Raw genomic sequence first — 56,766 nt, 5'->3', positions numbered from 1 at the left:
GCCCCGCCTCCGCGCTGGGCCGCGCGATGCCGAAGTCGACGAGCTTGACCCGCCCCGCGTCTCCGCCGGGCAGGAAGAGGTTGCTCGGCTTGATGTCGCGGTGGACGATGCCGCGCGCGTGCGCGAACGCGAGGGCCTCGGCGGCGCGGCGCACGAGCGAGAGCCCCTCGCTCGCGGGCAGCACGCGGCGCGCCAGGCGCGCGGCGAGGTCCTCGCCGTCGAGCCACTCCATGGCGAGGTAGCGGTCCCCTGCCGGCGTGCTGCCGTGCGCGATGTAGCGCACGATGCCCGGGTGGACGAGCGCGGCGAGGAGGGCGGCCTCCCTCTCGAACCGCTCGACCTGGATCGCGCTCCGCAGGCGGACGATCTTGAGGGCGACCGCCCCCCCGCCGAGGCGATCCTGGGCCTTGTAGACGGTGCCCATCCCGCCGGAGGCGGCCTCTCCTTCGACGACGAACCGCCCCGCGATGACCTCCGCGTTGCTCACGTCAGCGCAGGAAGACGGTGACCGAGCCGGGGTGCGGCGTCTTCGCGACGGCGAGCTTGCCCGACCAGCGGCGGAACGTGCCGTGGCAGCTCGGGAAGCTGCCGTCGTCGTTCGGCTCGCCGCACAGCGCGTCGCACGGGCCGGTGATCTCGATCGCGCACGACTCGAGCGAGGGCCCGCAGACGCGAGGGATGGACGATGCCCCGGGCGGCAGGCACGCCTGGTAGATGGGCTGCGCCGCGAAGATGTCGCCGTAGTACGTCGCCTCCCGGGTGGGGTACGCGGCGCGCTCGGCCTTGTCGGCCCGGAGCTCCTCGCGGTCTCCGCGGACCGAGATGCTCACCTTCTGTCCCAGGTAGTTGACGCGGGCGAGGACGCAGCCGCTGACCCAGCTCCGGCACGCGTCGTCGCAGGAGCCGCCCTCCTGTCCCCAGCTCGCCGCGAGGCCGAGCTCCCCCGGGAAGGAGAGCTTGGCGCCGTCGAGCGTGACGGCGAGGCGCTCGCCTGCGGGCAGCGCGCAGCTCGCGATGTACCTCAGCAGGGTGCGCGCGGCCGGGTCGCGGAGCGCCTCGGCGGTGAGCTCGTTCGACGTCAGCGCCTCGGCGGTGAGGGCGTTCGACGTCAGCGCGTTCGACGTCAGCGCCTCGGCGGTGAGGGCGTTCGACGTCAGCGCGTTCGACGTCAGCGCGTTGTGCGTCCGCAGCGCCTGAGGAGCGGCGTCCTCCGCTTCCTCGACCGGCGGATCCGGGTCGAGCTGGACCGCGCACGCGCTCGCGGAGAGCGCGGCGACGGCCAGGACGAATGCTGCGAGCTTCGGCGAATGCTCCATGGATGACGAGTCCCCCCTGGGAGGCCATGAGCCGGTGGCCCATGAGCTCCCGAAACCACCGGCGCGGGGACACGGGCCACGGGTGCGCGCATCGACGGCCGGTGCGTACATCTTGGTTCAACTGCAGGGTCCGCGAAAATGCCTACAGGCCGGTGCGCCGGTGCGGGCCATCTTCGCTACAGCAACAAATGGAAAGATGTCACTGATAGCCCGACTGGCAAAGACCGACGCGCACGCAATACGCTCTTTTTTTGTGTCGAGGGGCGATCGATCTGTCTCGATGCGCGCCGATGCACGCGACGCGAGGCCCCGGCTCTGTCCACAGCATCATGGATAGCGATGCTCGCACCGGGGACGGAGGAGCGATGAAGGGTCGGCGCGTTTCCTGTCGCAGACATCCATCCTTCTGCCGGAAGGTGTGGGGGTGGCGCGCGGCGCCCTTGGCGTGGTCGGCGTGGACAGGTCGCCGGTGCGGACGGCGCGGCACCACTCCCTGCTGGTCGCTCACGTGGCCAGCGGACTGGCCGGGAGCGGGTACTGAGCTCGTCTGCTCCGGTGCGCCGGCAGCCAGGCCAGCGCCGGCGCCCGCGACACGGGCCGCGCGGGCGGCTAGCCGTCATGTCCGGTGAGCCCTGACGGCGTTTTGCGTCCCCTCCTTGATGGGGTTCCCTGTGGCGTCCACTGGCGGACGGACTGCTCGGCGCGGTGCTTCGGTGCGCCCTTGACGCCGCTGCGGCTCGATCATTACATGGCGTACACGATGAAGGGACATGCGCGCAATCTGATGACCGAGCGCGTGATCGCGCTGGAGCAGGGCACGCCGGTCACCGACATGCTGCAGCTGTTCGCCAACGAGAGCCTGAGCGGCGCGCCGGTCATCGACGAGGGCCACCGCGTCGTCGGCTTCGTCAGCGAGACGGATCTCCTGGGTGCGCTCCTGCGCAAGGAGTACGAGGGGATGACGGCCGCGGACGTGATGAGCACCCCGCCCATCTCCGTGGACGAGTTCATGCCCACCGACGAGGTGATGACGCTGCTGCGCGAGAACCGGATTCACCATCTTCCGGTCGTGCGCAACGGGCGCCTCGTCGGGATCATCACCCCCCAGGACATCCTGCGCTATCTCGTCGAGCGGGTGCTGCCGATACCGCCGGACCCCGCCTGAGGCGAGGAGCACCGGAGCGCTGGCCGTCTCGTCAGCGGCGCGGCGGCGCCCGGGGCTCGTGCGCGCGCCTCCCGCCAGCGCGAGGACACCAGCGTGAGCGCGGCTGGGCGGCCGCCGCGCCCGGCCGGTACGCCCGTCCGCGTCGAGCCCGCCTGCGCACGGCGCGATCTACGGCGCGGAATCCTTTCTTTGTGTGACGTTGCAGAGGGTGTGGTCGTAAGCGACCCGAGGGAAACGCACGAATCCGCACGACGACCACGACGATGCAGGATCCCGGAACAAACGCATCGGCTCGTATGTAATGCTGTGCTGAGCGGGCCAGTCGCTCGCGTGCGCATCAAATTCGCTGCTGGCGACTTGCCTCCAGCGCCTCGATCCTCGAGGGTTGATCCGTGCCGAAGTCGCCGCGCAAACGTGCGCTGACCTCCCCTCACGATGCGCTGTTCCAGTGGACCTTCTCTCAGCGCGAGCACGCGATCGGGCTGCTCAAGGCCGCGCTGCCGCCCGAGGTGGTCGCGGCCGTGCGCTGGAGCACGCTGCGCATCGAGAAGGGCAGCTTCGTCGACCGCGCGCTGCGCAGCCGCCACAGCGACATGGTGCTCTCCGCCCGGATGGGGGCGGGGCGCATCTACTTCTATACGATCATCGAGCACCAGCGCGTCGTCGAAGCGCTGATGGTCTTCCGCATGGGACTGTACATGATGCGCCTGTGGGAGCGGATCACCCGCGAGCGGCCAGGTCTGAAGATGCTGTCACCGATCATGCCGGTGCTGATCCACCACAGCGACACGGGGTGGATGGCGGCCAGGGCCTTCCAGGACATCGTCGCGATCGAAGGGCCGGAGCGGGCGGCGCTCCTGCCGCACATTCCGCACTTCGAGCTGCGCCTCGTCGACGTCAGCGGCGGGCGGGCGGGCGACGTGGTGGAGGAGGCGCTGACGGCGCTGGGAAAGGTGGTGCTGTGGTGCCTGTCGGTGTCCGGCGACGACGCGCGCCTGGAGCGGGAAATCGGGCGCATCGCGGCGGCGCTGGACGAGGTGCTGCAGGCGCCGAACGGGCTCGCTGCGCTGGAGGCGCTGCTGCGCTACCTTGTGGCCACGCACGAGCGCTTGAGCGTGCGGAAGATCGGTGGGATCCTGGAGAAGGCGGCGGGCCCGCGGGCCCAGGAGGCTGTCGTGACGGCGCTGGACGAGATCGAGCGTAGGGGGCGCGCGCAGGGGCGCGTGCAGGGGCGCGCGCAGGGGCGCGTGCAGGGGCGCGCGCAGACGCTGCTGGAGCTGCTCGCGGCCCGGTTCGGCGAGGTGCCGGCCGAGGTGAGCGCCCGCATTCTGGCCGCGGACGAGGCGACGCTCGTCACCTGGACGGCGCGGGTCCTCACGGCGCCGACGCCGCAGGACGTGCTCGGCGACGACGGCCAGCGCGCCTCGCCGGCACGGCGCCCCGCGGCGCGCAAACGCGCCCGCCGCACCTGATCCCGGGCCGACGCCACGCCCGCACGCGACCTCCCGGCGGTTCGCCGGCACGCCGGTCGCCGACACGCACATCGGCCAGCTCAGCTTTCCAGGGAAGAGGCGGCCGCGGACACGCCCCCTCCGAGGCGCCGCCGCTCGCCTACCTCCGATCGAACTGGTACCGCGCCCGCTCGGCGCCCTCGATCTCCACCACGATGCGCTTCGGGCCGAGCCGCGCGATCGCGTGCGCGGCGGCGGGGCGGCCCGGCGCGTCGTCGTCGAGGTTCTCGATCAGGCTCTGGAGCGTCACGTACGGGATGCCGCGGATCACGTCGAGGTGGTTCCAGTGCAGGTGGCCGTTGAACACCGCGAGCACGCCGTGCTCCTCGAACAGCTTCCGCATCGCGCGCCGCTCGCGCACGAGGCAGATGTGCGGGCTCCCCTCGAACCAGCGGTTGCCCCGGAGGTCCTGATCGGCCGCGCTGTGGTGCATCAGCACGATCTTGGGCAGCGGTGACGCAGCGAGGTCCTCGGCGAGCCAGGCGAGCTGCTCCTGGCCCACCGACACGTCGTGATCCTTGCGCTCGCGCGTGTGGAGGACCGTGAAGTGGAAGCCGCCGCGGTCGAAGGAGTAGTGGAGCCGCGTCACCTCCGGCCTGCCCCACGCGGACAAGAGCTCCGCCTCGCTCAGGTGGACCACGTCGTGGTTGCCGGCGACGTGGAAGAGCTCGGCCTTCACGCCGCGGAGCGCGGCGACGCACTCGCCGTAGCGCGCCCGGTCGGCCTCGGGCCCCTCGTCCTCGATGTCGTCGCCCAGGTTCACGACGAGATCGGGCCGCGTGACCTCGTTCATCCGCTCCACGAAGGCGCGGGTCAGCGCGGGCGCCTCGCCCGTCAGCTTGCGCAGCTTGCCCCCGAACGACGCCTGCGGGCCGAAGTGCAGGTCCGAGACGAACGCGACGACGAGCTCCATGCGCGCCCCGCCGCTCAGCTCGACTTCGCGCCGGGCTCCGCCTTGGAGCCGCCCAGGCACGCCGGAGAGCGGAAGTCCGCGCCGCCCTGCCGCTCCCACTCGTCCGGCGTCATCGCGCGGATCGTCAGGGCGTGCAGCCCCGCGCGGAACTCCTCGCGCACGATCTCGTTGACGCGCCGGTGGCGATCGAGGGGGCTCAGCCCCCGGAACGCCTCGCTCACCACGAGCACCTTGAAGTGGGTCTCCGAGCCCGCCGGCACGCTGTGCATGCGGCTCTCGTTCTCCACATCGAGGTGCACCGGTTCGAGCGCGTGAACGAGCTTGCTCCGGATCGACTCCTGCTTCGTCGTCATGGGGCGCGAAGCTTAGCCTCCGCCGCGCCGCCGGTCACCCGCGCGACGGCCGCCAGGGAGGCGCGGCGGCGCTCCCGCCCGCCGGGGAGGCGCCGGAGCGCGGTCCGCTGGGCCGAGGAGCGCGGCGCCCGCTTCGCTGCCGGCATGGCCGGCGCCGCCCGGCGCGGCCCGCAGCGGGCCACCTGCGCGACCCGCTGCGGGTGACCCCGCGGGCCACCTGCGCGACCCGCTGCGGGTGACCCCGCGCGGACCTTCTCGGACGAAGGGATTGCCCGGCGCCACGCCAACGGATAAACCGCGCGGCATGGCATCCCCGATGGTTGCGCGGCTCGCGCTCGTTCTTGCCGCCGCGCTCGCCGGCGCATCCGGTTGCGGTGACGACGAGAGCGAGAGCGTCCCCGGCCCGACCGGAACGCCCGAGCTCGAGATCGTGACCCCGAAGGACGGCGCGTGCGTTGCGATCGGCGCGCCTCCGGCCGCCCCTTCCGCAGACGAGCCGACGATTCCGATCCGCGTCAGCGTCTCGCAGGTCCTCCTCCGCCCTCCTGGCACGTGCGGAACGTACGCGCAGTGCGGGCACCTGGAGCTCAGCATCGGCGGCGAGAAGAACAGCGCCGCAGCAGGCCTCGTGATCGACGCGCGCCTCGGCGAGCTCGATCCCGAGGAGCGCTACGGTGAGCTCACGATCGCCGTCACCGTCGTGAGCGACGCGGGCGTGCCGCTCCTCGGCGGCGAGAGCCGGAAGGAGCCGCTCACCCGAAGCCTGTCGCTGACCGTCGCGGAGTCGTGTGGAGAGGGCAGCGGAGGCGGCGGCGCTGGTGGCTCGGGCGGCGCTGGTGGCTCAGGCGGCGCTGATGGCTCGGGCGGCGCCGGTGGCTCGGGCGGCGTCGGTGGCTCAGGCGGCGCTGGTGGCTCGGGCGGCGCCGGCGGCTCGGGCGGCGCCGGTGGCTCGGGCGGCGCCGGTGGCAGCTGAGTCAAACGCACGGAGACACATGGCGAGCTCGGGAGAATCGTCCGAGCCCCGCTCCCGCTCGGCTGCGCGTTACTTCGCCTCCGGGTCGGCGCGCGGCAGGCCGCGCTCATCGAAGAGGAGCGCGATGTCGACGTGGAACTGCGCTCTGCGCGAGGACGGCGGCGCGCGGTGCGAGCTCGGCGGCGGCGGCGTCGGGTAACAACGCCCCTGCGCCTCGTCTCCCTGCGATCCTGACGCCAGCGCCTCTCGCTGCGAGGACGCCGCGGCCGGCTGCGGTTCTTGCCGCGGAGACGCCGCCGCCCGCTGCACGACCGGCACCGGCGTCTCCCGCCAAGCCTCCGCCACGCCCTGCTGCATCTCCCGCCGCGAGCTCGGCGCCGCCGCTTGCGACGACGGCGCCAGCGTCTCCCGCCGCGCTCCCTGCGCCGCCGCCTGCCCCTCCCGCCGCGAGCTCGGCGCCGCCGCCTGCGACGATGGCGTCAGCGTCTCCCGCCGCGCTCCCTGCGCCGCCGCCTGCGCCCCCCGCCACGAGCTCGGCGCCGCCGCTTGCGACGACGGCGCCAGCGTCTCCCGCCGCGCTCCCTGCGCCGCCGCCTGCCCCTCCCGCCGCGAGCTCGGCGCCGCCGCCTGCCCCTCCCGCCCCGGGTACCCCCCGGCCGGCTGCGTGGCAGGCGCCGGCGTGTCCCGCCGCGCATACGGCGCGGCAGGCGGCCCCTCCCGCCACGGAGGCGCCCCGGCCGGCTGCGCGCCCATCGAGCCCACCACCGGCGTGTCGCGGCGCGGGTACGCCCCACCAGGCCGCGACGCCGGCACCGGCGTGTCCCGCCGCGCGTACGCGACGCCCCTCGCCGAGGGCGGCTCCGACGGCTCCCGGCGCGCGTACACGACGCCCGCCGGCGCCGGCGGATCGCGGCGCGGCCTCGATGAAGACGGCCCCGCCCCGAACCCCGCCATGACCCCGAGGCGCGCCGACTGCGGCCCCGCCGGCTCGCTCGGCCGGCGCGCCCCCTCCGCAGGCGCCCCCGCGCCCCAGCGCTCCGGCGGCGGCGCCGCCACGGCGGCCGCCACGCGGTCGCGGTACGCGAGCTCCGGCGCGCCCGCGCTCCGCGGACCGGAGCGCGGCAGCGGCGTCGACTCCGCCTCGCGCCGCGACGGCGTCATCACGCCGATGCTCCACCGCTCCGAGCGCGGCTCGGAGGCCCCCTCGTCCGCGGGCATCAGCGAGTAGCGCCCCGGCGTGAGCTGCCTCGTGCGCTGCTTGCGGCTCTCGCGCGCCGCCGTCGTCAGCATCGCCTCGAGCTCCTCGTCCGTCAGCGCCTCGTCGACCCGCACGAGCGTGCTCACCACGTCGCGCGCGATCTCCTCGAACCCCTCCGGCGCGAGCGCGTAGGTCGAGGCCGTGACCACGATGACCACCGGCCTGCGCTCCTCCGCCAGCGCCGCGGCCATCGAGACAGGGCACGCCTTGACGACGATCCCTACATCCATCGCCGCCGCCTGGCAGCGCGCTAGCAGCGCCTGATCGCCGCCGATGAGGAGGGCTGTCGGGATCTGGGCGCGAAGCGTGGCGTCAGAAATGCGCGGCATCGGTCCAAGGATCCTAACCTCCCTGCCCCAAACACAGGTCAGGAAAATCCTGCCATCGGACATTCCCCGTCATGTCTGGACAGCGGGCTCAACCGATGTCGGGCACTACGCGCCGTCGGATCACCTCACGGATGCGTAGGGGCAGTGGGCAACTCGGTGAGGTGGCAAGCAGCCCAGTGCCCAGGATGACGCTCCTCCAGCAGAGGCGCCTCGATGCTGCACCGCTCCATCGCATAAGGACAGCGGGTGTGAAAATGGCACCCGGACGGCGGATTCAGCGGACTCGGCACCTCGCCGACGAGCGTCAGCCGGCGCCGCTTGCGCTCCACGTCAGGATCCGGGACCGGGATCGCCGACAGCAACGCCTGCGTGTACGGATGCTGTGGTGAACGGAATAGTGCATCTGGGCGAGCGCGCTCGACGACCCGGCCGAGGTACATCACCGCGATCTCGCTTGACAGATGGCGAACTACCGCGAGGTCGTGCGCCACGAACACGTACGTGAGCGAGAGCTCGCGCTGGAGCGAGGCGAGCAGGTTGACGATCTGCGCCTGGATGCTCACGTCGAGCGCGCTGACCGGCTCGTCCGCGATCACGAGCTTCGGCCTCAGGGCGAGCGCGCGGGCGATGCCGATGCGCTGCCGCTGGCCGCCGGAGAACTCGTGCGGGTAGCGCCGCATGTACGACGGCGAGAGCCCCACCATCTCCATGAGGCGCCCCACCTCGCGGAGCGCCTCGTCCCGCGACCCCACGAGGTCGTGCGTGAAGAGCGGCTCGGCGATGAGGTCGTGGACCGTCATGCGCGGGTTCAAGCTCGCGTACGGGTCCTGGAAGATCATCTGCATCTCGCGGCGCGCCTTGCGCAGCGCGCGCGGTTCGAGCGTCAGGACCTCCCGGCCGTCGATCTTCACGCTCCCCGACGTGGGCGGCACGAGGCGGAGGATCCCCCGACCGGTCGTCGACTTGCCGCAGCCGGACTCGCCGACGAGGCCCAGCGTCGCGCCGCGCTCGACGTCGAAGGAGACGCCGTCGACCGCGCGCACCGTGCCGACCTGCCGCTGGAGCAGGCCGCGCCGCACCGGGAAGTGGATCTTGAGGTCGCGCACCGACAGCAGCGGGGCGCCCTTCGGCGGAGGGGTGGCGGCGGAGGTGGTCATGGCGCTCGTCCGGCGACGTCCTCGACATGGCACCGCACGACGTGCAGCGCCTTCCTGTCCCCCTCGCCCGAGACGACGCGCGGCAGCGGCGCCTCCTCCCGGCACACGGCGACCGCGTGCGCGCAGCGCGGGTGGAACGGGCAGCCCGGCGGCAGGCGCGCGAGCGACGGCGGCATCCCGGGGATGGGGACGAGGTCCGCGCCGCGCGCGTCGTCGAGCCGCGGGATCGAGCGCGACAGGCCGATCGTGTACGGGTGCTGCGGGGCGTGGAAGATCGCGCCGACCGGGCCCTCCTCGACGATGCGCCCGGCGTACATGACCGCGACGCGATCGGCCATCTTCGCGACCACGCCGAGGTCGTGCGTGATGAGGAGGACCGCCGCGCCGAGCGCCTCCTTGCGCTCCCGGATGAGGTCCAGGATCTGCGCCTGGATCGTGACGTCGAGCGCCGTCGTCGGCTCGTCGGCGATCAGCAGATCGGGGTCGCAGAGCAGCGCCATCGCGATCATCACGCGCTGCCGCATCCCGCCCGAGAGCTGGTGCGGGTAGTCGTCGATCCGCGACGCCGCCGCGGGGATGCCCACGGCCTGCAGGATCTCGACGCTGCGCCGGCGGGCCTCGGCGCGCCTCATGCCGCGGTGGAGCTCGAGCACCTCGATGAGCTGCTCGCTCACGCGCATGTAGGGGTTCAGCGACGTCATCGGGTCCTGGAAGATCATCGCGATCCGGTCGCCGCGGATGCGCTCCATCCGCGCCTCGCTCGCCTCGACGAGGTCCTCGACGATGCCGCGCTCGGACTCGAGCAGGATCTGGCCGCCGACGATCCTGCCCGGCGGGTCGGGGATGAGCCGGAGGAGCGAGAGGCTCGTCACGCTCTTGCCCGAGCCGGACTCGCCGACGATCCCGAGGACCTCGCCGCGATCGACGCCGAAGGAGATGCCGTCGACCGCGCGGACCACGCCCTCCTCGGTGAAGAAGTGCGTCTTCAGGTTCTTGACCTCGAGCAGCATGGTCCGTTCGGGCGGGCGGGCCCTTCAGTCCTTTCGGATGCGCGGATCGAGGGCGTCGCGGAGCCCGTCGCCGAGGAAATTGAAGCAGATCAGCGTGAGCGCCAGCATGAACGCCGGGAAGATGAGCTGCCAGGGGTAGAGGTCCATGGCGTCGGCGCCCGTGGACGCGAGCAGGCCCCAGCTCGACAGCGGCTCCTGCGTGCCGAGGCCGAGGAAGCTGAGGAACGCCTCGGTCATCATCACCTCGGGGATCGTGAGCGTCGTGTAGACGATGATCGGGCCGAGCGCGTTCGGCACGAGGTGCCGGAAGATCAGCGCGGCGTGGCCGACGCCGATCGAGCGCGCCGACTCGATGAACGGCTGGCTCCGCAGCGCGATGACCTGGCCGCGGACGATGCGGGCCATCGTGAGCCAGGAGATGCCGCCGAGCGCGGCGAAGACGACGACGATCTGGAAGATGGGGAAATAGCTCGGGTCGGACGGGTCCTTGACCACGACGCCGAGCACGGCCTTCCAGGCGCGGTAGAGGACCGTCTGGTCGTTCGCGAAGAAGACCATGAGCAGGATGACGAGGATGAGGAACGGGAACGTGTAGAGCACGTCCACGATCCGCATCATGATCGCGTCGATCTTGCCGCCGAAGTAGCCGGCGACGCCGCCCCAGCTCACGCCGATGACGAAGCTCACGAGCGTGGCGACGATGCCGACGGCGAACGAGATGCGCCCGCCGAAGAAGACGCGCGCCATCATGTCGCGGCCGAAGTAGTCGGTGCCCATCCAGTGGGCGAGCGACGGCGGCTCCGCGCCGAGCTTGAGGTCGGCCTTGTCGTACCGGTAGCTCGAGAGCTCGGGGACGAGGACGCAGGCGACGATCATCGCGATGAGCAGGGCGCCGCAGGCGACCGCCGCGCGGTTCTTGCGGAGCCTCCGCCACGCGTCGCGCCCGAGGCTCGACCCCTGCTCGAGCGCGTCGAGCCGCAGCGGGCCTGCCGGGCGCGGCGCGGCGCCGCCAGGGACGGCGGGCAGGTCGCCCGGGGCCGCGGGCGAGGCGCCGGGCTCGGCGGCGGGCGGCGGGGGGGCGGCGGGGGGCATGGTCAGCGCAGCTCCACGCGCGGGTCGATGAAGGCGTACGCCACGTCGACGATCGCGTTGAAGAGCATGAGCAGGAAGCCGTAGACGAGCATGACCCCCATCACGAGGTTGTAGTCGCGGTTCGTGGCCGCCTCGACGAAGTAGCGGCCCATGCCGGGGATGTTGAAGATCTTCTCGACGACGAGGGAGCCGACGAGCAGGCCGCTGAAGCCGGGGCCGAGGAAGCTCACGACCGGGAGCAGCCCGCCCCGGAGCGCGTGCTTCAGCACGACCTTGCGCTCGGAGAGCCCCTTGGCGCGGGCGGTGCGGATGAAGTCCGAGCGGATCACCTCGAGCATCCCGCCGCGCGTGAGCCGGGCGATGTAGGCGGCCACCGGGAGCCCGGCGCAGATGACCGGGAGCACCATGTGCCGCCACGTCTCCCACCGGGCCACCGGGAACCAGTAGAGCTTGAGCGAGAAGACGAGCATGAGCAGCGGCGCGAGCACGTACCGCGGCACGCTGAGGCCGACCATGGAGACCGCCATGGCCGCCGTGTCCTTCCATGTGTTCTGGCGGATCGCCCCGATGACGCCGAGGGGGATGCCCATCGCGAGCGCGAAGAGCATCGCCCAGAACCCGAGCTGCATCGACACGGGCAGGCTGAGCGCGATGATCTCGTTGACCGTGCGGTTCGGGTACTTGAACGTCGGGCCGAGGTCGCCCTTCGTGACGAGCGCAAGGAGCCAGTCGCCATACTGCTTGAGGACCGGATCGTTCAGGTGGTACTTCGCGTCGAGCTGCCGCTGGACCTCGACGGGCACCGCCCGCTCCTGGTCGAACGGGCCGCCCGGCACGATGCGCACCAGGACGAACACCAGGGTGGCGACGATCAGGAGCGTGGGGATGATCGAGAGCAGCCGCTTGATGGCGTAGGTGCTCACGGGGCGCCGCCCCCCGGCCGTCTCGCCGCGTCGCTCCCCTCGTCATCCCGCCGTCTTCCGTGGATCCCGAGCGATGTCACGAGGTGCCTCCGTGCTGCCGTCGTTCAGCGCGGCGACGATCCCGAGCGACGCGCCGCGCCTCTCCGCATACCACGGAACCGCCGATCGACCGCGGCGTTTCGCGCCACTGCGGTCGAGCCGGCCTGCGCGCTCGGCGCGCTTCGTGCGACCGGCGCCAGGGGGTGAACGCCGCGAAGAAGGGGTCCGAGGGATGGGTGGCGAGGAGCGGGCCGGTTCCGAAGTTGACCGACCCGTGGGCCGTGCCGGTGAGAGCGACCGTGCCGAGGGGCGAGACGCAGAGATCCTTCGTGTACGCCGGCACCGCCGCTGCCGGCGCCCCCGCTCCCGCCCTGACCCGCCGAGCCGCCAGGTCCCCCGCCTGTTCACGGCTGCTTCTTGAGCTTGCCCTGATCGCGGAGCTTGACCAGATCGTTGTAACCGCCTTCGAGGACGCCGTCGACGAACACCATGGGAAACGTCGGGAAGCCGGCCCAGAGCTTGAGCGCGAGGCGCTCCTTCCACTTGGAGAGATAACTCCCGTACTCCAGGTAGGTATATTTCACGCCCTCTCCATCGAGCAGCTGCCGCGCCTTCTTGACGAAGGGATTCTGGGCCATCCCGACGACGACCACCCGGTCGCGGCTCACCGCGGCCGCGGCCTCGTCGACGACGGCGCGATGAAAGCTGGCGACCTGAGACTTCACCGCCTCGGACACCTTCTCGGGAGCAAGCGTGGGACGTTCGTTTATCATGTGTGCACCTCCGCGCCGGCAGCCTACCGGCTCGGAGGTGGCAGGGTCAATGGGGGGATCCGCAAGGCGCTAAAGGGCCTCGCGACCCAGGTCGAGCGCTGTCAGGCGCGAACGACCGACACCGTTCGCCCTCCAGGTGTCGTCCGGGTCTCGATGGTGACCCGCTGCTCCCCGGGAGGTTGCTCTTTCCGCTGGTTGAAGATCACCAGCCACCCCCGCAGCAGGCTCAGACCTGCCAGGTAGCGGTCGATCTGCTCAAGTCCATCCTCCACCGGGTCCCTCCGCCCGTCGCGCCACACCTTGATCTCGATGGCCACCACGTCCGGGCCGTGGCGCAAGCACAGGTCCATCCGCCCCGATCCAATGGCGTACTCGCGCTCCAGCGTGCCCCCGCGCTCGGCCACGCGATCGAGGAACGCCATCAGGACGAGGTGCGGCGCGATCTCATGGTACGACGCCGACTGCATCAGCGGCTCGCCGTGCCGGCGCCAGAACGCGACGAACGCCTCCAGCAGCCGTTCGACATTCATCCGGCCACCGGGCTCCAGCCATGTCGGCTCGATCTGCGGCAGCGCGGCGCGCGGGCCGAACGTGAGCTCCTGGACGATGATCTCCCGGTAGATGGGGTTGGCGGACTCGAGGCCCCCCGACTCGCCCATCCGCACGAGTCCAAGATCCTGGACGTAGCGGATATCGTCGTTTCGCGGCCCGCTCAGGGTAGTGCCTGCGAGGATCGGCTCGATGATCGCCTTGACCCGCGGCTCGTTCAGCCGCTCACCGAGTGAATCGATGTGCGTGCGCCTCTCCCGGATCAACTCTGACTTGGCACGATCGACGTGGTCCGCGGCGATCGGCGTGCGGCCGTCGGGGACCGTTTCCCAGATGAGCTTCTGGGCGAGCGCATTGACGAGCCATGGCTGTCCTCGCGTGAGCTCGAACACGCGATCGACGGCGGACTGCTCGAAGAGCTGCCCTGTCTCCTGCGTATATTGCCCGTAGAGCTCCGCTATCTGGCTCCGGTCGAAGGGGTCGAGCGTGATCGACCTGTCCACGATATTGAACGGGCTCGGCGTGCCGCGCCGGCCCTCTTCGTCCGAGGCGAGCCGGTAGTCGCGCACGTCGCGCAGGCCGACGAAGGCCAGGGACCAGGGGAACCCGCGGGGTCGATGGCGGTGTCCCACCTGGATCTGCCGGAGCACCGAGAGCAGCACGCTGTCGCGCAGCGAGTCGAACTCGTCGAGAAAGAGGACCAGCGGCTTCGGCGCGGCATGCGCCCAGGCGTTCAGGGCGGCGCCGATCCGGTCGCGCGGCGGCGCATCGGGCCAGGGGGGTGGCCAGAGATCGAGCGGGAGCTCCTCTTCGGCGCTGCGCCGCCAGCTCGACAGGATGGCCAGCTCCGCGGTGCCGACGTCCTCCACGTTGTCGCCCCCCTCGAGCATCGAGATGAGCACGGCGACATGAGAGCCCTTCGCGGTGAGCTCTCTGGCGAAGGTCTGGAGCGACGTCGTCTTGCCGACACCGCGCGGCGCGTGGACGACGAAATACTCCTTCTGGTTGATCAACCGGGACACCTGCGGCAGGCGCTCCCAGGTTGGGAGCATGTAGTGATCACCCGGGTTGCAGGCGCCGGTGGTGTTGAACCAACGGGGCATCGGACGCCTATAGCACAGGCCTCCGCGCTCGGGCTCGAAACCACGTTGGCCGAGCTTGACTGGTCCCGACCACCGTCGATTGTCGCGCTGAGCGCCGGCTCCAAAGCCTCGGTCCACCTCGATGGCAGCCGATGAGAATTATTTTCACGCTCATGCAATGCAGCGTCGAACCTCCACCAGACGCACGGTCTCAAAGAAAAGAGGATCGGAAATGGTAAATTTTGTCATGTAAAGGAATGAGACATGGACCGGGCCCGATCTGCGGCGAGTGACCCGCGAAGGCCGCTGTCAGGCGAGGAGGACGACCGCGGCGCGTCCGGTCGGTGTCTCCTGTCGCGTCACGGAGATCCGTTCCTCCACAGGCGGAATTCCGTTTCGCTGATCGAAGAGCACCAGCCACCCTGCCCTTGCCTCCAGCCCGGCGAGGTGATCCTCGAGCTGTTCCAGGCCTTCGGCCAGCGGGGCTGCGCCCCCGTCGCGCCACACCTTGAGCGTGAGGCCGAGCACCTCCGGCCCGTAGCGCAGGCAGAGGTCCATCCGGCCCCTGCCGATGCCGTACGTTCGCTCCAGCGTTCCGCCGCCGCTCGCCACGCGGTCCAGGAACGCGGTCATGACCATGTACGGCGCGATCTCGGGGCTCGCGGTCGAGGCGAGCAGGGCCTCGCCGTGGCGTCGCCAGAAGCCGACGAACGCGCCAAGGAGCCGCTCCAGGTCCAGATGTCCGTCCGCCCGCAGCCACGTCGGCGGGAGGTGCGGCAGCGACGCGCGCGACGACAGCGCGAGCGTGCGCGCGATCAGCTCCCGGTAAATGGGGTTCGCGACCTCCACGGCCCCCCCTGGTTCCAGGCGGACCAGGCCGAGGTGCGCGACGAGGCGGACGTCCTCTTCCGGGAGCGCCTCGGGCGTCGTGCCGGCGAGCATCGGCTCGAAGACCGCCCGGAGCCGCGGTTCCTGCAGCCGATGGGCCAGTCGGCTGAGGGGCGTTCCGCGCGTGGCGAGCAGGAGCTCTCCGGCGCGCTCGACGTCGGCCAGCGCGACAGGGTGGGCGCGGTCGGGGACGAGCTGCTCGACGAGCAGCTTGGCGAGCGCGTTGACGAGCCACGGTTGACCTCGGCTGAGCGCGAACGCCCGCTCCACCGCCGCGTGCTCGAAGCGCTGGCCGGTCGCCTCCGTGTGCTGGTGGTAGAGCTCGGCGACGTCATCCCGCGTGAAGTCGGGAAGGGTGATAGAGCGGACGCCGCGGGGGAGCGGCTCCGGCGCGCCAGGATCCGTGCGGCCGGCGGCAGCGCTCGAGCGCTCGGCGTCGCCGCGCAGGCCGAGGAGGGCCAGCGTCCAGGGGGCGGCCGCAGCTGGCTGACCCAGGGAGGCCCGCAGCAGCTGCCGCAGCACGTCGTCCATGGCGCTGTCCCGGAAGGCATCGACGTCGTCGAGGAAGAGGACGAGCGGCCTGAGCAGGGCCCGCGCCCATGCCCGCAGCGCGGCGTCGAGGCGGCCGCCCGGCTGGGCGTCGGGCCGCGGAGGCGGCTGCTGCTCCGGGGGGAGCTGCGCCCTGGCGGCCTGTTCGAGCGTGTGAAGGATGGCGAGCTCGGCCGCGCCGGGCTCGTCCGGCCGATCCGCTCCGGCGAGCGTGGACACGAGGAGGGCGACGTGGCGCCCCTCCGCCGTGAGCTCCTCGGCAAGCGCGAGGAACGATGTCGTCTTGCCGACCCGACGGGGCGCGTGGACGATGAACGACTCCCGCTGTTCGACGAGCCGGCGCACGTCAGGCAGGCGGCGATGCGTCGGGAGCATGTAATGGTCTGCCGGTAGACAGGCACCGGCCGTGTTGAACCAGCGAGACACCGGCCGGAGTCTACCCCAGAAATCAGCGCCGCTTTCGTCGCGTCGGAGCGGACCTTCGAGATCGTGGTGAGGCGCGCTCTCGAGCGGCGCTACGGGCTACGGGATGAGCAGCACCTTCCCCGTCGTCGCCCGGCCGGCGAGCGCGCGGTGCGCCTCGGCGGCGTCCGCCAGCGGGTACGTGGCGCCGATCGAGATGGTGAGCTCGCCGCGGGCGATCGCGCCGAGCACGTCGCCGGCGCGCTCGAGCAGCTCCTCGCGCGTCGCCGTGTAGTGCGCGAGGGTCGGTCGCGTGAGGTAGAGCGAGCCCTTCTGGCTCAAGATCTGCGGATCCAGCGGCGGCACCGCGCCGCTCGCCTGGCCGAAGAGCACCAGCGTGCCGCGCAGGCGGAGCGCGCCCAGGCTCTTCGCGTAGGTGTCGCTGCCCACGCCGTCGTAGACGACGTGGACGCCGGCGCCGCCCGTGAGCCGGCGCGCCTCGGCCTCGAAGTCGGCCTGCCTGTACAGGATCACCTCGTCGGCGCCCGCCTCGCGCGCGAGCCGCGCCTTGTCCTCGGTCGACACCGTGCCGATCACGCGCGCGCCGAGGCGCTTCGCCATCTGGCAGAGGAGCAGGCCCACGCCGCCCGCGGCCGCGTGGACGAGGCACGTGTGGCCGGGCCCGAGCGCGAACGTGGAGCGCACGAGGTAGTGGGCCGTCATGCCCTGCAGCATCGCCGCCGCGGCGCGCTTCGCCCCGACGCCCGCGGGCACGGGGACGAGCTTCGCGACCGGGATGCGGACGTGCGTGGCATACGAGCCAGGGCTCCCGGACCACGCGACCTCGTCGCCCTCCCTCACCTCGGTGACGCCCGGCCCCACCGCCTCGACGCGCCCCGCGCCCTCGAGCCCGAGCGGGATGGGCGGCTCGATCTTGTACTGGCCGCTCCGCTGGTAGATGTCGATGAAGTTCACCCCGGCGGCCTCGACGCGGACCACGGCTTCACCGGGGCCCGGCACCGGCGTGGGGTGCTCCTCGAGCTTCATCACCTCGGGGCCGCCGGCGGCACTCGGAAGGATCGCGCGCATGCCGCCCCATGTTGTCGAGCCGGACCCGGCCGTCAAGCGGTCGGCGCAAGCAGCGACGCCGTGGCTGTCCACTTGCTGCCCACTTGCTGTCCAACGGGCGCCGTGGATCATGCGCACCCATGCCCGCTTCGAATCCTTCCGAGTCGCTCACCCAGCACAACGCCTCTGGAGCCTCCCCCACCCTCTCCGCTGCAGCGGCGCCACCTGCCGCGCCCGCGTCTCCGCCGGCCGCCTCGGCCGGCGCTGGCCCGGCAGACACCACCGCCGCGCCGTTCCCCGCGGACTTCCTGTGGGGCACCGCCACCGCGGCCTACCAGATCGAAGGCGCCGCCACCGAGGACGGCCGCGGCCCCTCCGTGTGGGACGTCTTCTCGAACACCCCCGGGAAGACCTTCGAGGGCCACACAGGCAACGTCGCCTGCGATCACTACCACCGCTACAAGGACGACGTCGGGCTGCTCGCGGAGCTCGGGGCCAAGAGCTACCGCTTCAGCGTCTCGTGGACGCGGGTCCTCCCGGAGGGCACGGGCAAGGTCAACGCGAAGGGGCTCGACTTCTACGATCGCCTCGTCGACGAGCTGCTCCGCCTCGGCATCGTGCCGATGTGCACGCTGTTCCACTGGGACTTCCCCCAGGCGCTCCAGGAGCGCGGCGGGTTCCTCCAGCGCGACGTCGCCGAGTGGTTCGCCGACTACACGACCGTCGTGGCCAGGCGGCTCGGCGACCGCGTGCCCTGGTGGGTGACGCAGAACGAGCCGCAGGCCTTCATCGGCAACGCGCTCCTCGACGGGAACTTCGCGCCCGGGCTAAAGCTCCCGTACCGGGACTACCTGACCGCCGCCCACAACCAGATGCGGGCCCACGGCAAGCAGGTGGACGCCCTGCGCGCCGCGGCCAGGGCGGCGAAGGTCGGGTACGTCCTCGCGACCCAGGTGCAGCGCCCGGCGACCGAGGACACGGCCGACGTCGAGGCGGCGCGCGAGGCGATCTTCTCGGTGTACGAGCGGCACCCGTGGAACAACGCCTGGTGGATCAGCCCGGTGCTCGAGGGGCGGTATCCGGAGAGCGGACTCAAGCTCTTCGGCAACGACGTGCCCGATTTCCCCGCCAGCGACTTCGACGAGATCAAGCGGCCGCTCGACTACCTCGGCCTCAACATGTACACGTCCGGCACGTGGCGGCAGGGCAAGGACGGCAAGCCCGAGCGCGTCGCGTCCCCGCCCGGCTACCCGCGCGCGACGCTCGACTGGCTGCAGGTGGTGCCCAGCACGCTGTACTGGGGCTCCAGGTACTTCTGGGAGCGCTACAAGCTGCCCATCGGGATCACCGAGCACGGCACCGCCACGCGAGACCAGGTGTTCCTCGACGGCAAGGTGCACGACCCGCAGCGCATCGACCTCATGCACCGTTACCTCCTCGGCCTGGCGCGCGCGGTCAAGGAGGGAGTCCCGGTGCTCGGGTACTGGGCCTGGTCGCTCCTCGACAACTTCGAGTGGGCCGAGGGCTACAAGGAGCGTTTCGGGCTGGTCTACGTGGACTACAAGACCCAGCGGCGCATCCCGAAGGACTCGTTCTCGTGGTACAAGGAGGTCATCGCGACGAGCGGCCGCTCGCTCCTCGGGCCCACCGCCGTCGCCTGGGACAACGTGACCGGCTGATCGCCGGGCCCGCGCCTCGGACCGTGGCCGGGCGTTTGGCTCGCTGCGTATACCGGGTTGGTGTACGCTGAGCCATGCTGCTCGAGTGCCGACACTGCGGCGCGCCGCTCGACGTCCGCGACGGCGAGCGCACGGCGCGCTGCCGCTACTGCGGGACCACCAGCGCTGCCGGGTCGCTCCGCACCGTGGCCCCCCGGACGCCGCCCGACTGGCGTCCTCCGGCCCGGTGGACGCCGCCGGTCCACGTCCCGGCCGACTCGCGCGTGACGCTGCGTTACCACCGCACGCGCTCGCTGATCCTGGTCCTGATCCTGCTCGGGGCGGCGCTCCCGGTCGCGATCGGCGCCGTCATGACGGCGACCGCCTCGACCGGCCGCCGCGCGACGGGGCTCGTCGGGCCGGGCGGCCGCGCGCTCGGGCCGGGCGGCCTCGCGCCGGAGAAGCTCGCCGCCGTCACGATGCGAGAGCGGGCGCAGGATCTCGCGAAGCTCCCGGGCGCGACGCTCAACGGCGCCATCGTGCGGGTGCCGCTGTCGGGCCCGGCGTGGAGCGCGATCTCCTTCGAGTGGGACCCTGCCCACCCGGATCACGTGCGCCAGTTCTACCTCAGCTGCCCCTCTGCCCACCCGGCCTACGGCGAGGTGCGGAGCCGATTGGAAAAGCTCCTGCCGAAGCGGTGGAACGGCGAGCACTTCCACTGGAGCGGAGCCTCGCTCAACTTCGGCCCCACGAGCGGCGTGCTCCACGTGAGCGTCGACGCCCCGTCGGAACGCGGCGCTCAGGGCAATCCGCACTGGAAAGAGCAGGTCGAGGCGATGTGGAGCGTCGTCCAGAGCGCCGCGCTCGGGCTGCCCGTGCAGGCCAACGCCGCGGCCGTGCGCGATCACCTCGGCGGCGGATACCCGCTCACCGCGCTCGCGAAGGTCGACGTCGAGGCGGACGTCGACGCGAGCGCCGCCGCGGTGAAGAAGGTGTTCCCCGGCGCCTTCCCCGTGAAGCGCGGCCGTCTCGCGTACTCGGTCCCGCTCGCTCACCCGTGGCTCGGGGAGGCGGAGTTCAACTGGGAGAACGCGCGCGGGGCCAGGCTGTCGACCGTGTACATCGGCCCTCTCGGCAAGGGCATGATCGCAGAGCACCAGGACCAGATCTCCGCCTGCGTCGGTGCGGGCTTCGGCATCAAGCCACGGGTCAACGAGTCGGACTACCTGGCCAAGGACAGGGATTACACCTACGTGCCGGCGGGCGGCGGCCAGATCCGGATCTATCGCCACCTCGTGACGATCGAGCTTCGCGACCCTCCCATGCCGAAGGCGAGCTGGGAGAAGGCGCTGGCGATCCTCGACGCCTGCGGCCGCTGAGCTCGGCGCGAGCTCGGGTATCGCCGCGGACGAGGCCTTCCATCGAGGGCATACCGCTCACGGACAGAGAGGCCCCGGCGCTCACCGCATGGACGGCCGCGACTCGGGTGCTGTGTGGCGCTGTGTCATCTCACGCGCTCCGCGCCTCGTTTGCGCGCGCCATGCAGCTTGACAGCGCACGCGGTACCACTGCCTACTTCGTGTCGCAGAGGCCGCGCGTCTCCCTCGTCATCAACGACGCATCTGCCGAGCGGCTGCACGGAGGAGGAGGAGCGGATGGTGCGATGCCTGGTCTCGTCTCGACGCCTGGGCCAGCGCTGCGCTTCAACGCTCATCGCGACCTCGCTGCTCCTCCTGGGCGGCTGCGGGGATGACACCGAGCCTGCGCCCCCCACGGGCGCCACGGCAGGCGGCAGCGGGGGCGACGGCGGCAGCGGGGGCGACGGGCACGGCGGCAGCGGCGGTGACGGGCACGGCGGCAGCGGCGGTGACGGGCACGGCGGCAGCGGCGGAGAGGCGTTCGATACGTACACGAACCCGCTCGCGATCAGCATTCCCGACGGAGGGGCGGTCGTGAGCTGCCCGGACCCCGCGATCCTCGGCGGCGAGGCCTCCGCGGACGCGCGCTGGTACCTCTTCTGCAGCTCGGGTCCGCTCGACGGAGACGACAGGGAGGCGGGCGGGGCCCTGCGCGAGCACCTGCTCCCGATCCTGCGGTCCGACGATCTCGTCGCGTGGACCTACGCCGGCGACGCGCTCGACGCGCTCCCCGGGTATGCAGCGGAGAACGCCGTGCTCAGGGCGCCGGATATCCAGCGCGTCGACGGCAGATACCACCTCTATTACACGATCACCGAGGTGATCGGGGGCGGCAGCGCCATCGGCGTGGCGACGAGCGACAGCCCGGCCGGGCCGTGGGTGCAGCAGGAGGTGCCCGTCGTGGAGCCGCACCCGGCGCCGTGCTGCTCCGGGTCCAGGCGATCGGTCCAGGACCCGAGCGTCGTCACGGACGAGCGCGGACAGCGGTACATCTATTACGGCGGCATTTACGGCGGCATCTCGGTGCGCGCGCTGTCGGAGGACGGGCTCGTCGCCGACCCCCTGAGCCAGACCGAGGTCGCCATCCCGAACCGGTACGAGGCTGCCCACGTCGTGCAGCGCGACGGATACTATTACCTCTTCGGCTCGGCGGCGGGCTGCTGCAGCGGGCCGCTCTCGGGATACAGCGTCTTCGTCGGGCGCTCGAAGAGCCCTTTCGGCCCCTTCGTCGATCGAGAGGGCGTCCCGCTGCTCGCGGCGAGCGTCGGCGGCACGCCGGTGCTCACCCAGAACGGCAACCGCTGGGTCGGGACGGGGCACAACGCGGTCTTCACCGATCTCGCCGGCCAGGACTGGACCGTCTACCACGCTGTCGATCGGTTCGAGCCGTACCTCGAGGAGACCGGCGACGGCCTCCGGACGAGGCGACAGCCGCTCCTGGATCGGCTGGACTGGATCGACGGGTGGCCGACCGTTCGCGGCGGCCAGTGGGCGTCGGATTCGCCGCAGCCGGCGCCCGCCGCGCGCGAGGGCGACCGGGGGCATCAGCAAGTGGAGCCGCCGGCGGACGACGCGCCGGGCGCGGCGCTCGACGCCTACTCGGACGAGCTCGACGGGGCCGCGCTGGGCGCCCAGTGGCGCTGGGTGCGCGAGCCGGCCGCGGGCACGTTCGGCCTGAGCGGCGGCGGCCTCCGGTGGAACACCCAGAGCGCCGACCTCTTCGAGGACCTCGACAGCGCCTCGGTGCTGCTCGAGCCGGCGCCCGCCGACGACTACATGGTCGAGACGAAGCTCACCCTCGATGTGCCGCCCGAGGGGTGCTGCTTCAACTTCGCGCAGGCGGGGCTGGTCATCTACCGGGACGACGACAGCTTCGTGAAGCTCGTCAGCTACTCGAGCTGGGACACGCGGCAGATCGAGTTCGCCAAGGAGGTCGCCCCGGCGCAGGCAGGGTATCCGCGGTACGGCAGCATGGTCCTCGCCGCCACCCGGAGGACGGTCTGGCTCAGGCTTATCCGGCGCTCGGGCGACGGCGGCGAGCGCTACACGGCGTACTCGAGCCTCGACGGCGAGACGTGGGTGCGGGGCGGGACGTGGACCCACGAGCTCGGCGCAGAGGCGCAGATCGGGCTCGTGTCCATGGGGGCCCCGGACGGCACCACGTGGCCTGCGACGTTCGCGTATGTCCGCGTCCATCGCTTGCAGCATTGACGGGGCGCGCCGAGCGAGACGCGCCGAGTGAGAGCATGACGATGAACGATTGTCTTGTCTACGCTGGTTCCCGGGATACTGCCCCTCGCGGCGGGGCGCGCGGCCCGCAGCGCCGGCGAGGCGCGGCGGCGCGCCTCGTCGACGGGGCGGTCCTCGCGCTGGCGCTCGTCGCGTGCGGCACCGACGCCCAGCCGCCTGGCGGCAGCGCGACGGGCGCTGCCGGCGGCTCTGGCGGCGGGACAGCCGGCTCCGGCGCCACCGGCGGCTCTGATGGCGGCTCCGGCGGCGGGACAGCCGGCTCCGGTGCCACCGGCGGCTCTGATGGCGGCTCCGGCGGCGGGACAGCCGGCTCCGGCGGCGGGACAGCCGGCTCCGGCGCCACCGGCGGCTCTGGCGGCAGCGGCGGCAGCGGCGGCAGCGGCGGCAGCGGCGGCGCCGTGTACACGAACCCGGTGATCCCGGGGGATTTCGCGGACCCTTCCGTCATCCGCGTTGGCGACGACTACTGGGCGACGGCCACGAGCTCCGAGTGGGGCGCGCCATTCCCGCTCCTCCACTCGACGGATCTCGTGAACTGGGAGCGGGTGGGCTCCGTGTTCTCCGAGCTCCCCTCCTGGGCCTCAGGGAGCCTCTGGGCGCCCGAGATCAGCGAGGACGGCGGCCGCTACCATGTCTTCTACACGGCGCGGCAGCACGGCGGCCCGCTGTGCGTCGCCGCGGCCAGCGCCGAGGCGCCGGAAGGGCCGTACACCGACCACGGGCCGCTCACGTGCATGGAGGTCGGATCCATCGACGGTTTCCCGATCCGCGACGAGAACGGCGTCCGCCACCTCGTCTGGAAGGAGGATGGGAACAGCGTCGGAGCGCCGACGCCCCTCTGGGCGCAGGAGCTCTCGGAGGACGGCACCGAGCTCCTCGGCGCGCCTGTCGCGCTGTTCCAGAACGAGCCCTCGTGGGAGGCGAACCTCGTCGAGGGGCCCTATCTCATGCGGCATGGAGGCCACTTCTACGCCTTCTACTCGGGCGCGGGCTGCTGCGGCAAATCGTGCAGCTACTCGCTCGGCGTGGCGCGCGCGCCGGGCCTCCTCGGGCCCTGGGAGAAGAACCCCGCGAACCCGATCCTCGCCGGCAACGAGGTCTGGAAGTGCCCCGGCCACGGCAGCGTGGTGGACGACGGCGGCGGGCGGTTCTTCCTGCTCTACCACGCGTACAGCGTCGAGGACTCGGTGTACGTGGGCCGCCAGGGCCTGCTCGACGAGGTGATCTTCGGGGCCGACGGCTGGCCGACGATCCGAGGCGGCGACGGCCCCAGCGCCACCGCCGAGGCGCCCATCGCGCCCCAGGCGCCGTGGCCCGCGGAGATCGTCGACGAGTTCGACGGCGAAGCGCTCGACCCGCACTGGCAGTGGCCCGCGGCGGCGCCCCCCGGCGCGGCCCTCGATCCGGCCGACGGCGGGTGGCTCACGCTGCAGGCAGCGCCGGAGGCCCCGGAGAGCCACCTCGGCGCCGTCGTCGGGCGCCCGACGCTGCGGGGCGACTACGAGGTCACGACCGAGCTCGCTGTCGAGCCGGACGTCCAGGCGGGGCTCGCGGCGTACGGCGACGGCGCCAGCGCCGTCGGGATCTCGGTGGGCGGCGGGATCGCCGCCGTCTTCCGCCTCGCGAACAGCGCCAGCGAGGTGGTGGCGGAGACGAGCGCCACCGGCGGCGCGCAGCTCCGGATGACGGTCGCGAACGGGCACCTCTTCCGCTTCGCGATCCGCGCCGACGGCGTCGCCGACTGGGCCCCGCTCGGCGGCATCGTCGACTCCGAGGCCGGCGCCGACCTGCCGCCCTGGGACCGCGGCGTGCGCGCGGCGCTCTTCGCGATCGGCCCGAGCGGCGCCTCCGCGCGGTTCGCGTCGTTCCGCATGGCGCAGCCGGCGCGCCAGCCCTGAGGCCCATCGAGCGCCCGCGGGGACGCCGGTCGACTCGGCGCTCAGGCGAAGCCCTGGAGCCCGAGCTGATCGAAGAAGCCCTTGTCGTCCTCCTGCAGCCACGCTTCGCGGAGCTGGCCGTCCTCGATCCGGTACATGGCGAAGCCGTGCTTCTCGTAGCGCTTGCCCGAGGGCTCCGCGCCGAAGAGCGGACCGAGGTGCGTCCCGCGCTCGACGTAGTGGGCGACCACGAGATCGTTCTCCGCCACGAGGTCCAGCAGCTCGATGACCACATCGGGGAACGCCTGCCAGTACAGGGTCAGCAGCTGCATATAGCCCTCACGTCCGGGCTTGCAGAGCGGGTGATGCACCGTGAACTCGGGGTGCATGATCTCGCTCCACAGCTCGGGCCTGCGCTGGGTCACGGCCTCGAGCAGGTGACGTCGAACGAGCTGCTTGTTCGCTTCAGCGGACATCTGTGTAAAATCTCCTCCGATCATAAATTTACACAGTACATCCGCGTGCGTGGGGATGTCCATCCCCTTCCCTGCGCGGCGGGCGCCGCGCAGGTTGCGCCCGTCGTCACCCGTAGTCGCCCGTAGTCACCCGTAGTCACCCGTCATTGCCCCGCCGTCGCCCGCCATGTCGAGCCGGGCAACCGGATGCAGATCGAGCACTTCACCGGCGAGCTCGCGGCGAGCGGCGTCCTCCGCGCCGTGGGCACGCCGGAGAGGCCCATCTGTCACGACGTTCAACGGCGCCGTCATCTTCAGCGAGGCGCCGAGCAGCGCGTTCATCCAGCGATCGACGATCCGCCACGTCGCCGGCCACGGCGTCACCCGCGGGTGGACGGCACCCCGGGGCCCGGCTTCGTCACCGGGAACACGTTCGACGACGTGAGCGGATGCGAGCAGACGCGCCCCTGGGTCGAGGGCCAGTCATGCCCCGACCCGGAGCCCCCCTCCCCGACCCGGAGCCCCCCTGCCCGGAAGACTGACGCGCCTCAGCGCGGCACGTCGACGGGCACGAAGCAGGAGATGTTCGTCTCGATGTGGAAGTTCGACCCGTCGGTGTGGCGCTCCGCGTGGAAGATATCCATGTTGTAGGTCGTGCCCGGGTAGATGCCCAGATACTGGGCCTGCGCATCGAAGTCGATCACGCCCGACTCGGGCCCGTGCATGGCGCCGAGGTCGAGGGCGAGCTTGCCGTTGACGAAGATCCACATGTCGTCGTCGCCCCGGAAGCTGAACTCCTGGCCGGCGACGTAGCCGAACTTGAGGTGGATCTCGGTGGTGAAGCTGAAGTTCTGGTTCTTGCCGTTGGGCGGGTCGATCCCGAACCCCTCGTCCGGCAGCAGCGGGAAGAAATCCGAGCTGTCGAAGATGAACTGACCCGATCCGGCCGCCGACTCGTGGAGCTCGAGCGTCTTCTCGAAGGTCATGTTCACCCCCGGCACGTCCCGATACCACTGGTCGAACGTAGCTTTGCCGTTGATGACGAGCTGGTTCGCGGTCGCGTTTTCCTGGCAGTCGAGCGGCGTCTGCAGGTTCGGGGGGCAGCCCACCGAGTCGAGGAACTGCGGCTTCTGCTCGGCGTCGAGCTCCGGCTTCACGAGCTTGCGGCGAACCCCGTCGCCCCGGAAGTCCATCTCGAAGTCCGGGTGCATGCCTGTGAAGTCGCGGTAGACGACATTGAGGACGCTCTTGCACTCGCTGTCGCCGCCGCCGGCGCCGCCGGCCCCCACGGTCACGTTGCCGCCCGAGATGGAGCCGATATCGTCGACACCCCCGGTGCCGCTGCCGCCCGTCGGCGTCCCGGTGACCGTGCTGCTGCCAGGATCGGAGGTCGTGTCGCCGCTCCCCCCCGTGTCTTCGGGCTCACCGGATCCAGAGGAGCACGCCATGGCGGCGACGGCGAATGTAAGCAAAAAGAAGGATCTAGGGGACATGGGAAGCACTCCTGGCAAGCTGTAGGACAACCACACCGGATCACTTTTGTCAACCGCGTCGCGTGGCGGCCATTTACTTCAACCACGCTGGAGCTGGCGGGACGTGCCCGAGGCGACGGCCACGGCCGCGCAACCTCGTGACGTGGCGTCGACGTGCGCGCGCCACGTGCGACGCGCGGCGGAGGCGGCCGCGACAGCCGCACTGCCGAGCTCGACAATCGCTGTCGACAGCGAGGGATGAGAGGTCATGACAACAAGGGAACGCCTTACTCCTCTTTCCGTCTCTGCCCAACGTCCGGGGCCGTCCAGATCAGCAAAGCTCTCCCCGACGATCCGTCGCGGGAGACACGATGAACACGATCCTGATCAACGAGCCGCTGCACGCGCCTCCTGAACGAGCATTTCGTCGCAAGGTGAACGTCGCCAGCCCGGAGAGGGCGCTCTCTGCGCTCGGCGGGGGCGCGCTGCTCCTCTATGGGCTCGGCCGGCGATGGCCCGGAAGGCTCGCGCTCGTCGCCCTGGGTGGGGCGCTCGTCGCGCGCGGCGCGACCGGCCGCTGCCATGTCTATGGCCTGCTCGGCGTCGACACAGCGCGCCGGGAGGCGGCGCGCCCGCTCTTCGCGCACGACGCCGCGCAGCCGGCCGCGCTCGCCAGCGGGGCGCGGGGCGCGATCCGCGTTCAGCGGAGCGTCACGATCGGCAGGCCGCGCGAGGAGGTCTACCACTTCTTGCGCGACCTCTCGAACCTGCCCCGGTTCATGGAGAAGCTGAAGGAGGTCCACGAGCTCGGCGCGGGGCGCTATCGCTTCTTCCTCGCCGGGGCGCTCGGCAGGCTGGTCGAGCGGGAGGTGGCGCTCGTCGAGGACATCGCGAACAGCCGGATCGCCTGGCGTGAGACGGCGCGCGACCGGGGCGCCTGCGCGGGCGAGGTGACGCTGGCCAAGTCGCCGTTCGGGCGCGGCACCGAGGTGAAGGTGGTCCTCGAGGTCGATCCCCCTTCCGGCCTGCTCGGCCGCGTCGTGACGGCGCTCCGCGGCGGAGGGCCCAGGGCGGCGCTGCGCGGCGACCTGCGGCGGCTGCGGCAGCTCCTGGAGACGGGCGAGACGGCGACGGCAGCACCCGTAGCCGCACGGGCGGCGGACGCCCGTCAGGGCGAGGCGGGCTGATCCGGCGCGGCCGGCGCGTCGCCGCAGCCATTCGGCTCCATGCCGGTGATCCAGGCGCGGATGAGCGCGATGCCGTCCGCGTCCGGGAGGCGATTCGAGAGCTCCGGCATCTTGATCTCCGGGTCGGTCGAGCCCATCCGGAAGACCATGATGCTCTCGTCCGGGGCCCCGGGGACGATATCGAAGGCGTTCCCGCCCGTCCCCGCGCCCGCCGCGGCCGCCACCTTGCACACGCCGTTCTTGGACGGCTCGGTCTCCCAGCCGAGCAGCACGAGCCCGCTCACGCCGCCGCCGCCGCCCGGGCGGTGGCAGTGGGAGCAGTTGCCGTGCAGGTATGCCCGGGCGCGGGCGTCGAGCGGCGCGTCGCCAGCGGGATCAGGGAAGCTCGGCAGCGCCTCGGGCGCCCCGAGAGGCTCGCGGAAGAGCCCCCGCTCCTCGAGCCAGGCGAGCTGGTTCCGGGGCGCCCCGTCGACCATGATGTCGCGGTTCAGCTGCGGGGTGATCAGCCCGAGCACCTCGGTGCGGTCGTCGCGCTCGTGGCAGCTGTTGCACTGGTTCGTGTTGGGGACGAGGTACTTCGCGCGCGCCGGGCTCCCCGATTCATCGATCGTGTCGAGCTCGATCCGGGCGCCCGCGATGGTGCGGGTCGCCTCGGTCTGCTCCTCGTTCCAGACGTAGGTGTGCGGCTTCCACCCCTTCTCCCCGAGGATGAGCAGGCGCGTCTCGAGGATGCGGGCGGCGCCCTCCGGCTCGCGCCGATCGAGCGACAGGAAGAACGTCTTGATCACGATGGTGCCGAGCGGAAACTGCCAATCTTCCACCTCGCCCACCGCGACCTTCTCGCCCTCCGGGAGCACGAGGAAGCGCCCCTTGCCCGCGTGATCGGCCCAGAGCGGCGCGGCGACCGTGTAGGGCACCACGCCGGCGCCCGGCTTCAGGTCCGCGAGCGCGCCCTCGAAGAAGCCGTACTCCGACAGCGTGTCGTACGGCATTGCCTTTGCCGGCGGATCCGGATCGGGCGGATCGGGCTGATCCGGCGGATCGGGCTGATCCGGCGGATCGGGCTGATCCGGCGGATCGGGCGGCAGCGCGCTGACCGGCGGGGTACCCTCGCCGCAGCCGGGCGCCGCGAGCGCCCCGAGCGCCAGGCTCGCGGCGACGACGGCGCTAAGGCTGCTCTGGAAGCGGATCATAGGCGCACGCGACAGCCGATACATCCTGGCTCTCCTCCGGCAGCTCGCCGCAGAGGTTGAAGTTCACGTACGTGGCCTCGGGCTCGGACACGCAGTTGGTGAGGTGGCCGTCGTCCTCGGCGCTCGCGTCCGTGCACCCGTCCCACGCCACGTCGGGCATCGGCCGGATCGACGTGAACTCGGAGAAGAACGGGAGCGGGTCCGCCCCGTTCTCCTCGTAGACATTGTCGTGGATGAAGTTGCCCTGCGGGAAGAGGTCGAAATCGGGGTTCATCACCTCGCCGAGCAGCATCTCGTTGTAGCTCACGATCGCCACCGCGACCGACTGGTTGCCGCGGATCTCGTTCTCGTGAACCTCGTTGTCGTCGGACGCGAGGATCATGATGCCGAGCCCGGACGGCAGGCCGGAGACGACGGTGCCCGGGGCGGCGAAGTTCGGGCCGTTGTTGTTCTCGATCCTGTTGCCGTACACGTTGGCCCGCTTGCCGTCCTGGACCGGCAGATCCGGCAGGTTGAAGAGGAGCACGCCGCCCGCGTTGTCGTGGGTGTGGTTGTCGCGCACGACAGCGTCCGTCGAGTTCTCGATCTCGATGCCGGCGACGTTGCCGTACGCCTCGTTCGAGGCGACGAGGATGTCCTGCGACTGGCCCACGTAGATCCCGGCGTCGCGCGCCCCCTTGACCACGCAGCGCTCGATCAGGACGTCGGTCGAGCCGACCGGGTAGAGGCCGTACGCGCCGTTGTCGTCCGAGGCGTCCGCCTCCCACATCACGGCGACATCGCGGAACGTGATCCCCTGCACGCTGTCGGCGCGGATGCCGTCGCCCGGCGTGTTGCGCACCTGGAGCGCCTCCACGGTGACGCCGTCGCTCTGGATGAGCAGCCCGTTGCCGCCGGTGTCCTGGTCCGAGAAATCGAGGATCGTCTCGTCCTTGCCCGCGCCGACGAGCGTCACGTCCTCGACGTCGAGCGACACCTCGGTGGTGAACGAGAACGTCCCCGCCTCGAAGCAGATCGTCGCGCCGGGCTCGGCGTCGATGAGCGCCGTCTGCACGGTCGTCGTGTCGTCGTCGCCCGGCGCGAGCCGGACCGAACAGCCATCCTCGCCCCCCTGGCCGCCGCTGCCGCCGTCGCCCCCCTGGCCGCCACTGCCGCCGTCGCCGCCCGCGCCGCCGGTACCCCCGCTGATCGGATTCACGCCGTTCTCGCTGTCGCCGCACGCGACCGCCGCCGCCGCCAGGCTCAGACAGGCTCCCAGAACGAAATTTCGATGGAATTTCACGCCCTCACGGTACTGGAGCGCGCCCAGGTTGTCCACCTCCGCCAGCGGCCGAGTCGCGTCGGAAGGCTGCACGGGACGCGTGGAAGGCGGGAGCGCTCCTTTGCTGATCTCGGCGTCTTCCCCTTTCATCGCCGCGACGCTCGGCGCTGGCCATCTGGCTCAGACGAGGCGGTGCCCCCCGTCGACGTGCAGCACCTCGCCGGTGGTGAACCCGTTCCCCATCAGGAAGAGCGCGGCGTCCGCGATGTCCGCGGGCGCGCCGATGCGCCCGACCGGGAGGCGGCGCGCGTGCTGCGCGAAGCGCTGCTCCTTGGCGCCGCCCGCGATGGAGTCCCAGACGGGCGTGTCGACCCAGCCCGGCGACAGCGCGTTCACGCGCACCGGCGCGAGCTCGATGGCCAGGGCGCGCACGAGCGACATCAGCGCGCCGTTCACGGCCGCGACGACCGAGCCGCCCGGCCCCGGCCGCACCGCCGCGATCCCCGTCGTGAAGACGAGCGAGCCGCCCGGCTCGATCCGCGCGTGCTTGGCGACGTGGAGCGCCGCGACGAGCTTCGAGTCGATCAGGCGCCGCGCCGCGGCGATATCCATCTCGCGGATCGGCTGATAGTGGCCCTGCACCGCCGTCACCACCACGTGGCGCGCGGGCGGATGCTGCTCGAACAGACTCCGCACCTCGGCCTCCTGCGTCACGTCGGCGGCGAAGGTGCGCACGCGGCGCGCGTCGCCGAGCTCCGCCGCGGCGCCGGCGAGCTTCTCGGGCGAGCGGCTCACGAGCGTCAAGGAGGCGCCTTGCGCGAGACAGGCCCTCGCCACGCCGAGGCCGATGCCCGACGAGCCCCCGATCACCACGACATGCTGTTGTTCAAGGTTCATGGCCAGAGAGGTAACGCCGGCGCCCGCTGGAAACCATGGGACGCTGTGGCATGCTTCATCCCATGAGCGGGATGATCTCCCTCGAGGACGTGCGGCTCTTCGCGACCGTCGCTCAGCACCTGAGCTTCGTGGAGGCGGCGCGGCGCACGGGGGTGCCCACGAGCACGGTGAGCCGCCGGGTGGCGCAGCTGGAGGAGGCGCTGGGCGTGCGGCTGCTCCAGCGCACCTCGCGCCGCGTCGGCCTCACGGGCGAGGGCGCGCGGCTGCTCGAGCGCGCCGGGCCGCTGCTCGACGAGCTCGGGTCGGTGCTCGACCGGGCCGCGGACCGCGAGGAAGAGCCCGCGGGCAGGCTCCGGGTGACCGCGCCCGTCATGACGGGAGCGCAGCGCGTCGCGCCGGCGCTGTTCTCCTTCGCCGCCCGGCACCCGCGCCTGACCGTGGAGCTCACGCTCACCAACGCGGTCGTCTCCCTCGTCGAGGAGGGCATCGACCTCGCCTTCCGCGCGGGGCCCGTTCAGGACGCCGAGCTCGTGGCGCGGCGCCTGTGGTCGCTCCCGTACGGGCTGGCCGCGTCGCCGCGCCTCGTGCGCGAGGCCCTGAAGGGCCGCACCCGGCTCGCCCGCGCGTCGCTCGGGTCGGTGCCCGCCGTCCTGAGCCAGCCGGGCGGCGCCTGGCGCCTGCGCCGGCGGGACGGCTCCGTCGAGGAGGTCCGGCCGCGCGCGCAGTGCTGCGTGAACGATCCGCGGGTGGCCATCGCCGCGGCGGCGCAGGGGCTGGGCGTCGTCTGCGCGCCCCGCGAGGTCATCGCGCAGCAGGGCGAGGCGCTCGTCGAGCTCACCGTGACGGGGCGCACGGTCGAGCCGCGCGAGCTCTTCGCCGTGTACCCGTCACGGCGGCTGCTCCCCTCGCGCGTGCGCCTCGCGCTCGACTGGGTGCTGAAGCACGGCTGACCGCGCCGGCCGCGCCGCCGGCCGTCAGGACGCCCGCAGCTCGATCCGCTGCCAGTCGGCCTCGACCTCGACCTCGACCACCCCGTCCAGCACGCGGTGCGACCGCGCCCCGACGACGGAGCGCGGCGCCGGGACGCCGTGGACGCGGATCGTCTCCACCTGGCGCGCGGGCGGCAGCTCGCCCTTCGCGCAGCGCTCGAGCGTGAACGTGCCGCCGTCGAGGCCGCCCGAGAGCTGCGTGAGGCGCGAGGCGCCGTGGCCGTCGCCCTCGTCCTCGTAGAGGCGGCCGCGCACCGCCGCGGCCGCGTGCACGTGCCAGGTGATCTCCTCCCAGCGCGCCGTCGTCGTGTGCATCCGCGGCGCGGTGAGCGCCACCGCGCCCCCGGCGCGCAGCCACACGGGGACGACCGCGAGCGGCGCGTCGGCGATCACGTGGCGCCCGCCCTCCTCGACCTTGCCCGCGCGCTCCAGGTTCGCGAAGTCCAGCCACGCGCCCGCGGGCAGGTACGCGAGCCGCTTCGACTGCCCCGGCCGCACCACCGGCGCGACGAGCAGGTCGTCGCCGAAGAGGAGCTGATCGTAGGCGCGGAGCGCCTCGGGGTCGTCCGGAGCCGCGAAGGACAGCGGCCGCAGGACCGGCAGGCCCGTCTCCGCCGCCTCGTGCATCAGCGTGTACAGGGCCGGCAGGAGCCGGTAGCGCCGCTCGAGCAGCGCGCGCGCGAGCTCGAGGTACGACTCGCCGAAGCGCCACGGCTCCTGCGCCGGCCTGCCCCGGGCCGCGTGGTTGCGCATCAGCGGATAGAACAGCCCGGCCTGCATCCAGCGCACGAGCAGCTCGCCGTTCGCGCGGCCGACGAAGCCGGGGATGTCCGCGCCGACGAACGGCACGCCCGAGAGGCCGAGGCCGAGCAGCATCGGGATCGACGCCTCCAGGTGCGTGAAGTTGCTGGCGAAATCGCCGGTCCACACGGCGGCGTAGCGCTGGATGCCGGCGAAGGCGGCGCGCGTGAGGACGAACGGCCGCCGCGCGGGCGCGTGGCGCGCGAGCCCCTCGTGAGCGGCCCGCGACATGCCGAGCCCGTAGACGTTGTGGACCTCGAGGTGGCGCCGGGCGCCGTGGCGCGCGTCGTACGGGAGCGTGCCGCCCTCGATCGTGCCGAGGCCCGAGGTGCGCCCGCCGTTCGGCGCCGGCAGGCCCCGGTCGGGCTGGACGGAGAAGCACGCCGGCTCGTTCATGTCGTTCCAGATGCCGGCGACGCCCGCGTCGACGAACGGTTTCTGCAGATCGCCCCACCAGCGCTGCACCTCCTCGCGCGTGAGGTCCGGGAAGACCGCCGGGTCGGGCCACACCTCGCCGACGAGCACGCCGCCGCGAGACAGCCGGACGAGGTAGTCGCGCGCGCGCGCCTCCTCGTAGACGGCATAGCCCTCGTCGGCCTTGATCCCGGGGTCGACGATCGTCACCAGCTTGACGCCCTCGGCCGCGAGCTCGCGCGCGAGCCCCGCGGGATCCGGGAAGCGCGAGCGGTCCCAGGTCCACACCCGGTAAGCGTCCATGTAATCGATGTCGAGGTGGACCACGTCGAGGGGCAGCCCGCGCGATCGATAGCCGCGGACGACGTTGCGCACGTCGTCCGCTGTCTCGTAGCCCCAGCGCGACTGGTGGGCGCCGAGGCTCCAGAGGGGCGGCATCGCCGGGCGCCCCGTGACGCCGGCGTAGCGCCGCAGGACGTCGGCCGGGTGCGGGCCGGCCATGAGGTAGACGTCGAGCTCGGGCCCCCGCGACTCCCACGCGACGCGGCCCGGGTCGCTGAGCGCTATATCGACCTCCGAGCGCCACGGCTCATCGAGGAAGAAGCCCCAGGCCACCCCGCCGCGCAGCGCCACGAAGAAGGGGATCGAGGCGTAGAGCGGGTCAGACTCCACGTGCGGCGGGAAAGCGTCGGTGTTCCAGAACGTGAATCGGAGGCCGCGCTTGTCGAGCGGACCGACCTTCTCGCCGAAGCCGAGGTAGGCCTCGTCCGCCGGCGCCTCGAGCGAGAGCCGCGAGCGGAGCTCGTCGACGGGAAAGGCAGGCCGCACCTCCCCGGAGACCCCGTCGCAGCGCGCGAGGGTGCGGCCCTGTCCATCGCTGAAGGTCCATGTGCCCGAGGCGAGCGAGACCTCGAGAGAGGCGCCCTCGGCGCTGACGTGGAGGGTGTCCCCCTCGCGGCGCGCGGAGAGCGGCAGGGCGCCTTCGGCCACCACGGCGAAGGAGCGCTTCTGCGGCAGCTCGGGGTGCGTGAAGCCCGTCACGGCGGACGAGGGGGCGTGGCGCACGCGCAGCACGCCGGGACCTGGACAGCGGATCTCGACGGCGGCGCGGGCGCCCCAGAGGAGCACGTGAGTCGCGCCGATCGTGGCGTCGGAGAGGTGCATTGGTAGATCCTACTTTCTCCTGCCCGGTCGTGAAACCGGGCGATGAAGGGCAAGACCCCCTTTCAAACCGTGCGTGCGGATTTCCCGCACACGGCTTACCGGTGGTCTCTCGGGCCGCTGCATTACGCAGCCTCCGGGTACTGGACGGTCCCGCGCAGGCGATGGAGCCCGTGACCTTCGACGAAGAAGTCGCATGTCCAACCTTCGACCTCACGCGCGCGCAGGTTGCGCCCCTTGCGCTTCTTGAGGAAGTCGCGGAGCCGCCGCCACACGTAGCTGTCGATCTGGTTGAACTTGCTCGTCGCGTTCCCGGTGCGGAAGTAGTTGCCCCAGCCGCGCAGCACCGGGTTCAGAGCGCGGATCAGCACCCGCACGTCCTTCACCCCGTTTCTGGCTCGACCGGTCAGCTCCTTCACGCGCTGCCGCACCCGATTCATGCTGCGCTGAGAGGGCCAGCGCTGGAGGAAGTACACGCGCCGGCGTGACTGCTCCCAGATCGGTCCGCTCATGCGCTTGCGCAGGTGGCAGCCGAGGAAGTCGAAGCCCTCCTTGCCCAAGGAGAGATCCACCCGCCTCGTCTTATCCGGGTGTAGCTCCAGCCCGAGCCGCGCGAGCACCTCGCGTACGCGCCTCTCGGCCTGCTCGCACGCCGACCTCGTGGCGCACATGACCACGAAGTCGTCCGCGTAGCGCACCAGCGTGCCCAGATGGGCACCATGGCGCTCCCACGCCACATCGAGCACGTGCAGGAAGATGTTCGAGAGCAGTGGAGAGATCACGCCGCCCTGCGGTGTCCCCGAGAGCGTCGCTACCTCCCGCCCCTCTTCCATCACCCCGCACCGGAGCCACTGCCGCAGCAGCTTGAGCACCCGCCGATCCGAGACGCGTCGCTCGACCAGCTTCATTAGCTTGTCGTGGTCGATGCTCCCGAAGTAGTCGCGGATGTCCGCGTCCAGGACGTGGTTGCCTCTGCGAGCTCCCAGCTTGCGGAGGGTCTCCAGCGCCTGCGTCGCGCTGCGGCGAGGCCGGAAGCCGTACGAGCTCGGGCGAAAGTCCGCCTCGAAGATCGGCTCCAGCACCAGCTTCGCCGCCATCTGCACCACCCGGTCCCGGATCGTCGGAATGCCTAGCGGCCGCTTCTTCCCATCGGCCTTCGGGATGTACCGGCGCAGCACCGCTGCCGGCCGGTACGTACCTGCTCGCAGCGTGACGCCAAGCTCTTCGAGGAAGCGCTCCACGCCGTGCTGCTCGATATCGGCGAGCGTCTGAGCATCGACACCCGCCGCACCTCGGTTCCGCTTCACCCGCTTCCACGCTTCCGCGAGGACGTCACCCCTCGCGATGCGGTCATACAACGCGTGGAACCGGCGCCCCGGATGCCGCTTGGCCGCGACCCACAGCCGGCGTTGGAGTTGTCGCACTTTGTCCATGGGCTCGCGCCCACGGGGGTGGTTGGAGCCGGTCCTGCCGGCCATGCCCTCGCGCTTACCTCCTCGACCGACGCGACCACCGCAGGGGCCTCTCCCTCCGACCGCGTTGTTCGTCGCGGTCATCAACGGTACTACGGCCCCCTCGGACTCCCGCTGCGCAGCGCTCGATTTCACCTTCGGCTTATACGAGCCACCTTGCCGCGACGACGGCGACGCAGACGGGCCTCCCGTGTTCCGCACCTCTCCTTGAACGCGTGCTGCGCCCTCTACCCCGGAGGGACCCGTCGCGCGTTCTGCTCCGGACTGCGGCGCGACGGACGTGGCCTTCGCCGTGGCATGCGCGGCTCGGCTCCTTCGTTGTTTGTCTGTCGAGGCGGCAGGCTTCACTTGATGTTGCGGCCCGCGTTCTTGCTCCCTCCGTAGAGGCTTTCGACGCCCCGCTCGGACCGAGGGGTCTCCCCCGTCAGCCTGGGGCCTGCTACCGGGCGCTCCGGCGCTTACCCGGGCGGGACTCGCACCCGCTGGAGACGTGCAGCCTGAGATCGCTCCCCTGTCCCGCGAACGGGGCCCGGGATCGAGCTCGTCACGGCGCACCATGCCTCGACTCTAGCTGGGCCCGGCCGCCACCGCCAAGACAGGGGCGCGCCTCCTGCGAGGCGGATGGCTGTTATACGGTGTTGACGGTCTCCACGATCCGCGGGCTCCTGACCCGCTTTTCATGATGAGCCCGCGCGATCGTCAGGGCTTCGGTCGCGAGGCCGTGAAAGAGCGTGGTCGCCTGGGCCGTCAGCTCGGGCCCGGCTCGGTCGGGGCTCCCCGAGTCGAACGGCGGCTCCGGATCGTACTCGATCATGAGCTGGGTCAGGCGCGCGAGGTGCTCGCCTCGCACCTGCGCCAGCAGCGTATGGCCGAAATCGACGCCGGCCGTGACGCCGCCGGCGGTCACGCGGTTGCGATCGACCACGACGCGCTCCCGGACCGGGGTGATCCCGCCGAGGGCGGCGAGCGCGTCGTAGAGGACCCAGTGGGTCGCCGCGCGGTACCCCTCGAGGAGCCCCGCGGCGCCCAGGACGAGGGAGCCAGAGCAGACCGAGGTGATGAACTTCGCTGTCCTCGCGCGATCGGCCAGAAACGCCAGGATCTCGGGGTCCTTCATGGCGGCGTTGGAGCCGAACCCACCCGGGACGAACAGGATGTCCAGATCTCTGGGCGCGTCGGCGAAGGTCACGGTCGGGACCAGCGCCCCGCCGCCGTCGGACGGCACCGGAGCCAGCGTGCTGGAGATGAAATGACTGTTGCTGTGCAGCGCGAGGACCGCCTGTGGGCCGATCAGGTCCAGCATCGTGAACCCCGGATACAGCACCATGCCGACCTCGAGCCGCTGGCCCGTGAACAACTCGCTCGTTTCCATGTTGACCCCTTTCGCATCCATGTTGTCGTGAGTCGCGGTGTGACCGCGGTCAGTCAGAAGTGGAGTGGTCTCCGTCGGCGTCGCGTCGCAGCAGCCGCTCGGCTGCGAGGAACCCGAGCGGGACGAGCGACAGGCCGAGCACGCGGAGCAAGCGCGGCGCCGGGATCGCGCGCTCGAAATACGCCCGAGAAGCGACCGAGAGCAGCACGAGGAAGAGCAGGCCGTGAATGGTCCCGGCGACGCGCACCGCGACCGCCAGGCCGAGGCCGTACTTCAGCGGCATGGCGACCAGCAGGAGGAGCAGCAGGGATGCTCCTTCGACGAGGCTCGCCAGGCGCAAGGAGCGCAGCGAGGTCACTTTAGCACCTGCGACCACGTCGGCTTGAAGACCATGAGCCCGACGACGCAGGCGAGCGGGAGCGCCGCGCAGGAGAACGCCAGAGTACCCCGCTTGCCGCGCGAGACGCAGTAGACGAGGACGACGTTGGAGCCGACGGAGAGGGCGAGCCCGCCGACCACCCACAGCTCGAACAACCGAAGACCACCGAGGGCGGCCAGGGCGTACCCGGCGCACCACGTCGCGAGCAGGCTCGGAGAGGCGATGCTGTGCACGGCGCGCTTCCGTTCGAGAGGCTCCGCCGCGACGAAGCTCGCGATGAGCCCGCCGGCGTACCCCATCGCGCCGAGGAATTTCACCGTCAGTACCAGCTGATACACCGTCATCTCGCACCTTGGGGGCCGGCCGCCGAAGCCCCGTGTTCCCGCCTGGCCACGGACGATGTCATCGCACGCGCGCCGCGGCCCCGCGAGCGGCCAAAACGACAAAGATCGCCAGCTTCTGGCCAGCCGGCTCGAACGCCATCCCGGAGCCGGAATGCCCGCTCCTCGTCGCGTGAGCTGGCCTGGCGCGATCGTGGCCTGCATGCATAATCCGGCCATGCACCGCGTCGCCATCGCCGCCTTCGACGATGTCGTGGCCTTCGATCTGTCGATCCCGAACGAGGTGTTCGGGCGCGTGCGGCTCCCGAGCGGACGCCCTGGCTACGAGGTCCGCGTGTGCGGCGCCGCGAAGGAGGTCGACGCTGGGTCGTTTCGCATCCGGGTCCATCACGGGCTCGAGGAGCTCCGCAGGGCTGACACGGTGATCCTCCCAGGGGTCGCCGACATCAGCCGCCCCGTACCGGAGCGGCTGCTCCGCGCCGTGCGGAGGGCGGCGGACGCCGGGGCCCGCATCGCCTCGATCTGCAGCGGCGCGTTCCTGCTGGCCGCGACCGGGCTCCTGGACGGGCGGAGGGCGACGACGCACTGGCTCGCCGCCGGGGAGCTCGCGCGGCGGTTTCCGCTCGTCGAGGTCGATCCGAGCGTCCTTTACGTGGACTGCGGGCAGCTGCTGACGTCCGCGGGCGCGGCGGCTGGCTTCGACCTCTGCCTGCACATGGTCCGGCTCGACCACGGGGCGGCCGTCGCGGCGGAGGCGGCGCGCCTCTCGGTGGTGCCTCTCGAGCGCGACGGCGGGCAGGCCCAGTTCATCGTGCACGCGCCGCCCACCGCCGACGGCAGCTCGCTGCGCCGTGTCCTCGACTGGATCGAGGAGAACCTGCGCAAGGAGATCGCGCTCGACGACATCGCGCGGCAGGCGGCGATGAGCGTCCGCTCGCTGAGCCGCCACTTCAAGGAACAGACGGGCATAACCCCGCTGCAGTGGCTGCTGCGAGCCCGCGTGCGCAGGGCGCAGCTCCTGCTGGAGACGACAGCGCGATCGGTGGAACGGGTAGCGACGGACGTGGGCTTCGGCTCGGTGGCCGCGTTCCGCCAGCACTTCCACCGCGTGGCGGGCACCAGCCCGCAGGCCTACCGGAGGGCGTTTCGGAGCCGCAGGCGACCGGAAGGCGGGCGCCGCGGCTGACTCCGTGCGAGCGCCCCCGCCGCACGAGCACGCGCGCCGGCCTCGCTCGGGCGGCTGCTTTGCGCCCAAGGCGGCGGCGCGCGGCGCCGGGGCTCAGCGTGCTTGCTCCACGCCGGGGCGGGCCCTGGGACGGGCGCTCCCTTCGCGGTCAGGGGGCGCTCGATCGCGCGTGGGGCGATGGATGGTGTACAAGACGAAGGACGCCCGCGAGCAGCCCTCTGGAGAGCGATGGATATCCCCGCGAAGATGCCCGGCGCCGTTCATGTCCCCCTCGACTTCGAGGCGTGGAGCGAGCTCTCCGCTCGCCTGCTCGAGCGCGACGTGGACGCGCGCCTCGACCTGCTCGCCGAGGCAGATGTCGATCCCGTGGACTGGAGCCGGTGCGACATGCACTGGAGCCTCGCGCTGGCGCAGGACATCGCGGCAGGGCGCCTGGACCGGGCACAGCGGCACGGCGGCAGGTGCGCCACCGAGCTCGCGCAGCGCAGGCGCCCCGCCGCGGCGGCCCAGCCTGTGTCCCCCGCCCCGGGCGGCAAGGCCACCGTCGCGTCGCCCCCCAGCGCGCTGCTCGGCACCTCGCCGAGCGTCGAGGTCCCTTCGCACCTGCGCGCAGCTGCCTCGGCGCTCCCCTTCAAGAGCACGTCGCCGTCGAGGGTCGTGGCGAGCGTCTCGGCGCCGGGCCAGGCTCCGGTGGCGCACGACCCGACGCGCGGAGAGACCATGCCCCTCGGCATGAGCCTGACGGCGCACGTCGAGGCCGTGTTGCCGTTCGCCAGCAAGCCCGGCGTCGCCCCGGCGCAGCCCAGGGCGCCGCGCGTCTCCCTGCAGACCTACGCCGCGCTCTGCGCAGAGCTCTCCGTCGCGCCTGACAGGACGGCGGACATCCTGCGGAAGTACGACGTCGCAGACGAGGCGTCGCGCCGCGCGATCGATGACGAGTGGAGGGCGCGCTTCGAGGCCCAGCCCGAGGCGCTCGCGGAGTGGCGAGACCTCTGCGCGAGGTACCGTGCTCTCGTGCTGCGGCAGGCGCCATGAAGCGCGGAGCGACCGGTGGGGAGAGCGCGCGTGCGCCGTCGTCCGGAGCCGATGCCGCGCCGGAGGGGCCGCCCGCGCAGAGCGAAGCGCAGGCCGAGGGCGTCCTCGGCGCGGTGGAGTGTCCCGTCGCCTCGGCTGCGGTATCCATGGTGTCGGGCCGACGCTACGCGATCGCGTCCGAGCACGACCGCGATCGCCTGGAGATCCGCGGCCGGAGCGGCGATGTGGTCCTGCGTATCGAGGTGACCGACGCCGGGCCGGTCCTGTCGTTCTCCGGAGCGGTGCTCGAGCTCTCGGCCTCGCGCCGGCTTCACCTGTCCGCTGAAGAGATCAGCGTGGAAGCGCGGGGCGACGCCTCGATCGAGGTGGGGGGCTCCCTGCGCGAGCGCGTCCTCGGCGACCACCACGTGCACGTCGAGGGCGACGAGCGCCTGGAGGCGGCGAAGCTGGAGCTGCAGGCGAGCCGCGAGGGCGCCGCGGTGCGCGCGATGCGGAAGATCGCGCTCGACGGTGAGCGCATCGGGCTGAACGACGACCCTGCGCCGGCGCCGTTCCCGTGGTCGGCGATCGCGCGGGGGCCCGAGGAGACGTGAACGCAGCGGACGAGCGGACGACCTGCTCGCGGGGCGCGCGGCAGCTCGCGCGCCCGTCCCCGCCCCGGGCTCCAGAACAGGCGGCAGAACACGGGACAGAACACGGGACAGAGCGCGCTGACCGTCGGGTTCATGCCGCCCGCAGGGCAGACGTCGATCCGTCCTCGGATACGTGTAAAACATAGGCTGGATGAGCACATCGACCAGCATGAGGACCGAGGAAGTCGGGAGTCAGGAAGAGCGGATGCTGGCTGGCGCGGCGTACCTGTCGACGCTGGTCGGGCTGTGGGTCGTGGGCCCGGCGGCGCTGTACGCCTGGAAACGCCACCACTCGCGGCTCGTGGCGTTCCACGCGGTGCAGGCCGTGCTCCTGAACCTGGCGATGGTCCCGGCCACCGCCATTGCGCTCGGCCTCGTGTTCGGGGCTTACCTCGGTCTCATGACGAGCCGGTTGGACAGCACGGCCAGCGCCGTCGCAGGCGTGATCCTGGTCGTCGCGCTGGTGCTCGTCATGGGGCTCCAGTTCCTGGTAACAGCCTGGATGGGGATCGCGGCGATGCGGGGGCGCGCGCGGCCGCTGCCGCTGCTCGGACGGTGGGCAGCACAGATCCTCGAGCGCTGACGGGCGCCGGGCCGCCGCCCGGACGCCCCGCGGACTCAATCCTTCGGCGCCTCGGGGAGCTCGCGGCCGGGTGAGCCGAGCCACCACTTGTAATAGCCCGAGGGGTGCTCCCAGCCGTAGGCTGCGCAGATTTCCCGGATCTGTTCCTGTCGGTCGCCGCAGCCCCACACCGGGCACCACTGCGGGTTAACCAGGCACCTCTCGTGGTATGCTGCGCCGCAGCGGCCGCACGTGCGCTTCGGAGACGCTTCCGTCACGTCGTAGCAGTACCGGCAGACATCACGATCAAACTCATGTTCGAGCCGCGACGCGGCGATGACGAACGCCTTGAGGAGCGCGGCGAGCTGGGCGATGTGGTCGGGAGTCACGCGTGTCGAGGTCGAGATATCCAGGCTGACGTGGTTGCCCCACATTCCGAGCTGAAAGAAGTCAGTCAGCTTCTTCGTGCGCTTCTGACGTTCCTTGTCGCTCTCGAGCAGCTCGACCACGATGGACTCCAGAGGCGTCATCGACTCGGGCTCCGGCGTGACGCCGAGCGCCGCGGCGAGGCGCTCGACAGCTCCTTGAACGCTTGACGGGAAAGCCAGCTCCGCCGACGAGCGAGAGGGGGCATGAACATCGAATTTTTCCATGAAGGCCGCGCTGCCACAACGAACGATGGGCGTCGAAGAGGAGCGCAGGAGCGCCGCCTCGTGCCCTCGCGAGATCAGGAACACGATCGGCGTCGCGTGGCTTGCCGCTCCGCTGAGACGCACCCGGAAGCGCTCGGCAGAGATCTGCATGACGCCGCAGAAGCGCGGCTCTTCCAGCACGAGCCGGGTTGCCCCCCACCAGAACTTCACCGGCAGCGCCTTGCACTGAAGACGACGGCAGAGGGCGTCGCTCAGCGACCTGGATCTCCTTTGCCGCCATAGCCCTTTGACAGTGTATGCGAGCGGGACCGAGGCAAGCATCGCGTAACCAGCGACGTCAGGCAGATTCATTACGGCTCCTGTGCTCGCATCGAACGGCTCCAGACGACGGCGTGGCGCATCCGCTCCGTCATCTCTCCGGGATAGGGCGACGCCACTTCGAGCGCCCCAGCCCACGTGAGCGTGACGCGGTCGAGATCCGGCTCGATGAGGACCGTCTGAAGCAGCGGCTCGAGCTCCCGCACAGCGACCCCTGGAGGCTCCACGAGCAGGTGCGGCCGATCGTCCGGTAGATCGAACTCGAGCAGCTCGTGCCGCGGGTGGAGGTTCCATAGCTGAACGCGCTCCGCTCCGTACAGGCGGTGCGCGGCGAGCCCGGCCGGCGCGCAATTGAACGAGCGCGGGTGCGGGTGGCCGTCGAACGTCTCCGCCCGCTCGAGATCAATCTGCGCGAGCGCGCCGCTCGTCACCTCGTGAATCGGCCGTGCGGGGTCGCTGTACAGGGCGGGAATGAAGAAGAGCGAGCGAGGGAATGTGAACAGATCGATTGGACCGAAGGCTGCCGCCACGGGACAGTCAATCCAGCTCAGGTACTCGGCGACGAGCGACCGCGCCGGGTCCACCGGGTCGCTCGGATCCTCCAGGTTCGGCGCGAGCGCCCCGTCGATGCGCTCTCGGTCGACGTCGATGTAGAATCCGCGTCCGAACGGGTTGCGCGGGTAGCTCAGCATGCCGAAGCCCTCGTCCACCTCAGGCGAAGTCCCCCGCTCAGTCGCCGTGGAGGCGGCCGTCTCCTTGGACTCCGCGTAGGAATCGCGCCCGCCGTACGCGCGCTCCCAGACGAGCGGCATCTCCGTGAATGGATCCGGCTCGGAAAATCTCGGCTTACCTTGCTTCCCGAGGATGATCTGACGGTCTCCCCAGACCTGTGCGACCTTCGCGGTGGGTCCTACCTTCAGCGCTACCGACAGCGATGGCACGGGCCCGCGGTGCGAGCGCGCGCTACCGACGAGGAGCACGTCGGTCGCCGGTTTCACGCCTGCGATGAGCTCGGTGTCATGGACCAGCTTGCCCCCGGCGCCGTTCGCCGCCGGCTCGATCACAGGCGCCTCTTGCACGGCGACAGGCTCGGCGGACGCCTCCGCTCGCGCCTGATGCCTGAACGTGTACCTGCGCTTGGTGACGAGGCTCAGGTAGCTGCGGCCGTCCAGTCCCCGATAGGAATATACCAGCGAGGTCCGCGTCATCGCTGCCGTTCAGCTCGTGAGCACCGGCGACTGCCGCGCTTTCCGTCGATACCTGTCGCTCGCTCGCTCGATCTGGTCCCACACGTCCTTCGCGACGTCCTCCGCCCAGTCGATGAGCTTGGGCACCACCTTCTTGGCGACCCAGCTCACTATCGCGCGCGGGATGGCGCCTATCTTGAAGTACTTGAGCACCAGATCCAGGAGGCTCACGACCTTCTCCGCCAGCCACTCCTTGATGAACTCGTCGAAGATCCGAAACACGAAATCTTTGACGGTGGGCTGCGTCATCACCGTGCATCCGGAGATCACGAGCCCGTTCAGCGCCTCCGGCTTGCCGCCGTCGACCTCCTGGCAGTTCATGTCGAACCCGACCGGACCGGCGAGGCAGATCGCCAGCGGCTCACCTTCGGAGGTGACCCGCGATGCAGCCAGAAACGGCCGCGTCTTCGAGTTCTTGATGATGCTCGCGTTCGTGAGCGCCTGTGTAGGATGGAACGGACCTGGCGCCGGGACGTGGGGCACCTTGCTGATAAAGAAGGTCTCGCGGATCATCTTCTCGCCGTCAGCCGTCACCGTGCTCGTCCGCTTGCCCTCGTCGCCGCCCGGCCACCAGAACGGCACGGCCACGGCGTAGATCCATGGGAGCTTCCTGCCGAAGACAATGTCTATCTGGGCGAGGACGACCCGAGCCGGATGGCGGTCAACCCCCACCATCGCCGCCTTGTTGTTGTAGAAGTTCGCCGGCATTCGAATCTACCTCACGAGGAAGCGGCGTCCACCATCACCCAGGACGGCGCTCGGTCCATCTCATAGCGAAACGCATGGCCATAAACGCACGCCACCGTCTCCTGGTCGGCGTCCACGTGCAAGCTGCGGAGCGCCGCCCCGACCTGCTCCTCGGCGCGGCCCCGGCGCAAGGTCACGCGCGCCGGAGGCGGCGGCACGTCGAAGCGCATCGCCCGCCGCCCGACCCCGTGCAGGCGCACCGGAGTCCCGGCCGGGACATCGTCGAAGATGAGGTATCCCGGCGCGTGGTGCGCCGCCAGGAAGGAGAGCGCGACCGCCTGGCTCACCTTCGCCTCCTCGCCGAGCTCGGCGCCGCCGGGCCCAGGGGCTGCCGCGGCGAGCGGCGCGATCCGCAGCCCGACCAGGTCCGGGCACGGCACGAAGCATCCGGGCTCCGGACGGTCGTCCCAGCGCGTGATCGCGTGGTCCGCCAGCTCGAAGCTGGGCAACAAGCCGCCCTCTGCCGTGTCCTTGTCCAGATAGAAGCCCACGCCAGCGTCGTTCAAGGCATAACCGATGCGGCCTCCAGGGTACGGGAGGTCCGTTCCAGGGAAGAGGCCCGGCGGCACCTCGAGCGACCCCCCGAAGGCGCGCGAGAACGACAGGGCGAGGCGCTCGAAGGGCGCCGGTGCTGACGGCTCGAGCTCGCCGGTGAGGGTGCGCTGCCACCGGCGCTCGCCGAAGATGGCCAGCCGTCGCGTCACGGCGCCCACGACGAGCTCCGCGACGCTGACGAACGGCGCAGCGCGCGGGCCGTAGACGTCGCCCGCGGCAGTGACGGAGACGCCGGACCACGGCGCGACGCGCGAGATGTCCGGTGGGTCGGTCGCCAGCGGCGGCGGCCGCTCCTCGCAAGGCACGAGCCGCTCACCCGAGAGGCGAAAGCGCGACTCCACGACGATCGCGGCGATCGCGGCCCGCTCGGAGAGGTGGGCCCGCGCGAGCGAGGCCCCAAGCGATGTCCGGTTCCGGAGGAACATCCGCGGCTCAACCGTTGAGCTTGATCGCCGTCGCGGTCGCGTTCATCGTCGCCCCGGCGGTCAGGCTCATCTCGCCGCCGGCGCCGGTCATGACCGTGCCGCTCGCCATGGTGACGACCGTGCCGGAGCTCACCGCCACGACCCCGCCCGCGAGGGCCACCACCGCGCCGGCGCCGTTATCGAGCACGAGCAGGCCTGCGCTCATCGTGAGCTTGCACCCACCCGCGTTGAGCGTGATCTCGGGTGCATCCACGGAGTACGAGCTGCGCTGGTGAAACCCCGCCGAGCTCGAGTTCGCCTGGAAGTCTCCGGACAGATGGAAGTACGCGTTCATGGATGTGAATGCGTGATGACCATTGGCGGTCGACTCGGCATTGGCCCCGACGCGGTGAGTCTGGTTGCCGCCGACGAACACGTCGCGCTTTCCATCCACCGTGCAGGTCTCACCGCCGCCGACCTTGACGTTGTGCCACCCTGCCACGGTCAGATCGTCGTTGGCGCCGACGCCCGTCCGCCGGAAGCCGCCGATGTCGCGGGCCTCGTTGGCGCCGATCTTCGCCTCGAGGTGCCCGCCCACCTCGTGGCGCTCGTCGGCGTCGAACAAGGTCGTGCGGTCGCCCTGGACGTGCACGGACTCGGTGCCGGTGACGTCGTGCGTCCGGTCGCCCTTCACGGTGTTGGACTGATCCTGCGCGACGGAGTTCGACTGCTTGCCGCCGACCGTCGTCGCGTGGGATGCGCGCACGACCTCGTTGAAGTCGCGCTGCGCGTGCAGGTAGATCTCTTCCTTCTTCGCGCGATCCTCGAACCGTATCTCGTTGAAGCCGTCGACCTCCTTGCTGGCAGAGGCGCTCTGGCTCTTCAGCGTGCTCTTGGTCGGATCGACCTGCGGATCATAAGGTGGCTTGTTCTGTCCGTTGTAGACCCGCCCCACGATGACCGGCCGATCGGGATCGCCTTGCAGGTAGGCAACGAGGACCTCGTGACCGACGCGTGGCGTGTAGAGCGCTCCATAGCCGGCGCCCGCCCACTGCTGAGAGACGCGGATCCAGTCCGAGCTCGGCGTCCTGTCGTACCCGTCGGCGCGCTGATCCCACGGGAACCGGACGCGCACGCGGGCGAGCGGATCGACGTTGATCACCGGGCGCTCCTCGCCGCCGGCGCCCTCATGCTCCTCTGCGGTCACCACCGCGGTCTGCACGCCGTGGATGCGCGGCCGGGGGGTGCTCATCGCCGGCCGGAACGGCGTCCCGGAAGACAGGGCCCAGAACCGGCCCTCGAACCCCGCGCGCTGCGGGGCGACCGAGCCGCCGAAGCCGAACCGCTCGGTGTCGAGGATCGTGCCCGGCAACGTGAGCTCTGTCGCCCAGGTCTCGGTGCGCACGGCGAGCAGCTCCTGCGCGGGATGCAGCCCGGCCTGGTCGCGGAGCCTGAAGATGCGGCCCGGTTCCATGGTGCGCACCGCGCTCGTCCCCTCCCGGAGCTGGCGCTCGACGTCGTAGCGCTCGAGCCGGACGCGCGCGCGGTGCGCCCCTACATCCTTGTGCAGGAGCTCGTCCCCAGCCGGAAACTCGAAATGCCAGAGCTCGTCGGAGGTCTCGCTGTCGGCCGCCCAGACGCTCCCTTCGAGCGAGCGATTCCGGTGGTAGTCATGGTCCCGGAGCGTCACCGCCCGCGACTTGAGCCTGCGCGCGTCGCGCAGCGCGTGCACGACCTCCTGGTTGCCTGCCTGTCCACCCTCACCGAGACCTCGGAGCACATACTCCCGGTCCCTGGGGAAGAGCGCGTGCTGCCCCGGCATGTCCGTGATCAGGAGGACGAGACCGCGCTGCACGTGCTCGAAGTAGTACGACAGGCCCTCCATCTCGAGCAGCCTCGACATGAAGTCGAAGTCGCTCTCGTTGTACTGAACGACGTAAGGGCTCACCTTCACGTCGTCGACCCGCGACGGATCGGCCACCATCCAGTGATAGAAGGCGTTCGGCGGCACGAATTCGCCGAAGCTGGGTTCCGGATCCGACGGCGCGACCGATCCCTCCAGGTACTTCAGCCCACCGTAGCCTTCTGGATACCTGGGAGAACGGTTCTCGAGCACCGTGAAGAGGATGTCCCGGAGGGTCCGGTCGACGAAGTTGCGGCAGCGCGTCCTGTGGCGAGCGCGCCAGATATGCGGGACGAGCAGGACACGGTAGAGAAAGGCGGTCGAGGTGCGCTCGAGCTCCTCGACCTCGGCCAGGATGCCGTGGATCGATCGCCAGCGATCCTGCGTCGCGATGCGGAACGTGGCGCCCGCGTCGAGCAGCCGGTCGAGGTCGACCGGCCCGTCTTCGGCGGCGCGGAGCAGCGTTATATCATAGCGAAACGGCTGTGAGATCTCCTCGATTCCATGCCAGCGGATCACCCTGAACGCACCCCATCCCTCCGGCGTCCCGAGCACGTAGTCCGCTTGTCGCCCCCGTCCCTGTCCCTCGAGCTGGCCCTGGCCCATGTGGTCTCTCGGCTACCCCACGCGCGCCCGCGGCACGCATGCACCTGTGTACCACCGCGACGTCGAGGGAGGTCAATTATGTGGCGCGGCCTGGCCCCCTCCGAGCCGCCCCGGCGGCGGCAGCTCCAGGGCCGGCGGGGGCTCTCCCGGCGGCCGGTGCTGCCATTCGGGGTCGATCCAGAGCCACTTGATCAGCTGCGTGTTGCGCGCGTTCGGGCTGTATCCCCTCACCCACGGCTTCACCAGCGTCGGCTTCTCCTCGAAATAGAGCGGGATCCTGCACATCCCGTCGAGCGCCCGCCGCTCGGCCTCCCGGTAGAGCCGGATGCTCTCCCTCTGGTCGGCGATCGACGCGGCCCTGCGCACCGCCTCGTCGAACTCGGCATCTGCCCACCCGCTCCGGTTCTGAGGGTTGTACGAGAGGAACGTCCCGAGCCACGTCTGCGGATGGTTGTAGTCGGCGTACCAGGCCAGGCGGATCACCTGGAAATTGCCGTCGCGGAGGTCCTTGAGCATCACCCGCCACTCCTCGTTCCGCAGCGACGCGGAGACCCCGAGGTGGCGCTTCCACATGTCCTGGATGGCCACGGCGACCTGCCCGTGCCCCTCCCCCGTGTTGTAGAGGACCTCGAGCGGGGGAAAGCCCTTCGCGCGGAGCTCGCCTCCGTCGGAGACGACCTCGTAGCCGGCCTCGGCGAGCAGCGCGCGAGCGCGCGCGGGGTCGTGGCCGACCTCGGGGCGCGAGAACGGATCTGCGCCGCGCCTCCTGTCCTCCGCCACCTGCTCGGCGTAGCCGGATCCGGTGATGTCGGGCACGTAGTGCGTCGCCGGCGTGCCCACCCGCGTGACCTTGTCGACGAGCTCTCGCTTGTCTATCGCGAGGTTCAGCGCCCACCGGACGCGCGGGTCGTCGAGCGGCGGCTTCCTGGTATTGACCTCGTAATACACGGTGGAGAGGTACTCGCTCCGCCGGAGATCCTTCTTGCCGGACAGCCAGGCGAGGTGCTCGTAGGGGAGCTCGGAGTTGTCGCCCAGGTAATCGAGATCCCCCGCCCGGTAGAGCTGCATCGTGGCGTTGTACTGGGCGATCTCCATCCACACGATCCGGTGGATCCTGAGCGCGTCACGGGCCCAGTACGCCGGGTTCCGCTTCATCGTGATCTCGTAACGGAACTTCCACTCGTCGAGCGTGTAGGGCCCGTTGACCACGATGTTCTCGGCGCGGAACCAGAGCTCCGGCTCGCCCCGCGCCTCGAAGGGCTCGATGACGTCGCGGCGCACCGGCAGCAGGGTGACGAAGCTCGTGAGGTCGGTGAAGTACGGCGTGGGCTGCTCGAGCTCCACGTCGAGCGTCAGGTCGTCGACGGCCCGCACGCCGACGGCCGTGTCGTCCTCGACGAGCTCCGACGCGGCCACGAACCCGGTCACGGCGGCGGGCTGCGGCGCGGCGCGCAGCGCGGCGGGGTCGTACGTCGGGAGGCTCGCGTGGGGCGCGACGAGCGCGTACGCGGCCGCCGCCGGCGCGGGCGACTCGGGCGGCGCGAGCAGGCAGCCGGGCAGGAAGCCGCGGCCCCGGGGGCCCTCGACCTCGAACCAGCGGTCGGCCGCGCCGTTGCAGGCGACCGGCGGGCCGGCCGCGAGGAGGGCGACCTCGGCGCCCCGCCACCCGCCGTCGGGGGCGCCGTCGCGCGGGGCGGGCGGTGGGGTCGCGCCGGCCGCGTCGAAGGCGAGCCGCTCGCCGGCGCCTGTCTTCTCGTCGGGCTCGCTGTAGGTCACCGAGGCGACCCCGGGGGGCGGCGCCGCGAGGGGCGTCACCGCCGAGACGACCCGGGCGGGCGACTGGCCGAGCACGACGACGAACGCGCCCCGCGGCAAGGACAGCGCGGCCGGCGCGTCGGGGCGCGGGGCGCTGCGCAGCGCCGCGGCCTCGCGCAGCGCCTTGAGCTTGCCGTGGCTGAACAGCTCGCCGTTCTTCAGGACATACAGGTTCGTCGCGGCGAGCGAGGCCGTGGACGGCCGCAGCACCCGCTTCCACGCGTACTCGAAGTCGTGCGCCGTCACCGGCTTGCCGTCCGACCAGCGCGCCTCGGCGCGCAGGTGGAACCGGAAGACCCGGTTGTCGTCGCTCTGCTCCCACCGCGTCGCCACCCCCTGCACGGGGTGGAGATCGCCCGCGCCGTAGGTGGTCAGCCCCTCGAACATCTGCTGGAGCAGCGTGATGCTCACCGAGTCGACGGCCTTGCCGGGATCGAGGTACTCCGGCTCTTCACCGTTGTTGACGTAGAAGGTCGCGACGTCCTTGACGGCGCGCGTCGTCGTCCCGACGTACTCCTCGCTGTCGCTGGAGCAGGCCGCGAGCAGCGCGAGCGGGAGCGAGAGGGTCGCACGGAGGAGGCCACGAGGGCGCAGGCTGGCAAGGACGAGCGAAACCGACCTCATCTCTGTTCCTTGCGCTCGCGCGCCCCCGATCCTCTCTCGGCTCCGGTGCTCCGGAGCGGCGCTCAGAAGAGAGAGATTAACCGCCAGGAGCGCCGAGGACGCCAAGAATAAAATTCTGGGTTCTCCTGGCGCTCTCGGCGGCCCTGGCGCTGCCGGCGGCTTGTTGTCCGGATCGCAGGCGCGGCCGAGCACCGCGCCAGGCCGAGCTAGCATCGCCGGTCAGGAATCCCTGGCGGGACTGTTCCGTGGCGCCGAACCCTCGCGATGCTTGGCTCGCAGGCCGCGCCGCTCAGCCGCCGTTCGAGAGCCACTGCACGATCAGCGACTCGAGCGCCTTCGCGGCAGCGGGCTCGTCGGTGCGGCCGCGGAACATGTCGGCGGCGAGCGCCTCGGCAGCGCCGATGATCGCGACGCAGCGGAGGTGCAGATCGCGCTTCGAGAGGTGGGCGAACGGCGCGAGCGCGTCCGCATAGATCGTCACGTACCTGTCGAGGAGCTCCTGCTCGACGGCGTCCATCTGCTCGTCGCCCTTCAGCGCCGCGAGGATCGCGTGCCACTGAGGCCCGACCGTCGCGCAGCAATGCATGTACGCGGCGCTGACGACGCGCGCGACGTCCTCGAGGCGCTGGCGCGTCCGCTTCAGCGCCTCGAGCAGCGCCGCGACCTGGCGGTCGTCGATCTGACGCGCGAGGGCGATGAGGAGCCCGGACCGCGTCTCGAAGTGCTCGTACGCGATCGGCTTGCTGACGCCCGCGCGCTCGGCGACGTGGCCGAGCGTCAGCGCGTCGGTGCCCTCCTCGCGCACGATCTGCTCGGCCGTCCCGAGCAGCTGCTCGCGGCGCTCCGCCTTTGACAGGCGCTTGCGAGCGGCGTCGCTCCTCGGCCGGGCCGCGGATTGTGTGGCGCTCGACTTCGCCATTCGCCTTGACGCTACCACGAGCGGGTACATAGTACCAAAGGCAAGTTACTAAAGGTAGGTTGACGCCAAACACGCCCCAGGCGCGCCCGCGCGCTCGGCGGGAGGAGTCCATCCAGATGGCCACACGAACGATGTCACCCGTGCTCTTGATCGGCGGCTACGGCCAGGTCGGCGCGCGCGCAGCAAAGGCGCTACGACGCCTGCAGCCGGACCTGCCGATCGCGATCGCCGGACGCGACGCGCGCAGGGCGTCCGAGGTCGCCGCGGAGGTCGGCGGCCCGACGACAGCGACGGTCGCCGACGTCGGCCGCGACGACCTCGGCCTCGAGCGAGGCGCGTCGTTCAGCGCCGTCGTCGCGCTCGTCAAGGACGAGGCGTCGAACGCAGTGAAGCGCGCGCAGGCGGACGGCGTGCCCCACGTCGCCTTCTCGGACTCCGTCGCGGAGATCGGCCCCGTGGTCGCCCATTACATCGCGCGACCGACGCGCGCTCCCATCCTCATGCTGGGCCACGCCTTCGGCGGCGCGGCGACGCTGGCGGCGCTCCACCTCGCGCAGGAGCTCCAGCGCGTCGACGCGATCGCGCTCGGCTGCGTGGTCGACGCGGACGATCGCGGGGGCCCCGCATTGCAGGCCGCTTTCGAGCGAGAGGCGCAGAGCGGGCAGGCTCCGCTCGTGCTCCAGGGCGGGAAATGGACCTGGTTGCTCGGCGACGCGGCGACACGGCGCTTCGTGGACGCCGAGGGCGTGGAGCGCGTTGGCCGCGCCATGCCGCTCCCCGACGTGGTGAGCCTCGCGGCGGCGACCGACGCGCGAGAGATCCGCGTCGACATCGCGACGCGCGACGCCGCGACGGGCGGCGCGGGTCACGTGACGGAGCTCGTCGTCGAGGTGTCGGGGCGGCGCCACGACGGCGCGGGCGCGCGGCTGCGCTACGACATCGTCGATACGGACGGCCTCGCGCGCCTCAGCGCGTACGGCGCCGCGATCGCGACGGAGCGCTTGCTGGGGCTCGCGGGCGGTCCCCCCGTCGGCCCGGGGCTCTACAACCCGGAGAGCGTGCTCGACCCAGCGCGCGTCATCGCGCGGCTCGAGGAGCTCGGCGCGCGCGTCCGCCGCACAGACCAGCGCCTCTGACGCGCGGCGGGCGGAGCTAGTCGGCGAAGCCCTTCGGGTTCTGCTCCTGCCAGCGCCAGCTGTCGCGGCACATGGTCTCGATGTCGCGCTCCGCGCGCCAGCCGAGGAGCTCCGTGGCCCGCGTCGGGTCCGCGTACACCGAGGCGACGTCCCCGGGGCGCCGGGCGACGATCTCGTGGGGGATCCGCTTGCCGCTGACCTTCTCGAACGCGGCCACCACCTCCAGCACGGAGTTCCCCCGCCCGGTGCCGAGGTTGACGGTGAAGCTGTCGCCGACCGAGAAGATGCGCTTCAGCGCGGCGAGGTGGCCCAGCGCGAGGTCGACCACGTGGATGTAGTCGCGCACGCCGGTGCCGTCCGGCGTCGGCCAGTCGCCCCCGAACACGCGGAGCTTGTCGCGCCGCCCCACCAGCACCTGCGTGATGAACGGCGTCAGGTTGTTCGGGATGCCGCTCGGGTCCTCGCCGATGAGCCCGCTCTCGTGGGCGCCCACCGGGTTGAAGTAGCGCAGGGACGCGAGCGACCAGCCCCCGGTCGCCGCCACGTCGCGCAGGATGTACTCCACCATGAGCTTCGACTGCCCGTACGGGTTCGCCGGCCCGAGGCGGCTCCCCTCGTCGATCGGCACGCGCTCCGGATCGCCGTACACGGTGGCCGACGAGCTGAAAACGAGCCTCCGCGACCCCCGGGCGTCGAGCGCCTTGAGCAGGCACACGGTCCCGGCGACGTTGTTCTCGTAGTACGCGAGCGGCTTCTCGACCGACTCGCCGACGGCCTTCAGCCCGGCGAAGTGGATCGTCGCGTCGATCGGGTGCTCGGCGAGCAGCCGATCGAGCAGCGCCGCGTCGCGGATGTCGCCCTGGATGAACGTCACCTGCTTGCCGGTGATCCGCTCCACGCGCTCGACGGCCGCCTTGCGGCTGTTGCAGAGGTTGTCGAGGATGACCACCTGGTAGCCCGCGTGGAGCAGCTCCACGCACGTGTGCGAGCCGATGTAGCCCGCGCCTCCGGTGACCAGGATCGTCTTGCTCATGTCTCTCTCCCGCGATGGTCCTTGCTGCGCTCTCGTCGATGAGGCCATGGCGCAGGCCAGCGCGTCAATGGGGACTTCTCCCTACCACGCGCGGCCTGGACTGGAGCACTCGAGTCAGGGTCGAGGCCGGCGGGCGCAGCGTCGCTGTCGCGCCCGGGCGCCGCGCTCACGGCGCGTTCGCCCCGCCCACCGCCGGACCGAGCCGCCCCGGCGGCGGGAACTCGAGCGGCGGAAACGCTGTCTCGTTCGACGCGTTGTCGCGCCAGCCCGGGTCGATCCAGAGCCATTTCACGAGCTGCACGCTGCGCGCGTTGCCGATGAACCCCTTGACCCACGGCTTCACGAGCGTGGACTTCGTGTAGAAGTAGAGCGGCAGCTTGGGCATACCGTCGACCGCCCGCTGCTCCGCCTTGCGGAACATCAGGATGCTCTCCTCCGGATCGGCCGTCGCCGCCGCGGCGCGCATCAGGTCGTCGTACTCCTTGTCGGCCCAGTTGGTCCGGTTCTGCGGGCTGTACGAGAGGAGCGTGTTGAGCCACGTCGCCGGGTGGTTGTACTCGCCGATCCAGCCGAACCGCACGACCTGGAAATGGCCGTCGCGCACGTTCTTGAGCATCACCTTCCATTCCTCGTTCCGCAGCGTGGCGGAGACGCCGAGGTGACGCTTCCACATGTCCTGCACGGCGACGGCGATCTGCTTGTGACCCTCGCTCGTGTTGTAGAGGATCTCGAGCGCGGGGAAGTTCTTCGCCCGGAATCCGTCGCCCTCCCGGACGACCTCGTAGCCTGCCTCGGCGAGCAGCGCGCGGGCGCGCTCGGGGTTGAACGCGACGTCCGGCGACGAGAACGGATCGACGCCGCGCTTCCGCTCGTCGGCCACCGTCTCGTCATAGCCAGAGCCGGTGTAGTCCGGGACGTAGTGCGTGGCCGGCGTCTGCCCCGCCCGCGCGATCTTGTCGACGATCTGCTGCTTGTCGACCGCGAGGTTCAGCGCCCAGCGGACGCGGACGTCGTCGACCGGCGGCTTCCGCGTGTTGAACTCGAACCAGTACGTGGACAGGTACGGGAAGCGCCGGAAGTCCTTCTTGGCCGACAGCCAGGTCATGTGCTCGGCGGGGAGCGAGGCGTTGTCGCCCATGTAGTCGAGATCTCCCGCCTTGTAGATGTTCATCGCGGCGTTGTACTGCTCGATCTCCAGCCAGACGACGCGGTGGATCTTCAGCTTGTCGCGGCTCCAGTAGCTCGGATTCCGCTTCATCGTGATCTCGTAACGGAACTTCCACTCATCGAGCGTGTAGGGGCCGTTGACGACGATGTTCTCGGGGCGGAACCAGAGCTCGGGCTCGCCGCGCCGCTCGAACGCCTCGATGACGTCCTTGCGCACCGGGAAGAGCGTCACGTAGCTCGTCAGATCGGTGAAGTAGGGCGTGGGCTGATCGAGCTCCACGTCGAGGGTGAGGTCGTCCCTGGCCCGGACACCGACGGCGCTATCGTCCTCCGCGAGGAGCGCGTCGGGCACGAAGCCCACCGGGGGCTCGCCCTGCGGGGGCGCCGGCGCCGCCGCGGCGTCGTACGTGGGCAGGCTCGTGTGCGGCGCGACGAGCGCGTACGTCTCGGATCGGGGCGCGGCGCCCGCGCGCGCGCCGTCCACGGCCGGCTTGAGCAGACAGCCCGGGAGGAAGCCGCGCGCGCCGCCCCGGTCGAGCTCGAACCAGCGATCGGCGGCGCCGTTGCACTGGCACGGCGGGCCGGCGCGGACGATGTCGACCAGAGCGCCCTGCCAGCCGCCGCCGGGCGCGGGGCCGACGGCGGCAGCGCCGAACGACAGCCGATCTTCGACGTCGCCGCCGCCCTTCCCCTCGCCCTTCGTGAACGTCACCGCGGCGGCGCCCTCGGGCAGCGCCGCGAGCGGCGCGATCGTGGAGTCCACCTGGATCGGCGAGCGCGCCAGCACCACCACGAACGACCCCTTGGGCAGCTCGAGCGCGGACGGCGCGTCGGGCCGAGGGGCCGCGCGGAGCGGCGCGGCCTCGCGCAGCGCCTTGAGCTTGCCGAGGCTGAACAGCTCGCCGTTCTTCAGGACGTACAGGTTCGTCGCGGCGAGCGAGGTCGTGGACGGCCGCAGCACCCGCTTCCACGCGTACTCGAAGTCGTGCGCCGTCACCGGCTTGCCGTCCGACCAGCGCGCCTCGGGACGCAGGTGGAACCGGAAGATCCGGTTGTCGTCGCTCTGCTCCCACCGCGTCGCCACCCCCTGCACCGGGCGAAGGTCGCCGGCGCGGTAGGTCGTCAGCCCCTCGAAGAGCTGCTGGATCAGCGTGGAGCTCGCCGAGTCGTTCGATTTGCCGGGATCGAGGTACTCCGGCTCGGTGCCGTTGTTGATGTAGAGCGTCGTCGCGTCCTTGCCGACGCGCGTGGTCGTCCCGGCATAACCGCCCTCGTCGCCCTCGCTGCACGCCGCGAGCGAGAACGAGAAGGCGAGGAGGCCGAGCACCGCGAAGGCGCCGCGCGCCGCCCTGCCGGCGCTCCCGCCACCCCCCTCGCCACCGGCACCTCGTCGCCCCGGAGCCCGTCGCATACGACCGGGGTAGCACGGCGCCAGAGGGGCCGAAAGACCGTGGCCGCCCGGGCTGCGGGGCGCTCGACCTCATCCGGGCACGACTCGATCGCAGACAGCGCGCGGTGTTCGTGTAAGGTCGCGCGCCCGTCATGCTGCACGACCGCGTGGTTGTTCCGTCGCGCGCTCTCTCGGTCTGCGCGGCGCTCGTCCTCGGGCTCCTCGCCGCCGGCTGCGGCGGCGCCAGCCCCGCGGGCGGCGCGCCCCGGGCGGCGGCGCGCTGCGATCCGGCGCAGCTCGCGCCGTGCGAGCGCGCCCTCGCTGCGGCCGTCGCGGAGGGGCGCGCGACGCGCGAGCTCGCCCTGGGCTACCTCGAGGCCCGGGCCGCACGGAGCGCCGGCGACCCGTGGGCGCGCCTGCTCCGCGATCTCGACCGGCGCGACCAGCGCGACCGGCCGACGCCGAGCGCCGCGGTCATCGTCGAGGCGGGCGCGGCGGACGCCGGCGGAGGGCGCGGCGGCGCGGCGGACGCCGTCTGGGTCCGCGCCGCGCCGCTGCCGCCCCCGGGGGGAGCCCTGGGGGCCGAGGCGCTGCTCCTCGCGATCGGCGAGGCCCTCGGGTACGAGCACCTGGTCCACGCGCGCGTTCGCGGCGGCGCGGTGCAGCTCTTTCCGCGCGATCCGCTCGCGCCGTTCACGGCCGGCCTCGCGCCGGTCGCGCGCAGCGACGCGCCGCTCGCGCGCGTCGCGGACGACATCGCGCTCGCGGCGCTCGTGCGCCGCGCCTTCAGCGCGGCCGGCGGCTTCCGCTACGTCGAGGCCGCGCGCGCGGCCGACGCCCTCGCCGCCGCGGTGAAGGGGCGCGATCCGGACGACGAGCCGGTGCTG

48 protein-coding genes (2 of these 48 running past the window's edge) are annotated in these 56,766 nt (G+C 71.4%); 15 read left to right on the top strand and 33 right to left on the bottom strand.

Going from position 1 to position 56,766, the window contains the following annotated elements:
• Nucleotides 1-487, bottom strand: partial view of a serine/threonine-protein kinase gene (locus WME89_RS21915; protein ID WP_438011071.1) — the 5' end (the start) only. Its footprint begins 3,593 nt before the window's first position; the window shows 487 of its 4,080 coding nt (coding positions 1-487); the start codon lies at nucleotides 485-487; its stop codon lies off the left edge, out of view.
• A 1-nt stretch (nucleotide 488) separates the two neighbouring features.
• Complete coding sequence (locus WME89_RS21910) at nucleotides 489-1,316, bottom strand: hypothetical protein (RefSeq protein ID WP_438011070.1); 828 nt, start codon at nucleotides 1,314-1,316, stop codon at nucleotides 489-491.
• A 721-nt stretch (nucleotides 1,317-2,037) separates the two neighbouring features.
• Between WME89_RS21910 and WME89_RS21905 the strand changes: the two genes are divergently transcribed.
• Both WME89_RS21905 and WME89_RS21900 read left to right on the top strand, forming a co-directional pair.
• Entirely contained in the window at nucleotides 2,038-2,481 is a 444-nt protein-coding gene (locus WME89_RS21905) for a CBS domain-containing protein (RefSeq protein WP_438011069.1), read from the top strand.
• A 392-nt stretch (nucleotides 2,482-2,873) separates the two neighbouring features.
• The gene (locus tag WME89_RS21900) at nucleotides 2,874-3,953 is read left to right on the top strand and encodes an Rpn family recombination-promoting nuclease/putative transposase (protein WP_438011068.1); all 1,080 of its coding nucleotides are present in this window, start codon (nucleotides 2,874-2,876) and stop codon (nucleotides 3,951-3,953) included.
• 139 nt (nucleotides 3,954-4,092) lie between these two features.
• Here WME89_RS21900 and WME89_RS21895 read toward each other — a convergent pair whose 3' ends face one another.
• Nucleotides 4,093-4,905, bottom strand: a complete 813-nt coding sequence (locus WME89_RS21895; RefSeq protein WP_438011067.1) for a metallophosphoesterase family protein — start codon at nucleotides 4,903-4,905, stop codon at nucleotides 4,093-4,095.
• Nucleotides 4,906-4,919: 14 nt separating this feature from the next.
• Complete coding sequence (locus tag WME89_RS21890) at nucleotides 4,920-5,258, bottom strand: BolA family protein (protein ID WP_438011066.1); 339 nt, start codon at nucleotides 5,256-5,258, stop codon at nucleotides 4,920-4,922.
• 304 nt (nucleotides 5,259-5,562) lie between these two features.
• Here WME89_RS21890 and WME89_RS21885 point away from each other — a divergent pair, with 304 nt between their 5' ends.
• Nucleotides 5,563-6,231, top strand: a complete 669-nt coding sequence (locus WME89_RS21885; RefSeq protein ID WP_438011065.1) for a hypothetical protein — start codon at nucleotides 5,563-5,565, stop codon at nucleotides 6,229-6,231.
• 69 nt (nucleotides 6,232-6,300) lie between these two features.
• Here WME89_RS21885 and WME89_RS21880 read toward each other — a convergent pair whose 3' ends face one another.
• From WME89_RS21880 to WME89_RS21840, 9 genes are all read right to left on the bottom strand, one after another.
• Nucleotides 6,301-7,818 (bottom strand): hypothetical protein, encoded by a 1,518-nt coding sequence (locus WME89_RS21880; protein WP_438011064.1) that lies wholly within the window; start codon nucleotides 7,816-7,818, stop codon nucleotides 6,301-6,303.
• A 125-nt stretch (nucleotides 7,819-7,943) separates the two neighbouring features.
• Nucleotides 7,944-8,975: an ABC transporter ATP-binding protein gene (locus tag WME89_RS21875; RefSeq protein ID WP_438011063.1), complete on the bottom strand. Its 1,032-nt coding sequence runs from the start codon at nucleotides 8,973-8,975 to the stop codon at nucleotides 7,944-7,946.
• Nucleotides 8,972-9,985, bottom strand: coding sequence for an ABC transporter ATP-binding protein (locus tag WME89_RS21870; protein ID WP_438011062.1), 1,014 nt, complete (start codon nucleotides 9,983-9,985; stop codon nucleotides 8,972-8,974). Before WME89_RS21870 ends, WME89_RS21875 begins: the two co-directional genes overlap by 4 nt.
• 24 nt (nucleotides 9,986-10,009) lie before the next feature.
• Nucleotides 10,010-11,077 carry an ABC transporter permease gene (locus tag WME89_RS21865; RefSeq protein ID WP_438011061.1) on the bottom strand — a complete coding sequence of 356 codons (1,068 nt, stop codon included), beginning with the start codon at nucleotides 11,075-11,077 and terminating at the stop codon, nucleotides 10,010-10,012.
• 2 nt (nucleotides 11,078-11,079) lie between these two features.
• A complete protein-coding gene (locus tag WME89_RS21860; RefSeq protein WP_437627144.1) occupies nucleotides 11,080-12,000 on the bottom strand; it encodes an ABC transporter permease in 921 nt (306 codons plus the stop codon).
• A 443-nt stretch (nucleotides 12,001-12,443) separates the two neighbouring features.
• Nucleotides 12,444-12,812 (bottom strand): glutaredoxin domain-containing protein, encoded by a 369-nt coding sequence (locus WME89_RS21855; protein WP_438011060.1) that lies wholly within the window; start codon nucleotides 12,810-12,812, stop codon nucleotides 12,444-12,446.
• 101 nt (nucleotides 12,813-12,913) lie between these two features.
• Nucleotides 12,914-14,464: an AAA family ATPase gene (locus tag WME89_RS21850; protein WP_438011059.1), complete on the bottom strand. Its 1,551-nt coding sequence runs from the start codon at nucleotides 14,462-14,464 to the stop codon at nucleotides 12,914-12,916.
• 288 nt (nucleotides 14,465-14,752) lie between these two features.
• Nucleotides 14,753-16,255: an ATP-binding protein gene (locus WME89_RS21845; RefSeq protein WP_438011058.1), complete on the bottom strand. Its 1,503-nt coding sequence runs from the start codon at nucleotides 16,253-16,255 to the stop codon at nucleotides 14,753-14,755.
• A gap of 147 nt (nucleotides 16,256-16,402) precedes the next feature.
• Nucleotides 16,403-17,371 (bottom strand): quinone oxidoreductase family protein, encoded by a 969-nt coding sequence (locus WME89_RS21840; RefSeq protein WP_438011057.1) that lies wholly within the window; start codon nucleotides 17,369-17,371, stop codon nucleotides 16,403-16,405.
• 119 nt (nucleotides 17,372-17,490) lie between these two features.
• On the opposite strand from WME89_RS21840, the gene WME89_RS21835 reads away from it, so the two are divergent.
• The 4 genes from WME89_RS21835 to WME89_RS21820 all read left to right on the top strand — a co-directional run bounded on the left by WME89_RS21835 (nucleotide 17,491) and on the right by WME89_RS21820 (nucleotide 24,574).
• Complete coding sequence (locus WME89_RS21835; RefSeq protein WP_438011056.1) at nucleotides 17,491-19,029, top strand: GH1 family beta-glucosidase; 1,539 nt, start codon at nucleotides 17,491-17,493, stop codon at nucleotides 19,027-19,029.
• Nucleotides 19,030-19,103: 74 nt separating this feature from the next.
• On the top strand, nucleotides 19,104-20,387 hold the full coding sequence (locus WME89_RS21830; RefSeq protein WP_438011055.1) for a hypothetical protein: 1,284 nt from the start codon (nucleotides 19,104-19,106) through the stop codon (nucleotides 20,385-20,387).
• A gap of 276 nt (nucleotides 20,388-20,663) precedes the next feature.
• A complete protein-coding gene (locus WME89_RS21825; RefSeq protein WP_438011054.1) occupies nucleotides 20,664-22,637 on the top strand; it encodes a family 43 glycosylhydrolase in 1,974 nt (657 codons plus the stop codon).
• A gap of 41 nt (nucleotides 22,638-22,678) precedes the next feature.
• On the top strand, nucleotides 22,679-24,574 hold the full coding sequence (locus WME89_RS21820; protein ID WP_438011053.1) for a family 43 glycosylhydrolase: 1,896 nt from the start codon (nucleotides 22,679-22,681) through the stop codon (nucleotides 24,572-24,574).
• A gap of 41 nt (nucleotides 24,575-24,615) precedes the next feature.
• On the opposite strand, the gene WME89_RS21815 is transcribed toward WME89_RS21820, so the two are convergent.
• From WME89_RS21815 to WME89_RS21805, 3 genes are all read right to left on the bottom strand, one after another.
• Nucleotides 24,616-25,029, bottom strand: a complete 414-nt coding sequence (locus WME89_RS21815; RefSeq protein WP_438011052.1) for an ester cyclase — start codon at nucleotides 25,027-25,029, stop codon at nucleotides 24,616-24,618.
• A 126-nt stretch (nucleotides 25,030-25,155) separates the two neighbouring features.
• Nucleotides 25,156-25,350, bottom strand: a complete 195-nt coding sequence (locus tag WME89_RS21810) for a hypothetical protein (protein WP_438011051.1) — start codon at nucleotides 25,348-25,350, stop codon at nucleotides 25,156-25,158.
• A gap of 206 nt (nucleotides 25,351-25,556) precedes the next feature.
• Nucleotides 25,557-26,501 carry a fibro-slime domain-containing protein gene (locus tag WME89_RS21805; protein ID WP_438011050.1) on the bottom strand — a complete coding sequence of 315 codons (945 nt, stop codon included), beginning with the start codon at nucleotides 26,499-26,501 and terminating at the stop codon, nucleotides 25,557-25,559.
• 350 nt (nucleotides 26,502-26,851) lie between these two features.
• Between WME89_RS21805 and WME89_RS21800 the strand changes: the two genes are divergently transcribed.
• Entirely contained in the window at nucleotides 26,852-27,667 is an 816-nt protein-coding gene (locus WME89_RS21800; protein WP_438011049.1) for an SRPBCC family protein, read from the top strand.
• Here the strand turns inward: WME89_RS21800 and WME89_RS21795 are convergent.
• From WME89_RS21795 to WME89_RS21785, 3 genes are read right to left on the bottom strand one after another with little or no spacing between them, the layout of a single operon-like run.
• A complete protein-coding gene (locus tag WME89_RS21795) occupies nucleotides 27,649-28,860 on the bottom strand; it encodes an SO2930 family diheme c-type cytochrome (protein ID WP_438011048.1) in 1,212 nt (403 codons plus the stop codon). The genes WME89_RS21800 and WME89_RS21795 overlap by 19 nt on opposite strands.
• Nucleotides 28,835-30,271 (bottom strand): parallel beta-helix domain-containing protein, encoded by a 1,437-nt coding sequence (locus WME89_RS21790; protein WP_438011047.1) that lies wholly within the window; start codon nucleotides 30,269-30,271, stop codon nucleotides 28,835-28,837. Before WME89_RS21790 ends, WME89_RS21795 begins: the two co-directional genes overlap by 26 nt.
• A gap of 30 nt (nucleotides 30,272-30,301) precedes the next feature.
• Entirely contained in the window at nucleotides 30,302-31,018 is a 717-nt protein-coding gene (locus WME89_RS21785; RefSeq protein WP_438011046.1) for an SDR family oxidoreductase, read from the bottom strand.
• A 62-nt stretch (nucleotides 31,019-31,080) separates the two neighbouring features.
• Here WME89_RS21785 and WME89_RS21780 point away from each other — a divergent pair, with 62 nt between their 5' ends.
• Nucleotides 31,081-31,968 (top strand): LysR family transcriptional regulator, encoded by an 888-nt coding sequence (locus WME89_RS21780; RefSeq protein ID WP_438011045.1) that lies wholly within the window; start codon nucleotides 31,081-31,083, stop codon nucleotides 31,966-31,968.
• Nucleotides 31,969-31,992: 24 nt separating this feature from the next.
• On the opposite strand, the gene WME89_RS21775 is transcribed toward WME89_RS21780, so the two are convergent.
• From WME89_RS21775 to WME89_RS21755, 5 genes are all read right to left on the bottom strand, one after another.
• Nucleotides 31,993-34,386 carry a glycoside hydrolase family 31 protein gene (locus tag WME89_RS21775; RefSeq protein ID WP_438011044.1) on the bottom strand — a complete coding sequence of 798 codons (2,394 nt, stop codon included), beginning with the start codon at nucleotides 34,384-34,386 and terminating at the stop codon, nucleotides 31,993-31,995.
• 122 nt (nucleotides 34,387-34,508) lie between these two features.
• On the bottom strand, nucleotides 34,509-35,816 hold the full coding sequence (ltrA, locus tag WME89_RS21770; RefSeq protein ID WP_438008563.1) for a group II intron reverse transcriptase/maturase: 1,308 nt from the start codon (nucleotides 35,814-35,816) through the stop codon (nucleotides 34,509-34,511).
• Between the two features lie 667 nt (nucleotides 35,817-36,483).
• Complete coding sequence (locus tag WME89_RS21765; protein WP_438011043.1) at nucleotides 36,484-37,227, bottom strand: DJ-1/PfpI family protein; 744 nt, start codon at nucleotides 37,225-37,227, stop codon at nucleotides 36,484-36,486.
• Between the two features lie 49 nt (nucleotides 37,228-37,276).
• On the bottom strand, nucleotides 37,277-37,585 hold the full coding sequence (locus WME89_RS21760; protein WP_438011042.1) for a DUF3817 domain-containing protein: 309 nt from the start codon (nucleotides 37,583-37,585) through the stop codon (nucleotides 37,277-37,279).
• On the bottom strand, nucleotides 37,582-37,950 hold the full coding sequence (locus WME89_RS21755; RefSeq protein WP_438011041.1) for a hypothetical protein: 369 nt from the start codon (nucleotides 37,948-37,950) through the stop codon (nucleotides 37,582-37,584). Before WME89_RS21755 ends, WME89_RS21760 begins: the two co-directional genes overlap by 4 nt.
• A 214-nt stretch (nucleotides 37,951-38,164) precedes the next feature.
• On the opposite strand from WME89_RS21755, the gene WME89_RS21750 reads away from it, so the two are divergent.
• The 4 genes from WME89_RS21750 to WME89_RS21735 all read left to right on the top strand — a co-directional run bounded on the left by WME89_RS21750 (nucleotide 38,165) and on the right by WME89_RS21735 (nucleotide 41,383).
• Nucleotides 38,165-39,133, top strand: coding sequence for a GlxA family transcriptional regulator (locus WME89_RS21750; RefSeq protein WP_438011040.1), 969 nt, complete (start codon nucleotides 38,165-38,167; stop codon nucleotides 39,131-39,133).
• 228 nt (nucleotides 39,134-39,361) lie between these two features.
• On the top strand, nucleotides 39,362-40,168 hold the full coding sequence (locus WME89_RS21745; protein WP_438011039.1) for a hypothetical protein: 807 nt from the start codon (nucleotides 39,362-39,364) through the stop codon (nucleotides 40,166-40,168).
• Nucleotides 40,165-40,761 carry a hypothetical protein gene (locus WME89_RS21740; protein WP_438011038.1) on the top strand — a complete coding sequence of 199 codons (597 nt, stop codon included), beginning with the start codon at nucleotides 40,165-40,167 and terminating at the stop codon, nucleotides 40,759-40,761. Before WME89_RS21745 ends, WME89_RS21740 begins: the two co-directional genes overlap by 4 nt.
• 190 nt (nucleotides 40,762-40,951) lie before the next feature.
• The gene (locus WME89_RS21735; RefSeq protein ID WP_438011037.1) at nucleotides 40,952-41,383 is read left to right on the top strand and encodes a hypothetical protein; all 432 of its coding nucleotides are present in this window, start codon (nucleotides 40,952-40,954) and stop codon (nucleotides 41,381-41,383) included.
• 35 nt (nucleotides 41,384-41,418) lie between these two features.
• Here WME89_RS21735 and WME89_RS21730 read toward each other — a convergent pair whose 3' ends face one another.
• The 7 genes from WME89_RS21730 to WME89_RS21700 form a co-directional block, all read right to left on the bottom strand.
• Complete coding sequence (locus WME89_RS21730) at nucleotides 41,419-42,225, bottom strand: hypothetical protein (protein ID WP_438011036.1); 807 nt, start codon at nucleotides 42,223-42,225, stop codon at nucleotides 41,419-41,421.
• A gap of 140 nt (nucleotides 42,226-42,365) precedes the next feature.
• Nucleotides 42,366-43,541, bottom strand: coding sequence for a DUF2169 family type VI secretion system accessory protein (locus tag WME89_RS21725; protein ID WP_438011035.1), 1,176 nt, complete (start codon nucleotides 43,539-43,541; stop codon nucleotides 42,366-42,368).
• A 9-nt stretch (nucleotides 43,542-43,550) separates the two neighbouring features.
• On the bottom strand, nucleotides 43,551-44,288 hold the full coding sequence (locus WME89_RS21720) for a hypothetical protein (RefSeq protein WP_438011034.1): 738 nt from the start codon (nucleotides 44,286-44,288) through the stop codon (nucleotides 43,551-43,553).
• Nucleotides 44,289-44,299: 11 nt separating this feature from the next.
• On the bottom strand, nucleotides 44,300-45,307 hold the full coding sequence (locus WME89_RS21715) for a DUF2169 domain-containing protein (protein WP_438011033.1): 1,008 nt from the start codon (nucleotides 45,305-45,307) through the stop codon (nucleotides 44,300-44,302).
• A gap of 7 nt (nucleotides 45,308-45,314) precedes the next feature.
• Entirely contained in the window at nucleotides 45,315-47,795 is a 2,481-nt protein-coding gene (locus WME89_RS21710; RefSeq protein WP_438011032.1) for a type VI secretion system Vgr family protein, read from the bottom strand.
• Between the two features lie 72 nt (nucleotides 47,796-47,867).
• The gene (locus WME89_RS21705) at nucleotides 47,868-50,234 is read right to left on the bottom strand and encodes a peptide ABC transporter substrate-binding protein (protein ID WP_438011031.1); all 2,367 of its coding nucleotides are present in this window, start codon (nucleotides 50,232-50,234) and stop codon (nucleotides 47,868-47,870) included.
• A 289-nt stretch (nucleotides 50,235-50,523) separates the two neighbouring features.
• Complete coding sequence (locus tag WME89_RS21700) at nucleotides 50,524-51,153, bottom strand: TetR/AcrR family transcriptional regulator (RefSeq protein WP_438011030.1); 630 nt, start codon at nucleotides 51,151-51,153, stop codon at nucleotides 50,524-50,526.
• Nucleotides 51,154-51,269: 116 nt separating this feature from the next.
• Between WME89_RS21700 and WME89_RS21695 the strand changes: the two genes are divergently transcribed.
• Nucleotides 51,270-52,289 (top strand): hypothetical protein, encoded by a 1,020-nt coding sequence (locus WME89_RS21695; RefSeq protein WP_438011029.1) that lies wholly within the window; start codon nucleotides 51,270-51,272, stop codon nucleotides 52,287-52,289.
• A gap of 16 nt (nucleotides 52,290-52,305) precedes the next feature.
• Here WME89_RS21695 and galE read toward each other — a convergent pair whose 3' ends face one another.
• Together galE and WME89_RS21685 are read right to left on the bottom strand one after the other, a co-directional pair.
• Complete coding sequence (gene galE, locus WME89_RS21690) at nucleotides 52,306-53,322, bottom strand: UDP-glucose 4-epimerase GalE (RefSeq protein ID WP_438011028.1); 1,017 nt, start codon at nucleotides 53,320-53,322, stop codon at nucleotides 52,306-52,308.
• 166 nt (nucleotides 53,323-53,488) lie between these two features.
• Entirely contained in the window at nucleotides 53,489-55,900 is a 2,412-nt protein-coding gene (locus WME89_RS21685) for a peptide ABC transporter substrate-binding protein (RefSeq protein WP_438011027.1), read from the bottom strand.
• 131 nt (nucleotides 55,901-56,031) lie between these two features.
• Between WME89_RS21685 and WME89_RS21680 the strand changes: the two genes are divergently transcribed.
• Nucleotides 56,032-56,766: the 5' end (the start) of a hypothetical protein gene (locus WME89_RS21680; protein ID WP_438011026.1), read on the top strand. It continues 3,852 nt past the right edge of the window; the window shows 735 of its 4,587 coding nt (coding positions 1-735); it begins with the start codon at nucleotides 56,032-56,034; its stop codon lies off the right edge, out of view.

Source organism: Sorangium sp. So ce321 (assembly GCF_051530195.1).
Classification (GTDB): Bacteria; Myxococcota_A; Polyangia; order Polyangiales; family Polyangiaceae; genus Sorangium.
Note: the sequence above shows the minus strand (reverse complement) of the source record. Positions and strands in the feature narration are given on the sequence as shown.

Coding starts and splice junctions, on each gene's coding strand:
- WME89_RS21910 (WP_438011070.1), bottom strand. CDS start 1,316: ATGGAGCATTCGCCGAAGCTCGCAGCATTCGTCCTGGCCGTCGCCGCG.
- WME89_RS21895 (WP_438011067.1), bottom strand. CDS start 4,905: ATGGAGCTCGTCGTCGCGTTCGTCTCGGACCTGCACTTCGGCCCGCAG.
- WME89_RS21890 (WP_438011066.1), bottom strand. CDS start 5,258: ATGACGACGAAGCAGGAGTCGATCCGGAGCAAGCTCGTTCACGCGCTC.
- WME89_RS21885 (WP_438011065.1), top strand. CDS start 5,563: ATGGCATCCCCGATGGTTGCGCGGCTCGCGCTCGTTCTTGCCGCCGCG.
- WME89_RS21880 (WP_438011064.1), bottom strand. CDS start 7,818: ATGCCGCGCATTTCTGACGCCACGCTTCGCGCCCAGATCCCGACAGCC.
- WME89_RS21875 (WP_438011063.1), bottom strand. CDS start 8,975: ATGACCACCTCCGCCGCCACCCCTCCGCCGAAGGGCGCCCCGCTGCTG.
- WME89_RS21870 (WP_438011062.1), bottom strand. CDS start 9,985: ATGCTGCTCGAGGTCAAGAACCTGAAGACGCACTTCTTCACCGAGGAG.
- WME89_RS21865 (WP_438011061.1), bottom strand. CDS start 11,077: ATGCCCCCCGCCGCCCCCCCGCCGCCCGCCGCCGAGCCCGGCGCCTCG.
- WME89_RS21855 (WP_438011060.1), bottom strand. CDS start 12,812: ATGATAAACGAACGTCCCACGCTTGCTCCCGAGAAGGTGTCCGAGGCG.
- WME89_RS21850 (WP_438011059.1), bottom strand. CDS start 14,464: ATGCCCCGTTGGTTCAACACCACCGGCGCCTGCAACCCGGGTGATCAC.
- WME89_RS21845 (WP_438011058.1), bottom strand. CDS start 16,255: ATGCTCCCGACGCATCGCCGCCTGCCTGACGTGCGCCGGCTCGTCGAA.
- WME89_RS21840 (WP_438011057.1), bottom strand. CDS start 17,371: ATGCGCGCGATCCTTCCGAGTGCCGCCGGCGGCCCCGAGGTGATGAAG.
- WME89_RS21835 (WP_438011056.1), top strand. CDS start 17,491: ATGCCCGCTTCGAATCCTTCCGAGTCGCTCACCCAGCACAACGCCTCT.
- WME89_RS21830 (WP_438011055.1), top strand. CDS start 19,104: ATGCTGCTCGAGTGCCGACACTGCGGCGCGCCGCTCGACGTCCGCGAC.
- WME89_RS21825 (WP_438011054.1), top strand. CDS start 20,664: ATGGTGCGATGCCTGGTCTCGTCTCGACGCCTGGGCCAGCGCTGCGCT.
- WME89_RS21820 (WP_438011053.1), top strand. CDS start 22,679: ATGAACGATTGTCTTGTCTACGCTGGTTCCCGGGATACTGCCCCTCGC.
- WME89_RS21815 (WP_438011052.1), bottom strand. CDS start 25,029: ATGTCCGCTGAAGCGAACAAGCAGCTCGTTCGACGTCACCTGCTCGAG.
- WME89_RS21810 (WP_438011051.1), bottom strand. CDS start 25,350: ATGAACGCGCTGCTCGGCGCCTCGCTGAAGATGACGGCGCCGTTGAAC.
- WME89_RS21805 (WP_438011050.1), bottom strand. CDS start 26,501: ATGTCCCCTAGATCCTTCTTTTTGCTTACATTCGCCGTCGCCGCCATG.
- WME89_RS21800 (WP_438011049.1), top strand. CDS start 26,852: ATGAACACGATCCTGATCAACGAGCCGCTGCACGCGCCTCCTGAACGA.
- WME89_RS21795 (WP_438011048.1), bottom strand. CDS start 28,860: ATGATCCGCTTCCAGAGCAGCCTTAGCGCCGTCGTCGCCGCGAGCCTG.
- WME89_RS21790 (WP_438011047.1), bottom strand. CDS start 30,271: ATGAAAGGGGAAGACGCCGAGATCAGCAAAGGAGCGCTCCCGCCTTCC.
- WME89_RS21785 (WP_438011046.1), bottom strand. CDS start 31,018: ATGAACCTTGAACAACAGCATGTCGTGGTGATCGGGGGCTCGTCGGGC.
- WME89_RS21780 (WP_438011045.1), top strand. CDS start 31,081: ATGAGCGGGATGATCTCCCTCGAGGACGTGCGGCTCTTCGCGACCGTC.
- WME89_RS21775 (WP_438011044.1), bottom strand. CDS start 34,386: ATGCACCTCTCCGACGCCACGATCGGCGCGACTCACGTGCTCCTCTGG.
- ltrA (WP_438008563.1), bottom strand. CDS start 35,816: ATGGACAAAGTGCGACAACTCCAACGCCGGCTGTGGGTCGCGGCCAAG.
- WME89_RS21765 (WP_438011043.1), bottom strand. CDS start 37,227: ATGGAAACGAGCGAGTTGTTCACGGGCCAGCGGCTCGAGGTCGGCATG.
- WME89_RS21755 (WP_438011041.1), bottom strand. CDS start 37,950: ATGACGGTGTATCAGCTGGTACTGACGGTGAAATTCCTCGGCGCGATG.
- WME89_RS21750 (WP_438011040.1), top strand. CDS start 38,165: ATGCACCGCGTCGCCATCGCCGCCTTCGACGATGTCGTGGCCTTCGAT.
- WME89_RS21745 (WP_438011039.1), top strand. CDS start 39,362: ATGGATATCCCCGCGAAGATGCCCGGCGCCGTTCATGTCCCCCTCGAC.
- WME89_RS21740 (WP_438011038.1), top strand. CDS start 40,165: ATGAAGCGCGGAGCGACCGGTGGGGAGAGCGCGCGTGCGCCGTCGTCC.
- WME89_RS21735 (WP_438011037.1), top strand. CDS start 40,952: ATGAGCACATCGACCAGCATGAGGACCGAGGAAGTCGGGAGTCAGGAA.
- WME89_RS21725 (WP_438011035.1), bottom strand. CDS start 43,541: ATGACGCGGACCTCGCTGGTATATTCCTATCGGGGACTGGACGGCCGC.
- WME89_RS21720 (WP_438011034.1), bottom strand. CDS start 44,288: ATGCCGGCGAACTTCTACAACAACAAGGCGGCGATGGTGGGGGTTGAC.
- WME89_RS21715 (WP_438011033.1), bottom strand. CDS start 45,307: ATGTTCCTCCGGAACCGGACATCGCTTGGGGCCTCGCTCGCGCGGGCC.
- WME89_RS21710 (WP_438011032.1), bottom strand. CDS start 47,795: ATGGGCCAGGGCCAGCTCGAGGGACAGGGACGGGGGCGACAAGCGGAC.
- WME89_RS21705 (WP_438011031.1), bottom strand. CDS start 50,234: ATGAGGTCGGTTTCGCTCGTCCTTGCCAGCCTGCGCCCTCGTGGCCTC.
- WME89_RS21700 (WP_438011030.1), bottom strand. CDS start 51,153: ATGGCGAAGTCGAGCGCCACACAATCCGCGGCCCGGCCGAGGAGCGAC.
- WME89_RS21695 (WP_438011029.1), top strand. CDS start 51,270: ATGGCCACACGAACGATGTCACCCGTGCTCTTGATCGGCGGCTACGGC.
- galE (WP_438011028.1), bottom strand. CDS start 53,322: ATGAGCAAGACGATCCTGGTCACCGGAGGCGCGGGCTACATCGGCTCG.
- WME89_RS21685 (WP_438011027.1), bottom strand. CDS start 55,900: ATGCGACGGGCTCCGGGGCGACGAGGTGCCGGTGGCGAGGGGGGTGGC.